Origin of the sequence: Nocardia sp. MH4 (genome assembly GCF_019266065.1) — a bacterium.
Classification (GTDB): Bacteria; Actinomycetota; Actinomycetes; order Mycobacteriales; family Mycobacteriaceae; genus Nocardia; species Nocardia canadensis.
Genome location: NZ_LPNR01000108.1, coordinates 55,244 through 110,967 on the forward strand (window position 1 = coordinate 55,244; position 55,724 = coordinate 110,967).

Below are 55,724 nucleotides of genomic sequence, written 5' to 3' on the forward strand. Positions count from 1 at the left end.
GGCCGCGGCGATCGCGGCGGTCAGGCCGGCCAGTCCGCCCCCGACAACGGTGATGGGTGTACGCATCAGCTGTCCTCTCCCTCGGTTCCCGCCCGGTCGAGCCGGGCGGCGATCAGCTCTGCGGTGGCTCGCAGATAGCGGTCGGCGTCGACATTCGCCGGGTGTCCGCCGTCGAAGATGTCGCGCATCATCCAGAAGTGCGCGAGCGCGCCGACCAGGACGGCGGCGGTGGCATCCCAATCCCGAACACGCGCACCGGGACCGGCGAGTTCGATCAAGCCACGGGTGACCGCCGACATGACCACCGCGTACTCCTGCTGCCGGAACACCTCCAGCAGTTCGCCAGGGATCGAGTTGTCCCGCAACAGGATCCGGGTCACGTCCCGGTCGTGGTCGAGGCGCGCCAGGCCGATCCGGCACAGCGCGACGAGCTTCTCGACCAGCTCGCCCCCGGCGGTGTGCGAATCCAGCGCCGCGGCGATGGAGAACTCCGGCGACAGGAAACGATTCCACTCGCCGCGATCCTCGAGCCGGGTCGCCACGGCGCGCACCAGCAGTTCGTCCTTGGACGTGAAATGCCGGTACAGCGCCCCCGACCCGCCGGACAGTCCGGCCGCCTGCTCGATCTGGGCGACCGAGGTCTTGGCGAACCCCTGTTCCCCGAACAGGCGCAAGGCCTCGGTCATGATCCGGTCCCGCGATGTCGGCGTCACATGCCCTCGTCGTAAGTAACCACTTACTTACACGATGACCGAGAAGACCACGGGGCGCAAGACCCCCTCCGACCAGCCGCCGACACCCGATTCCGGCAAGAGCAAATTTCTCGCAAATTGACGATTCGGCTCCGAGAACCCGGGTACCCACCGAAGGACGGCATCCGGGTGGGACGAGCGAAAGGACGTGTTGTGGACAACTCCGTAATCGCGATCGACTTCCAGCAAGGTTTCACCGATGCCTGGAGTTCGGTAGCGCAATTCCTCCCCAAATTGGCCGCGTTCGTCGCCATCCTGGTGATCGGCTGGATCATCGCGAAAGTGGTCGCCAAGATCGTCGACGCGGTGCTCGAGCGCGTCGGATTCGATCGGCTGGTCGAGCGCGGGCAGCTCCAGAAAATGATGTCCCGCAGTAAATACGACGCCTCCGATCTCCTCGCGAAGATCGCCTACTACGCCATCCTGCTGATCGCGCTGCAGATCGGTTTCGGTGTCTTCGGACCCAACCCGGTCAGCGATCTGCTCACCGGCATCGTGGCCTGGCTGCCGAAGGCGGCGGTGGCGATCGTGATCGTGGTGATCGCGGCGGCCATCGCGCACGCGGTGAGCGAGCTGGTCACCTCCGTGCTCGGCGGGCTGTCCTACGGCCGGATGCTCGGCCGCATCGCCTCGGTGTTCATCTGGGGAATCGGCATCATCGCCGCGCTGAACCAGATCGGCGTCGCGACCTCGGTGACCACGCCGATCCTGATCGCGGTGCTCGCGACCATCGGCGGCATCCTGGTGGTCGGTGTCGGCGGCGGCCTGGTCCGGCCCATGGAGCAGCGCTGGAACAGCTGGCTCGGCAATCTCGAGGCGGAGATGCCCGCCATGAAGGGTCATGCCGAGGCCTACCAGCGTGGCCGTGAGGACGCGGCGCGCGCGGGTGGGCAGGTCGCGGCGCCCGCCGAAGGCGCGCAGCAGTGGGTCACCCCCGGCGCGGGCTACCCGGAGCCGGGTCGCCCGGAGTGGGGCGGCGACACGGCACGCTGACCGACCGGCGCCGGCGTTCCGTCACCGTCACGGTGGCGGAGCGCCGATTCCGGTGTTCAGGCCGGTTCAGCGTGCAGGCAGACCGCGGCCAAGCGCAGCTGCCACCAGTCGGCCGTGTGCCAGGAGTGCGGGGCCGCGGGGAGCAGCGCCTCGGCGACCTGGTCGAGCAGCCCGCGCGCATACCCCGACAGCAGAATGGCGATCGGAATACGTGCCGATCCGCCGACGCCGAAAGCGAGAATGTCCCGCACGGCCGCGCCGTGCTGGTCGAGCTGAGCCGACAGGCCGGGGGCCTGCGCGGCAGCGGCCGCCGCGGGAACTCCGTACATGGTATTCAGTTGTCGCAGATTTCGACGTGCCGATAATTCGAGCAACGCGGGGCCGGGCGCAAACACCACCAAATGGTAACAATCCCGAGTATCCGGCCGACGGCTAACTCGGCGCTATCGCGCATTCCGCTCGAATTGTGTTGAGCGCAACCATGGTCGGGCCCGCCGCCGCTCTGCTGGACTGGCCGGCATGGGCACCGAACGCCGCAAGTTGAAGACCGTCACGGGCGTGAGCGGGTCGCGTGATGTCTACGCCGCCGCACTCGATCCGACTCGCTCCACCCTCGACGAGGCCCAGCGCATCGCCCGGATCGCCGAGGACAACAAGATCGGCGCGGTATTCGCGGCCGACCTGCTCGCCTTCGGCGCCCAGGGCGCGATCGGCGCGCAGGAACCGCTGATCCAGCTGGCCGCGCTGAGCGCGGTGACCACCCATGTCGGCCTCATCGCGACGGTCACCACGACCTTCCAGCACCCGTTCAACCTGGCTCGGCTGTTCGGCACCCTCGATCACGTCAGCAACGGCCGCGCGGCCTGGAACGCGGTGACCTCCTCCCTCGGCGAGGAGAACTACGGCGACCAGGATCTGCCGCGCCCGGAGGAGCGCTACGCCCGCGCGACCGAGGTGCTGACCGTGGTCAACGCGCTGTTCGACAGCTGGCGGCCCGGCGCGCTGCGGCCCGACGGTCACTGCGGCGCGACGCTCGACGAATCGCGGGTGCGGCCGATCGAGCATGCGGGACAGTACTTCTCGGTGCGTGGACCGCTGAACATCCCGCCGCTGCCGCAGGGCAGGCCGGTGCAGTTCCAGGCCGGGCAGTCGGCGGGCGGCATCGAACTCGGCGCGCGGTTCGCCGAGGTGGTGTTCACCTCGCTGCCGACGCTGGAAGACGCGGTCACCTATACGAAGAAGATCCGGACCCGCGCCGCGGAACTGGGCAGGGCGCACGGCCTGCCGCTGATCTTCAGTTCCTTCCACGCGACCTACGGCGCCACCGAAGCCGAGGCCCGCAGACTCGTCCGCGAGGCGGCCGAGGCCACCGACTTCGACGCGGGCCGCCGTCAGCTGGCGGACATGCTCGGCGGCGACATCGACCTGTCCGACCTCCCGCTGGACAAGCCGCTGCCGGAAAGCCTGCTCCCGCAGCTGGATACGGTGCGTCGCCGACGCGGCCGGGTGGAGATCTTCAGCAAGCTCGCCGCCACCGGCGCCACCCTGCGCGAACTCGTCGTCGCCGCCGCGGACACCGGCCACTGGGCCGCCGCGGGCACCCCGGAGCAGCTCGCCGACGCCATCGAGGAGCGCTACCGGGCCGACGTGCTCGACGTGATCTCCCTGGGCGGCCTGGCGCAGGAGCGCACCCGCGACTTCGTCGTCAACGGCCTGCTTCCCGAACTGCGCCGGCGCGGGTTGGTCGACTCCGACTACCTGGCGGGCACCTATCGGGAGAACCTGGAGCTGCCCGCGATCGGCTAGCGGTTCAGAACGGCACCTCGGTGGTGAGCAGCCCGGAGCCGCTCGCGCGGCCGGACAGGATGCGGCAGAACTCGATCGCGTCCAGCTCGAGCATCGGGCCATCGGCCGCGCCGCTCGCCCAGGTACCGCCCGCCGGGCCGTGCAGGGTGAGCCGGTACGGGGCGCCGTGGCGCTGGGCCCACTCGCGGACGACATCGTCGACGACGCGGCCGTCGTGCTCGGCGGTGAGTTCGAGCGGCCGTCCGGTCGCCCGGCTCAGATCGATCCGGTGCATCCACGGGTCGCGGGTGAGGATCACCTCGGTCAGGTAGCCGACCGTCCATCGCTCGTCGACACCGTTGACCCGCTCGGACCCTGGCATCGCCAGCTTGCGCAGGAAGCCGGGCAGCCTGCGCCGGGCGGCCGCGGCGCGCGGACCGAGGCGGGCGAGCAGGGCGGTGAGCTCGGCGGGGGAGCGGACGCCGTAGCGGGTGACCTGGAAGGCGGTCAGCGCGTCGATGCGCTGTTCCTCGCCGTTCGGCCGTCGATCGGCGACCCGGTTCTGCCGGATCATCTCGGTGATCGACGCGGTCATCGCGGCCATCCCGACGACGTGCGAGATCAACTGGTGCACAGTCCAGTCCGGGCAATCGGTGGGCCGATCCCAGTCGGCGGGGTCGAGCGCCGCGACGGCGCCGGCGATGCGGGCGTATTCGGTCGCGGCCAGAGTCATCGACTCGGGGCGGGGCAGGGCGCTGCGGCGCGGTGTGGTCGGCGCCGGGGTTGTCGTGGTCATGGGGGATCCCTCGGTTCCGGGGGCAGGCCGACGCTGTCGGCCCACATGGTCATCGCGCGTTCGATCAGCCTGCGTCTGCTGTCGCCGGCCGGATCGTTGGCGAGTTGCTGGTCGATGAGGCCGCCGATCAGGCTGAACCAGATCTCGATGTCACCCCGATCGGTGACACCTGCCTCGGCGAACATGGCGACGGCCGCGCGCACCACCCGCACCGACGGTGCGAACGCCGCGGGCGAGGGCTCGAACCCGGGCACCGTGCGCTGATTCATCAGCTGGTAGCGGGCCAGGTCCGCGACCGCGAAATCGAAGAAGCCGTAGGCGAGGGCGAGCAGCCGGGCCCGCGGCGCGGTGGGCAGGGTGGCGGTCACCCGGACCGCGTACTGCTCGTATTCGGTCCACGCCTGCTCGAACATCGCGTCGTAGATCGCGAGTTTGGCCGGGAAATGGGTGTACAGCGAGGGCGCGCGCATGCCGACCCTGGCGGCGACATCGCGCAGGGTGATCTGCGCCAGCCCGTTCTCCCTGGCGAGTTCCCATGCGACCTGCAGGATCTCCCGCCGTGTCGCCTCACGGCGTTCGGCCTGCCTATCGCGAGTAGTTTCACCTAACACAGTTAGAATTGTGATGCATATCACAACTCTCGTCAAGGGTTTATCGTAGGTCTCGGGGTGCGGCGAAGTTGCGTCAACGGGGCGCCGGGTGGATTCTGAGCGGGTAGCACCGACTCGAGACAACTTTCGGCTAACCAGCACGGCGAGCGAAGGGGCCCGTAGTGGACGTCACCGAACCGGCCATTCAGCTGCTCGGCATGACCCCTGTATTTCCTGCTGTCGCAGGGTATTTGGCGCGCGAGGGCGTCGTCCGCTCGTTGCGCCGGTCGCCGTACGCCCCGCTGCTCGGCAGGCTCGTCGCCGCGTTCGCGTGGGGCTGCGGCGGTTTGGCGTCGCTCACGGTGCTCGGCATCCCGGCAGCGATCACCGTCCCGATCGCGCTCACGGTGCTGACCGTCGTGGTCTCGGTGCTGGGGATCGCCTTCGCGGGCGGCCTGATTCGGCCCGCGCCGGTAGCCGGGCGCGGGCCGGGGGTGCCCACCGGGCGCTGACCCCGACCGGCCGGGTTCCGGCTAGCGGAAGGCGTTCGCGTCGGTCAGCGCCTTGCCGATCACCAGCTGGTGCACCTCGGCGGTGCCTTCGTAGGTGAGCACCGACTCCAGGTTGTTCGCGTGCCGCAGCACCGGGTAGTCCAGCGTGATCCCGTTGGCGCCCAAGATGGTTCGGCACTCTCGGGCGATCGCGATGGCCTCGCGGGTGCTGTTGAGCTTGCCCGCGCTGATCTGCTCGCCGGTGATCTCGTGCCGGTCCTTCAACCGGCCCAGGTGCAGCGCCAGCAACTGGCCCTTGCCGAGCTCCAGGGCCATATCGGCGAGCTTGGCCTGGGTGAGCTGGTAGGCGGCCAGCGGCTTGTCGAACACCTCGCGGGTGCGCGCGTAGTCGATCGCCGAGGCCAGACAGTCCCGCGCGGCGCCCAGCGCGCCGAAGACGATGCCGAAGCGGGCCTCGCTCAGACACGCCAGCGGGGAGCTCAGCCCGCCCGATGCGGGCAGCACCGCGTCGGCGGGCAGTCGCACATCGTCGAAATCCAGTGCGGCGGTGAGCGAAGCGCGCAGCGACAGCTTGCGGTGGATCTCGCGGGTGGTGAAGCCGGGAGTGCCGGCGGGCACCAGGAAGCCGCGCACTCGCGGCTTGGCCTCGCCCGGCTCCTCGGCGTAGGCCCAGACGACGGCGATGTCGGCGACCGAGCCGTTGGTGATCCACATCTTGGACCCGTTGAGCACCCAGTCGTCCCCGTCGCGCTTGGCCCTGGTGCGCATCCCGCCGGGGTTGGAGCCGTAGTCGGGTTCGGTGAGCCCGAAACAGCCGATCACCTCGCCCGCCGCCATCGCGGGCAGGTACCGCTGCTTCTGTTCCTCGGAGCCGAAGAAGTGGATCGCGGTCATCGCCAGCGAGCCCTGCACCGAGACCATGCTGCGCACGCCGGAGTCGACGGCCTCGAGTTCCTGGCACGCCAGGCCGTAGGCGGTCGCCGAGGCCCCGGCGCAGCCGTAGCCCTCCAGGTGCATGCCGAGCAGTCCGAGCTTGCCGAGTTCGGGCGCGATCTCCCTGGCCGGGAACGTGCCTGCCTCGAACCAGTCGGCGATGTGCGGGCGCAGCCTGCGCTCGCCGAAACGGGCCACCGTGTCGCGAATCTCGCGCTCCTCCGGGGAGAGCAACGGGTCGATCGCGAACAACTCTTCGACAGTCACCATGGCGCCAGCGTAGCCGCACGGTCGGCGGGGAATCCGGCACTCGGTACACCGCGAATACCCCTGCGCACGGCCCGGAAACCGGCCAACTAGTCTGAGGCCATGAGTGAGCTGGGATTCTCGACCAGGGCCATCCACGCCGGATATGAACCCGATCCTCAGACCGGTGCGGTCAACGTGCCCATCTACGCGAGCTCCACCTTCGCCCAGGACGGCGTCGGCGGCATGCGCGGCGGCTACGAATACGCGCGCACCGGCAACCCGACGCGCACCGCGCTGGAAGGCAACCTCGCCGCCCTCGAATCGGGCAGCTTCGCGCGGGCTTTCGCCTCCGGCATGGCGGCCACCGACTGCGCGCTGCGCGCCACCCTGCGCCCCGGCGATCACATCGTGATCCCCGACGACGCCTACGGCGGCACCTTCCGGCTCATCGACAAGGTCTTCAGCCAGTGGGGCATCGAGCACTCGCCCGCGCACATCGCCGATCTCGACCAGGTGCGCGCGGCCATCCGCCCCAACACCAAGCTGGTGTGGATCGAGACCCCGACCAACCCGCTGCTGAGCATCGGTGACATCCCGGCGCTGGCCGACATCGCGCATGAGGCCGACGCCAAGCTGGTCGTCGACAACACCTTCGCCACCCCGTACCTGCAGCAGCCGCTGCTGCTCGGCGCCGACATCGTCGTGCACTCGACCACCAAGTACCTGGGTGGGCACTCCGACGTCGTCGGCGGCGCCCTGATCACCAACAGCGAGGAGCTCGACACCGCGTTCGCGTTCCTGCAGAACGGCGCGGGCGCGGTGCCCGGCCCGTTCGACGCCTTCCTCACCTTGCGCGGCATCAAGACCCTGGCCGTGCGGATGGAGAAGCACTGCGACAACGCCGAGGTGATCGCGGAGTTCCTGACCAACCACCCGGCCATCTCGCAGGTGATCTACCCGGGCCTGCCGACCCATCCGGGCTACCAGATCGCGCAGAAGCAGATGCGCCGCAGCGGCGGCATGATCTCGGTGCGACTGGCAGGCGGCCGGGAGGCCGCGCTGAAGTTCTGCTCGCGCACCGAGATCTTCACCCTGGCCGAGTCGCTGGGCGGTATCGAGTCGCTCATCGAGCACCCGGGCGCGATGACCCACGCCAGCACCGAGGGTTCGGCGCTGGAGGTCCCCGCCGACCTGGTGCGCCTCTCGGTCGGCATCGAGGACATCAGCGACCTGCTCGCCGATGTCGAGCAGGCTCTGAGCTGACCGGGACCCCACAGATGACGAAGCGGCCGCATCCGATGTTCGGGTGCGGCCGCTCGCGTTCGGGTTCGGTGGGTGCGGGCTCGGTCAGGCCAGGATCAGCCGTGGTACGGCTCGGCGCTGACCAGCGTCACCTTCATGGTGTTGCCGTTGGGCAGCGTGTACTCGCGGGTCTCGCCCACCTTGGCGTCGATCAGCGCGCCGCCCAGCGGGGAGTTCGGCGAGTAGGTCTCGAGGTTGGTGGCGCCCAGGCCCTCTTCGCGAGTCGCGATCAGGAAGGTCTCGGTGTCGTCTTCGTCGCCGTCGTAGTAGACCGTGACGACCGAACCCGGCAGGGCGACGCCGGACTTGGTGGGGGCGACGCCGACCTTGGCGTTGTTCAGCAGCTCCTGCAGCTGGCGGATCCGCGCCTCCTGCTGGCCCTGCTCCTCGCGCGCGGCGTGGTAGCCGCCGTTCTCCTTGAGGTCGCCCTCTTCGCGGCGCTCGTTGATCTCGGCGGCAATGACCGGACGATTGGCAATGAGCGAGTCCAGCTCGCCCTTGAGCCTGTCGTGCGACTCCTGGGTAAGCCAGGTCACATTCTCGGTCATCTCGATCACTCCCTAGTAGTTGTTCCCGGCGCACCGGGATTCCCTGAAACCGGCGCTGTACCCTCCGGAGGAGGGCATGCACCAGCCCGACGGCTGGAGCGATCCTGGGGGTGAACCCGTAACCCGGAAACAGCACCGCTGGCCGCCAATGCAGCAAACACGGCTCCGAGCCCCGGAACCGTGTATCAGGCCATTTTAGCATGTCTCATAAATATGCAGGTCAGGCTAGGCGAGCCTGCTATTCGGCGCGCAAATAGCCCGGGACCTGGTCGGTGCAGCCGTAGATATCGCCCGCCGACGGGCGCGCGGAGGACCTGACCGTGGTGGTCACCTGGACGCTGGTGGAATCGGAGCCGGGCACGAGCACCTCCCGCCTGCCGACCTCGGCGCTGTCGCGATCCATGGCACGCACGAAGCAGACGACGGGCTGCCGCGGGTCGTCGCGGGTGACCTTCATCCGCACCGTCAGCGTGGCGTCGTCGACGACCACGTAGCCGAGTTGCTCGGTCTCGATCGCCTTCGGGCCGTACTTCTGGAACCCCAGAAAGGCGACGCCGACCCCGGCGACCAGCACACCGATCCCGAGAACGACCAGCACCCACGTCCGGCGCGCCGGTGGTTTTGTGCCGTAACGGTCGGCGTGTCGGGCTGCGGCGGCGGCCGAGGTCGCCGCGGAGTCCGGTGCGGGCTCGGTCATCGGTTTCTCGCTCCCGGGGGTGGTCGGAACAAACGGGGGGTCGGATGGAACTATAGGGAACGAAGTTCTGACACCCGCGAGCGAGAGCGATGGTGAACGAGACGTGAGTGGCCTTCGCCTCATGGCGGTGCACGCACACCCCGACGACGAATCGAGCAAGGGCGCCGCGACCATGGCCAGGTACGCGGCCGAGGGCGTCGACGTCCTGGTCGTGACGTTGACCGGTGGTGAACGCGGCAGCATCCTCAACCCCGCGATGGACACCCCCGGTGTCCTGGACCGGATCGAGGAGGTCCGGCGCGAGGAGATGGCCGCGGCCGCCCACGCGCTGGGCGTGCGCCAGCACTGGCTCGGCTTCGTCGACTCCGGCCTGCCCGAGGGCGACCCGCTGCCGCCGCTGCCCGAGGGCTGCTTCGCGCTGGTGCCGCTCGAGGAGTCGACCGAGGCACTGGTGCGCGTCGTGCGCGATTTCAAGCCGCACGTGATCACCACCTACGACGAGAACGGCGGCTACCCGCATCCGGATCACATCCGGTGCCACGAGGTGTCGGTCGCCGCGTACGAGACGGCGGGCGATCCGGCGAAGTTCCCCGCGGCGGGCGAGCCGTGGACCCCGCTCAAGCTGTACTACGACCACGGTTTCAGCATGAAGCGCCTGGAGGCCTTCGCCGAGGAGTACGAGCGCATCGGCGAACCGTTCCCGCTGCAGGAGTGGCTGGACCGGATGAAGCAGTTCAAGCGCGGCGATTCGTGGAGCCGGGTCACCACCCAGATCGAATGCTCCAAATACTTCCCCCAGCGTGACGACGCCCTGCGCGCGCACGCTACCCAGATCGATCCGAACGGGGCGTTCTTCGCGATCCCGTTGGAGATGCAGCAGCGGCTCTGGCCGACCGAGGAGTTCGAATTGGCCAAGACGAGGGTGAGCACCGCCATCCCGGAGACCGACCTGTTCGCCGGCATCGAGGACGCCGACCGGTGATGTTGGTCTACCTCGCTCAGAACACCCCGACCGGACCCGAGTTCGGCAAGGCGTCGCCGCTGGGCCTGCTGGTCATCCTGATCCTGCTCGCGGGCACCGTGCTGCTCGTGCGCTCGATGAACAAGCATCTCAAGGGCCTGCCCGAGACGTTCGAGCCCGAGCACCCGGAACCGGACCAGAAGGCGGACGAGGGCACCGAGCCGGGCGCCATCGAGCCGGAAGCCGGCGACAGCACCCCGCCGGCCCCGAAGACCGACTGAGCTAGGGCAGCTGCGCCATATCGGTCACCAGCTCGCCGACCAGATCCCTGGCGGCGGCCGCGTGCTCGGCCAGCTGCCGCGGCGCACCGGTCGCGCTGAGCTCGATCATCTTGTTCATCAACCCGAAGATGACCACGAGCCTGCGGAGCGCGGCTCTGCGCTCGGCCGCGGTCAACTCCGTGCTCTGTAGTGCCTCTGTCCCCGTCACGAGAGTGTGATCGTCGCACCGGCGCGCAATGTTTCGCCGAAACGCCTGGTACTCACCAATCGATGAGGTCGAGCTCGTGGAGGCGGCGGAAGACCATCATGGAGCCGGGGGCCACGTGGTCCATGGCGGCGTATTCGCTGACGGTGAAGTAGCGGAATTCGGCGATTTCGCCGGTGGCGTGGGGTTCGCCGGTGAAGTCGGCGAGGAAACAGGTCATGTGCAGGCCGGTGTTCTTGCCGTGACCGAAGGCCTCGGCCTCGAAGATGCCGAGTTCGGCGACGCCGGAGAGCCCGACGCCGAGTTCCTCCTCGATCTCGCGATGGAGCGCCTCCAGGGGGGTTTCGCCCGGATCGATCTTGCCGCCCGCCATGTAGAAGACGTCCTTGCCTTCCGGGCGCGTCTGGATCAGCCTGCGGTCGCGGACATGGGCGAGGGCGGCGGTGCGGATCATGGAGATCACTCTAGGGTGACTCGCCACATCGTCGACCGGTGATCCGGCTCTCACCCGAACACGAGGTCCTGCTGATCGGGGATCACGCTGCCGTCGGGACGGTGCAACGGCGCGCCGCCGCCCGAGGGGGTGATGTAACCCGCCGTCGCGCAAGGGTACGGATCGGACTTGCGCGGCTTGGGGCCGAGGAACATCGGGTTCACCACCCACGTGCCGTCCGCCGAGCCGTAGGCATTGCACATCAGTTCGGTCTTGTTGCGGTTGATGACCAGGCGCAGGCCGGTCGCGTCGCCGAGGAAGACCACGTCGGTGTCGGAATCACCCGCGGCGAAGGCGGCGCGCCGGTCGGCGGGCAGCTGCTGGAAGGCCGCGGCGCCCCGGACGCCGAACACCTGCTCGTTGATCCGGCACCGCTTGCCGTCGATGTAGGTGATCACCTGGTCGGTCCCGGCATCGCCACAGCCGGGGAGGTGCCCGGTGTAGACGCCGTTGTCGGCCAGCAGGGGAACGCCCATGACCCGGTCACCGGGGATGTTCAGTTCCTCGGCCCAGACCTTGACCACCGGTTCGGCCGAGGCGGAGATGATGCGTACGTCGAACCCGTTGTCCCGCAGCACCCGGATGAGGTCCGTCATCTGCGGGTAGTAGCGCACCCAGCCGTCGACCTTCGTGGTGCCGACGGTCTGCTCGGCTCCTTCGGCCGCGGCGAGGTTCTGCGCGCGGGCGGCGCGGGCGAAGTCGGTGATCTGGGCCTCGGTGTAGCCGCGCATCAGCTGAACGACCAACGCGTAGCCGGGTTCGGTGCGGCGGTGATCGTACTGCGTGAAGGCGGCTTTGCCCGATGTGGTCTTGGCGCTGTCGGCCACCGCGACCAGCTCGTCGGCGCAGGCGGTGTTCGTCGAGGTGGGCAGCGGGGTGTTCGGATCGGCGGCACCGCAGGCCGCGGCGAGCGCGCCCGCGGCGTCCGGGCTCAGATGCGCGCCGACCGTGGCCCAGTTCCGGTCGACGGGCTGCAATACCTTGTCGTTGGCCAGCATCCAATAGAACGTGGCGACGCCGATATCGTTCTTCACGACCGTGTTGTCCCAATCGAACAGCGCCAGCGGCGCCGCGCCGGTACCGCCCGCGCCGCACCGCCCGGTCTCCTCGATGAACCGCGCGATCCGTTCCTTGTTGTCCCCGTACCAGACCTGGCTCGCGTCGAGGGTCGAACAGGCCTCCGACACCGAGCGTGATTCGTCGGTTCCGCAGGCGGTCGCGGTCATCAGGGCAGCCGTCATCGCCACCGCCGCGAGGGCGGAGATCTTCGTCATGTCAGTGGTCCTTGTTCTCCAGCGCCGCGGCGATGGTCGAGGTATCTGCGCCCAGACTGTCGGCGCGGGAGGTGTCCTTGAGGTCGACGCCCGAGCGTCCGAGCCTGCGCGCGCCCGCGACCAGTCCCGCCACGACGCGGGCGGCGTCGAGGTAGGTGAGTCCGTCGGGCGGGTGGATGTTGGAGATGCAGTTGCGCTCGGCGTCGGCGCGGCCGGGACGCGGGGCGTGGGTCAGATAGATGCCCAGACTGTCGGCGACCGAGAGGCCGGGGCGTTCCCCGATGATCACCAGGACCGTCCGCACGCCCATCGCCGCGGCGATGTGGTCGCCCAGGGCCACGCGCGCCTGGGTGGCGATCACCGGCGGGGCCAGGGTGTAGCGGTCGGCGAGTTCGTCGGCCAGCGCGCCCAGCAGACCCGCGCCGTGGTCGGTGAGCGCGCGCGGGGACAACCCGTCGGCGAGCACGAAACCGATGTCGGCACCGTGGTTGTCGATGCCGGACAGGTCGGCGGGCAGCCTGCCGAGGTCGGGACGGCGCAGATATTCCGAGCGGTCGGCGGCCTTGCTGGTCACCGTCACCGGCTCACCCAGGCCCATGCTCGCGATCTGCTCGGTGAAGATCTCCACGTCGAGCGGGACGTGCACCGCGTCGCGGGCGGCGGCGTGCGCGGCCCGCAGGGCCAGGACCTCGGTGGTGGGCAGGGCGTCACCGGTGCGGCCGAGCCCGATCCTGGCCTGGGTGTTGCGCCGCAGATCGCGCCAGAACTCCTGGGCCACAGCGGCTTCGGCGCGCTCGTCCGGTGTCGACTCGCCCACGACGTGTCCTCTCGGCTCGGTATTCGATCGCACGATGCGCAGCACGGGCTTGGTCGCGATGGGTTTCATCGGTTCGCCGCCAGGGCGCGCAGCGGTGACGACAGCGGTGCCACCTGGCGGATCCGGCCGTTGGCGTCGAGCATGCCGAGCCCGGACAGCCACGCCTCGAATTCCGGTGCGGGGCGCAGGTTCAGCACCTGCCGCGCGTAGAGCGCGTCGTGGAAGCTCAGGCTCTGGTAGCCCAGCATCACGTCGTCGGCGCCCGGCACGGCGATGACGAAGGCGCAGCCCGCCGCCCCCAGCAGGGTGAGCAGGGTGTCCATGTCGTCCTGGTCGGCTTCGGCGTGGTTGGTGTAGCAGACGTCCACGCCCATCGGCAGGCCGAGCAGCTTGCCGCAGAAGTGGTCCTCTAGCCCGGCCCGGATGATCTGCTTGCCGTCGTAGAGGTACTCGGGTCCGATGAACCCGACGACCGTGTTCACCAGCAGCGGCCGCAGCTCCCTGGCGACGGCGTAGGCGCGTGCTTCCAGCGTCTGCTGATCCACCGGCCGATCACCCACGCCCAGATGAGCGTTCGCGCTCAGCGCCGAGCCCTGCCCGGTTTCCAGGTACATCACGTTGTCGCCGACGGTGCCGCGCGCGAGTGAGCGTCCGGCCTCGTTGCCCTCGCGCAGCAGCGCGAGGTTCACGCCGAAGCCGGCGTTCGCGCCCTCGGTGCCCGCCACCGACTGGAACACCAGATCCACCGGCGCGCCCGCCTCGATCAGCCCGATGGTCGTGGTGACGTGGGAGAGCACGCACGACTGGGTCGGGATGTCGAAGCGCAGCCGGACCTCGTCGAGCAGGTGCAGCAGGTCGGCGGTGGCCTGGGGCGAGTCGGTGGCCGGGTTGATGCCGATCACCGCGTCACCGCAGCCGAGCAGGAGCCCGTCCAGGGTGGCGGCGGCGATCCCGCGCGGATCGTCGGTCGGATGGTTGGGTTGCAGCCGGGTGCTCAACCGGCCGGGCAGGCCGATGGTGGTGCGGAAGCCCGCGGTCACCACGGTCGCCTTGGCCACCGCGATCAGATCCTGATTGCGCATGATCTTGCTGACCGCCGCCACCATCTCCGGCGTCAGTCCGGGCGACACCGCGGCCAGCGTCGTCGCGGCGTCGTCGGTGGCGGCGACCGCGAGCAGCCAGTCGCGCAGCCCGCCCACGGTGAGGTGGGCGATCGGGCCGAACGCGGTGCGGTCGTGGCTGTCGATGATCAGCCGGGTGACCTCGTCGGTCTCGTACGGCACGACCACTTCGTCGAGGAAGGTGGTCAGTGGCACGTCGGCCAGCGCCCACTGCGCGGCCGCCCGTTCGGCGTCGGTCGCGGCGGCGCAGCCGGCGAGCTGGTCGCCGCTGCGTTCGGGGGTGGCCTTGGCCAGGAGATCGACCAGGCCGTCGAACGTATAGGTCGTGGTGCCGGCGGAACTGCGGTACACGGTCATCGGGTGCCGCCTCCTTTCGCGGGATCGGTGACCCGGCGGCGATCGCGTCGCCGCCGGGTGCCTGGGGTGCGGTTACTCGAGTTCTTGTTCGGCCTTGGCCAGCGCGGCGAATTCCTCGTCGGGCGACTTGGCGACCAGGTGTTTGCGACTGTAGAGGCCGAAGTAGGCCATGAAGGCACAGAACACACCGAGGGTGAACAGTGCCGCCTTCGGGTCGACCAGGAAGGTCGCCGCGACCGATGCCGCCGCGATGACCAGGGCGAACGAGGTGGTCGCGATGCCGCCGGGGGTGCGGTAGGGGCGCGGCATGTTCGGCTCGCGGACCCGGAGCACGATGTGGCTCACCATCATCAGCACGTAGCTCACGGCCGCGCCGAACACGGCCATGTTCAGCAGCATCGCGCCCTCGCCGGTGAGCGAGAGGGCGAAGCCGATGACACCCGGCACGATCAGCGCCAGCACCGGCGCCTTGCGGGAGTTGGTCACCGACAGGCTGGTGGGCAGATAGCCGGCCCGCGAGAGCGCGAAGGTCTGCCGGGAGTAGGCGTAGACGATGGAGAAGAAGCTGGCCACCAGACCGGCCAGGCCGATGTAGTTGACCACCTTGGCCGCCGGGCTGTCGCCGAGCGCCTCGACCAGCGGGTTGCCCGAGGACGACGCGCCCTGGGCGCCGAGCGCGCCGGTCACCAGGAACAGCACCACCGCGCCGGTGACCACCAGCAGCAGCATCGCGACGATGATGCCCTTGGGCACGTTCTTCTCCGGCTCGGTGGCCTCCTCGGCCGCCAGTGGCACGCCTTCGACGGCCAGGAAGAACCAGATGGCGAAGGGGATCGCTGCCCAGACACCCAGGTAGCCGAACGGCAGGAACGACGAGGAACCGGCGGCGTCGGGGTCGGGCGCGATGTTGGTCAGGTTGGCCACGTCGAACTTGCCGAGCGCGGCGATCGCGAAGATGACCAGGCCGACCAGCGCGATCGCGGTGATCACGAACATCGCCTTGAGCGCCTCGCCCGCGCCCCCGAGGTGGATGCCGATGAACAGCGCGTACACCGCCAGGTACACCCACCAGCCGTCGGTGATCCCGAACAGGTTCAGCGATTCCACGTAGGCGCCGATGAAGGTGGCGATGGCGGCGGGCGCGATCGCGTACTCGATGAGAACCGCTGTGCCGGTGGCGAATCCGCCCCACGGTCCGAGCGCGCGCCGGGCGAAGGTGTAGCCGCCGCCTGCCGCGGGCAGTGCCGAGGACAGCTCGGCCATGCCGAGCACCATGGCCAGATACATGGCCGCGATGACGATCGCGGCGATCAGCAGACCACCGAAACCGCCCTCGGCGAGGCCGAAATTCCAGCCGGAGTAGTCACCGGAGATCACATAGCTCACGCCGAGGCCGGCCAGCAGCACCCAGCCGGCCGAGCCGGAGCGCAGGGTGCGTTTGGCGAGATAGTCGTCGGCGGGGGTGTCCGACCCCGCGGCGGGAATCGCGTCGGTACTCACAGGGAAATCTCCTCATCAACAAACAAGCGCGTAGCGACGGCAACGGTGATCGTCGAGGGTTGAAGAATGGTTGACGACTGTTACGGCCGTGGAACCCGCAGGTCAGCGGCGCGTATCGAGCGCCGCCGACCTGCGGAAACGATGTGATTGCGCGTGTTTCACATCACTGTTGAACGGTGTCACCGGTGGGCGGCGGCGGCTGGGATTCCAGCGCGGCCACCTCGTCGTCGGTGAGCAGGCGCGAGCGGATCAGGAACCGCACGCCTTCGGGGGCTTCCAGCGAGAAGCCGCTGCCCCGGCCGGGCACCACGTCGACGGTGAGATGGGTGTGCTTCCAGTACTCGAACTGGTCGGCGCTCATCCAGAACGGGGTCTCGCCCGGCAGATATCCCAGCAGCACGTCCGAGGCGCCCACGCGGAACTCGCCGCGTGGGTAACACATCGGGGAACTGCCGTCGCAGCAGCCGCCGGATTGGTGGAACATGACCGGGCCGTGCTGCCCGGTCAGTTCCCGCAGCAGCGTCGCCGCCTGGTCGGTGAGGTCTACTCGCCCTACCATCAGCGTCGCGCCATCAGAAGAAGCCGAGCTTCTGCGGCGAGTAGCTGACCAGCAGGTTCTTGGTCTGCTGGTAGTGGTCGAGCATCATCTTGTGATTCTCGCGGCCGATGCCGGACTTCTTGTAGCCGCCGAACGCCGCGTGCGCCGGGTAGGCGTGGTAGCAGTTGGTCCACACCCGGCCCGCCTTGATCCCGCGGCCCAGCCGGTAGGCGGTGTTCATATCGCGGGTCCACACGCCGGCGCCGAGGCCGTAGAGGGTGTCGTTGGCGATCTTCAGCGCCTCGTCGGTGGAGTCGAAGGTGGTCACCGCGACGACCGGACCGAAGATCTCCTCCTGGAACACGCGCATGTCGTTGCTGCCCTTGAAGATGGTCGGCTCGATGTAGAAGCCCCCGGCCAGCCCGTCGACGGCGCGCACCGAGCCACCGGTGAGGACCTCGGCGCCTTCCTTCTTACCGATGTCGATGTAGGACAGGATCTTCTCGAACTGATCGTTGCTGGCCTGCGCGCCGATCATGGTGGCCTCGTCGAGCGGATTGCCGCTGACGATCGCCTTGGTGCGCTCCACGCAGCGGGCCATGAACTCGTCGTAGATCGAGGACGCGATCAGCGCGCGCGAGGGACAGGTGCAGACCTCGCCCTGGTTGAGCGCGAACATCACGAAGCCCTCGACGGCCTTGTCCAGGAAGTCGTCGTCGGCGGCCATCACGTCGGGCAGGAAGATGTTGGGGCTCTTGCCGCCCAGCTCCAGCGTCACCGGGATGATGTTCTCGCTGGCGTACTGCATGATCAGCCGGCCGGTGGTGGTCTCACCGGTGAAGGCGACCTTGGCCACGCGCGGGCTCGACGCCAGCGGCTTGCCCGCCTCGACACCGAAGCCGTTGACCACGTTGAGCACACCCGGCGGCAGCAGATCCGCGACGAGTTCGACCACCTTCATGATCGAGGCCGGGGTCTGTTCGGCGGGCTTGAGCACCACGGCGTTGCCCGCCGCGAGCGCGGGCGCCAGCTTCCAGGTCGCCATCAGGATCGGGAAGTTCCACGGGATGATCTGGGCGACCACGCCGAGCGGCTCGTGGAAGTGGTAGGCGATGGTGTCGGCGTCGACCTCGCTGATCCCGCCCTCCTGCGCCCGCAGCACGCCGGCGAAGTAGCGGAAGTGATCGACCGCCAGCGGCAGGTCGGCGGCCAGGGTCTCGCGGACCGGCTTGCCGTTGTCCCAGGTCTCGGCGACGGCCAGCGCCTCGAGGTTCGCCTCGATCCGGTCGGCGATCTTGTTCAGGATGTTGGCGCGCTCGGCGGCGGAGGTCGCACCCCAGGCGTCGGCGGCGCGGTGGGCGGCGTCGAGGGCCAGTTCGATGTCGGCCGCGGTCGAGCGGGCGATCTCGCAGAACGGCTGCCCGTCCACCGGCGAGGTGTTCTCGAAGTACCGGCCCTCGACGGGCGGGACCCACTTGCCGTCGATGAAATTGTCGTACCGCGGCGCGTAGCTGACGATGCTGCCCTCGGTGCCCGGCTTGGCGTAGATCATGTGCGGAGGCTCCTCGCTGATTCCGGTGAAGCGTGACGCCCATCACTATCCGCCGCGAGGGTTGATGAAACGTTGAAGCCGGACCGATCAGGCGCGAAGTGCGCTGTGCAGGCGGGCCGCGGCGACGGCGCGGCGCGCGTCACGCGGGGGCAGCAGGGCCAGGGCGTGTTCGTGCACCGCGATGTCGTCGGGGGCGGCCTCGCCGTAGGTGAGCGCGTGGTCGGCGTCGGGGCTGGCCAGCACGGCATTGCGCATGGCGACCTCGAGGTAGTCGCGCCATTCGCTGATGCCCGGCGTGTCCGAATCCGGCAGCAGCGGACCGTGATACAGCCGGACGGCCGTGTCGAGGTCGCCGGTCTCGAGCGCGCGCACGACGTCGACGGCGTCGCAGGACAGGGCGGTGGTGAAGCGGTAGACGCGGCTGGTGATGTCGCCGCCGGTGGCGCGGCGCAGGTAGGACATCTCCGATTTCAGCGTGCTCGCGCCGACCGCTCGATCGCCGTAGACGGCGTAGTGCAGGCGTTCGTGGCTGTAGCCGTCGTCGTCGAGGGCGAGCAGAGTGAGGATCTCGAGCTGGCGCGGGCGCAGCCGGATCGGGGTGCCGTCGCGCATCAACCGGCCGGTGCCCAGGCAGGTCAGCCGCATGCCCGCCGGCGCGGGCAGCGCCGCGTGCAGTTTGGATTCGATGGCCGTGGTCATGGTGCGCACGGTCGCCATCGCCAGCGGATGGGAGCGCTTCCATGTGGTCGACAGGTCGAGCACGCCGAGCAGGGTGCCGTCGGCGGCGCGGATCGGCGCGCAGTAGCAGACCCAGCCGTGCAGGGCGGCGACCAGATGCTCGGCCGAGAACACGGTGTGCGGCTGATCGGTGCGCAATGCCAGCGACAGGGCGTTGGTGCCCATGTGCGCCTCGTCCCAGCGGCCCCCTGGCGCGAAGTTGACCTGCTCGGCCCGCCTGCGCATGACCGGTCCGCCGTAGGTCCACAGGATGGTGCCCGACGCGTCGGTCACCGCGGCGACGTATCCGGCGTCGTCGGCGACGCTGTGCAGTTGTTCCTTGAGTTCGGTCACCGGCCCGCGCAGCGGCGACTCCGCCCACCGCGGCCCGATGTCGGTCTCGCTCTCCGGGGCGCAGTCCCGCCCCGGATCCACCGTCCGCAACGACCGCAGCCACGATTGCGCCACCTCGGTCCGCACGGCCGAACTACGCCCGAGCGCCGATTCCCCCGCGGGCACCCACTGCGCCCACTCCCGCTCCAGCGCAGCGCGCTGTGCCGAGAGTGTCAGCTGCGATGCCATCAGCGGTTTCGCGTCTTCCTGTTCGATTGCACGATACGGTCTGCACCTCTCATCATGCCCCACCTCCGCCCGCTGAGCAGCACTTTCGAGGGCGGACGACGGCCTCGTCGACCGCTCGTCCGATGGCGGTGTGCCTGTCGAGCCGGTTCGGATCGCCGGGGCCGCGGTGGATGTCGCGGTCCCGGGGTCGTCGCTGCCGGGGGTGGCGATGGCGGGGTTCGCCGGGCAGGCCACGACGGATGTCGAGCTGCGGCTGGTGCCGTATCCGGCGGTGACGGTCTTCCTCGATGTCGGGGACGGGTTTCTCGTCGACGCCGGTGATGAGGCGGGGCTTTCACCGGGCTGACACCGGCGGCGCCGGCGAGCGCGCCGTGGCTCTCGGTCGACGATGTCGCGTGGGCCGGTCGGCCGTACGCGACCGCGACCGTCGGTTGATCCGCTGGGCGGCGACATCGCTGATCGATCGCCGCGCCGCGAACGAGTGCGTCCGCCGGAGGCGACAGGTCCCGGTACACCTGGACGTGGCACGGGATCCGCGACGGGAATATTTGTCCAATACCTCGATCGGCCTGCGGCCGATGCTGTGTGTCGTATCCGAAACCGCGTCATCGGTGACGCGGCGTGAGCGAGGAGGATCGATATGACCGCACGCGAACGAGCGCCCCGGGGCGTACGGCTGCTGCACGCCTTACAGAAGGAGCCGGACTGGCCGTCGCTCACGCCCGAGGATCTGGTCGTCGTCCGGGATGCCGCCAACCGCAAGGCCTCCGCCCGTCTCGCCCGCGTGATCACCGGTTCTCCCGATCGTGGCGCCGCAATCGACTGGCGGGAAGTGGTCCTGCCCGATCGCGTGCTCCCGGTGCGGGTGTACCGGCCGGTGCGCGACGGTGCCACGCCCCTGCCGCTGATCGTGCACGTCCACGGTGGTGGATTCGTCGGCACCGCGACCCAATGCGACTGGGCCAACAGTCATCTCGCCGCCCGTCTGCCCGCGCTCGTCGTCTCGGTCGAGCATCGGCTGCTCGCGCCGGGCACTCCGCTGGCCGCGGCCGTCGACGACGGCTGGGATGTGTTGCGCCACGTGGTCGCGCACGCCGAGGACTGGGGCATCGATCCGGCACGGGTCGCCGTGGCCGGGGAGAGCACCGGCGGCCTGATCGCCGCCATGGCCGCGATCCGGGCCGCGGCCACCGAATTCCCGCTCCGGGCGCAGATCCTGGTCAATCCGGCCGTCGACCTCACCGCGACGATGTTCGACTATCCCTCGATGACCGAGCACGCCGACAGCCCCATGCTGACCCGCCCACGCCTCGATCTGTTCCAGCGGCTGGCCGTTCCGCCGGGCTCGGATGCCCGCGCGGTCTCGCCGCTCTACGCCGAGCTGGCAGGGCTGGCCCCGGCACTCGTCCTGATCCCGACGGTCGATCCGGTCGCCGGCCAAGGCCGCCGCTACGCCGAGCGGCTGCGCGAATCCGGGACCCCGGTGCGGCTCGCCGAACATCCCGGCGCGCCGCACGCCTTCATCACCCTGCCCGGACTGGTTTCCCAGGCGAAGGCCGCGCGGGCCCAGATGGTCGAGTTCCTCACCGATCGTCTTGTGGCGCACGGATCTCCGCGGCAACGCCGTTGAGGATCAGTTCGAGACCGAAGACGAAGTCGCTGTCGGCGGGCTGGTCCGACGGCGACCGGAAGACCGGCGCGGCGAAGAGTCCGGCCGCCTCCGGGAATCGCTCCGCGTCGACGAGCCGGGCCAGCGCGGCGCCGTAGTTCTGGTTGACCTGGGACTCGCTCAGGCCGGATTCCGCTCTGCCGTCGGTCAATTGCTGGGTGAGCAGGCTCGCCTGCCGGACGTGCATGCTCACCAGCATCACGACGCCCACCTTGGTCGCCCAGTCGAGCCGGGTCGCCGCGAGGGGGCGCAGCGCGGCATCCATCCAGCTGATCGCGTGGGGTCCGCGCGGCGGCCCGGCGATCGGCAGCTGCGGCACCCACGGGTGCGCGGCGTAGGCCGCGAGCAGGGCGTGGGCCCAGCGGCGGAGTCCCTCGCGCCACTGGGCCGGGGTCGTCCACGTCGGCGCGGGACCGAGCGCGAAGTCGGCCATCAGCTCGAACAGCTCGTCCTTCGAGCCGACGTGGCGGTAGAGCGCCATCTTCGTAAAGCCCAGGGCCGCCGCGACTTTGGTCAGCGTCACCTCGTCCAGGCCGCCCCGGTCGGCCAGGTCCACCGCGGTGCGCACGACCGTGTCGACATCGAGTTCGGCCGGTCGTCCGAGCCGGGCCGGGGTGGGTAGTCGCCAGAGCCTGGCCAGGTCGGCGGGGATCGCCTCGTCGGCCGTCACGGCAACTACCTCCTCGGAGTTCGGCGGCGTCGGCTCGGCCGCTGCGGGAATACTATCGCCATAGTTAGTCTCCCTGAGATACTATCTCCTAGACACTATCTACGAGACGGGCAATCTCATGACCGATCAACTGGTCGCTCCCGGGTCCCGGGTGCACGATGTGGACGCCCTGCGCGGCTTCGCGCTGCTGGGGATCTTCGTCGTCAACATCACCTTCATGGCCTCGGGGTATCCGGGCAATCTGGTCGTCGACCCGCAGTTCACCTCGCGTCTCGACGAGGTCGTGCGCGGCGTGTCGTCGGTGTTCGTCGACATGAAGTTCTATGTGCTGTTCTCCTTCCTGTTCGGCTACTCCTTCACCTTGCAGATGGAATCGGCGGCCGCGGCCGGGGCCGCCTTCGAGCCGCGCATGCTGCGCCGGATCGCGGGGTTGATCCTGCTCGGCGTGCTGCACATCGTGTTCCTGTACGGCGGGGATGTGCTGACGACCTACGCGGTGGCCGGTCTGGTCCTGTTCTGGATGCGGGGGTGCGCGGACCGCACCGCGCTGCGGGTGGCCGCCGCGCTGTACGGCGTCGTGCTGGTGGGCCTCGTGTCGAGCGGGCTGTTCCTCGACGCGTCGGCCGTGCTGCCGTCGGCGGAGCAGGCGCGTGCCGCCGCCGAGCAGTCGACCGCGGCGATGCTGGGTGGCTGGGGCGAGATCATCGGCCGGCACCTCGACGGCCTGTGGCTGCTGATCCTGCAAGCGCTCACTCTGCAGGGGCCGACCGCGCTCGCGATGTTCCTGCTCGGCCTGGTCGCGGGTCGCCGGAAGGTGCTCGCGCGGGTGCGTGGCGACGAACCGATCCTGCGGCGCGTCCAGTGGATCGGCTTTCCGGTGGGTGTGGCCGGTGGTCTGGCGTACACCTTCGGTGGCGGCAATGGGCATACGGTGGCCGTCGCCGTCAGCGTGGCCACCGCGCCGCTGCTCGCCGCCGCGTATGTCGCGACGCTGCTGCGTCTGATGCACAGTCCGCGCACCGCGTGGATCCGCTCGGCGCTGGCGCCGGCGGGACGGATTGCCCTGACCAATTACCTCGGCCAGTCCGCGATCGGGCTGATCCTGTTCACCGGGGTCGGGTTCGGCCTGGCCGGGCGCTTGTCTCCGCTCGAGACGATGACGCTGGCCGCGGTGATCTTCGCGGTGCAGCTGTGGGTGAGCGCGCTGTGGCTGCGCTGGTATCGATACGGGCCCGCCGAGTGGCTGCTGCGCTGGGTGACCATCGGGCGCAGGCCGGCCTGGCGAGCGCCGCTGTCCCCGGTCGGCTGAGGTTCGCGAGGAGATCCTTGCCGCCCGACGGCTCCCGTGGCACCGCTGCCCGCTGCCCGCCCGCCTCGGCCGCGCGGCCGTCGCCACCATCGCCGGCGGCCTCCTGCTCCGCGGATCCCTGGGTCCGGTCTACTCGGGGTCGCTCGCCGAGCGCACCCTGTTCACCCGATGGGACCTGGCGGTGTACTCCCCGTTCCGCCTGACCGTCGGCGCCATCGCGGCCTATGTCGCGATCGCTGGGGAAGTGTGAGACCTCTTCGTGTTCACCAGGATTCGATCAGCGGGGCGTCGTGCGGGCGCTGTCGCCATCGCTCGGTGAGTCGACCGAGCCGGGCCTGGGCGGAGACACTGCCGACGCCGGCGATCTTGCCGTCCCGGATCTCCAGGATCGCCACCCCGAGAACGCGATCGTCGAGCGTGAACAGCATGGCCGGGCACCCGTTGACGACGGCCGCATGGATCGACGGCGAGCCGCCGACGAGTTTGTGCTTGGCGGGCGTCGGTGTGAAGCCGACCCGCACCGCGGCGGCGAGCTGTGCCGGGGTCGGGTACCGGATCAGCGTCCTTGCCAGGCCCAGCGCGCCGTCCGAGACGCCGGTCGCGTCATCGGTCAGCAAGGCCACCAGGCGCTCGGTCCGGCCCGATGTCGCGGCCGCGACGAACGCCTCGACGATCCGCCGCGCGGCCGCCTGGTCGGTGCCGGTCTCGTTGCCCGCGGCGGCGATTCGGCGCCGGGCCCGGTGGGCATGCTGCTGACTCGCGGATTCGGTGATGCCCAGAATTCCGGCGATCTCGGCATGGCTGTGCGAAAAGGCTTCGCGCAGTACGTAGACGGCCCGTTCGACCGGCGAGAGCCGCTCCATCAGCAGCAGCACCGCCAGCGTCACGGATTCGCGTTGTACGGCGGTCTCGGCCGGACCCAGCATGGGATCGCCGTCGAGCAGCGGCTCGGGCAGCCACGCGCCGACCGAACGTTCGTGGCGTACCCGGGCCGAGCGGAGGCGATCGATCGCCAGGTTGGTGACGATCTTGGTCAACCACGCCTCCGGCGCGTCGACGTACTCCCGGTCGGCGTCCTGCCACCGCAGGAACGCGTCCTGCACCGTGTCCTCGGCGTCGGCGGCCGAACCCAGGAGGCGGTACGCCAACGAGGCCAGCCGGTTCCGGCTGGCCTCGAAGTGCTCCACGGCGACGAGGTCCATGCGCACGACCCTAGGCGGGGACCACCCGGGGCGAGACCGCGCGGTCGGCGGCCAAGCGGTATCGGTGATTCGGCCTACCGAAGGTCGGGCGGCTGATCGCCCAGGCGCTGGTCGCCACGATCGCCGCCTTGACCCGCGCCGCCGGTCGCCCGCGCAGGGCACCGGACTTGGCGCGTGCCCGGCCGTCGACCAGCTGGAAGATGCCGTCCTCGCGCCCGAGACTGACATGGTTGCCGACATAGGACAGCTTGGTCGCCTTGATCTTGCGCCCGGTCAGGTCACCGATGATCGCCGCCGCCGCCTGCGCGCCGGTGAATCCCGCCGACGCGCACGACATCGGCAGGGGCAGCCCGTTCTCGCCGAGGACGAAGACGCTGTCGCCGGCCACGTACACCTCCGGGTGCGAGATCGACCGCATCTGCCGGTCGACCGTGATCCGGCCGTCGGGCTCGACCGCCAGCGCACTGGCGGCGGCGATCGGCCCGACGGCGAACCCGGCGGCCCACACGGTCGCGTCGGCGGCGAGCACGGTTCCGTCGACGGCGACGGCTCCGTGCTGTTCGACCCGCGCTATCTCGGTGTGCTCGTGGACCGTGATGCCGAACCGGTCGAAGGCGCGCCGGAGGTGCTCGCGCGCTTTCGGCCCCAGCCAGCCGCCCAGCTCACCGCTGGTGGCCAGACCGACGCGGAGCCCCGGACGGGCTTCGGCGATCTCGGTGGCCGTCTCGATCGCGGTCAGATTGCCGCCGACCACCAGGACCTGCCCGTCCTCGGTCAGTTCGTCCAAGCGGGCCCGCAGGCGCAGTGCGGACTGCCGGGCGGCTACGTGGAAGGCATGTTCGGCGACGCCGGGAACCCCGTGCTCGGCGGCGGTGCTGCCGAGCGTGTAGAGCAGGGTGTCGTAGCCGAGGCGGTCGGTACCCACGTCGTCGGTGATCGTCACCGTCCGGCGGTCCACGTCGACGCCGGTCACCCGGGCCACGCGGAGCTCGATGCCGGTGCCGGCGAAGATCTCGGTCAGCGGCCGGTGCGGAAGATCGTGCCCGGCGGCGAGCTGATGCAGACGCAGCCGCTCGACGAAATCGGGTGCGGCATTGACGACGGTGATCTCGACGTCGGCGGTGTGCAGCTGACGGGCCAGATACCCGGCGGTGAAGGCCCCGGCGTAACCGGCTCCGAGGACGACGATGCGGTGCTTCATGATTGGCTCCCTGTCTGCTTCGTGTGCTCCTTGAACGAGACAGCTCCGGATTTCCTGACAGGGTCCACCAGTGGCATGGGTCACTCTCCGGGAAACGGGGCAGCACTAGGCTGAGGTCTCACCGATCTGGAAGGCTGGCACTGTGAACCGGTTGGGTAGCGCGACTTCGCCGTATCTGCGTCAGCATGCCGACAATCCGGTGCATTGGCGGGAGTGGGATGCCGATGCGCTCGCGGAAGCGGCCGAGCGGGATGTGCCGATCCTGCTGTCGATCGGCTACGCGTCGTGTCACTGGTGCCATGTGATGGCGCACGAGTCGTTCGAGGACGCGGCCACGGCCGAGCAGATGAACGCCGACTTCGTGTGCGTGAAGGTGGATCGGGAGGAACGGCCCGACCTGGACGCGGTGTACATGAACGCGACCGTCGCCATGACCGGGCAGGGCGGGTGGCCGATGACCTGCTTCCTCACCCCTGACGGCGCGCCGTTCTACTGCGGCACCTACTACCCGAAACAGCCGCGCGGCGGGATGCCGTCGTTCACCCAGCTGCTCAGCGCCATCACCGACACCTGGCGCAACCGGCGCGAGGACGTGGACAAGGCGGCCGAGCAGGTCACCGACGCGCTGCGGGCGCAGGCGACCGGGCTGCCCGACGCCGAATTCGCCGTCGTACCGGAACTTCTCGACAAGGCGGTGCTGGCGATCGCCGCCGACGAGGACCGCGAGCACGGCGGTTTCGGTGGGGCGCCGAAGTTTCCACCGTCGGCGCTGCTGGAAGGTCTGCTGCGGCACTGGGAGCGCACCGGTGATCAGGCCGTGTTCGACCTGGTCGAGCGCACCGCCGAGGCGATGGCCCGCGGCGGCATCTACGACCAGTTGCGCGGCGGCTTCTCCCGCTACTCGGTCGACGCGGGCTGGCTCATCCCGCACTTCGAGAAGATGCTCTACGACAACGCCCTGCTGCTGCGCGCCTACGCTCATCTCGCCCGCCGCGTGCCCCCGACGCCGCTGGAGTCGTTGCCGCACCGCGTGACTCGCGAGACGGTCGAATTCCTGCTCGCCGATCTCGGCACCGCGGACGGCGCGTTCGCCTCGGCGCTCGACGCCGACACCCACCTGGAACCGGGCGGCCCCGGGGTCGAGGGCGCCACCTATGTGTGGACGCCCTCGGAACTGATCGGCGACCTCGGCCCGCTCGACGGCGTCTGGGCGGCAGAGGCTTTCGGCGTCAGCACGGGCGGTAATTTCGAACAGGGCACCTCGGTGCTCACCCGCCGCAGCGATCCCGTCGACGCCGAACAGTCGGCCCGCTTCGACCGCCTGCGCACCCGGCTGCTGGAACTGCGCGCCCAGCGTCCGCAGCCCGCCCGCGACGACAAGGTGGTCACCGCCTGGAACGGCATGGTGATCACCGCGCTCGCCGAAGCCGGTGCGGCACTGGAGGAACCGTCGTGGGTGGCGGCCGCGGTCCGCTGCGCGCGCTTCCTGCTCGACGTCCACCTGGTCGACGGCAGGCTGCGCCGCGCCTCGCTCGACGGCGTCGCGGGCACCCCGCCCGGCGTCCTCGAGGACTACGCCTGGCTCACCACCGGCCTGCTCGCCCTCTACCAGGCCACCGGCGAGCCCGACTGGCTCGCCGCCGCACAGGTGTTGCTGGACAGCGCGATCGACCACTTCGCCGATCCGGAACGCCCCGGCAGCTGGTTCGACACCGCCGACGACGCCGAGACCCTCGTCGCCCGTCCGCGCGACCCGGTCGACGGCGCCACCCCGGCGGGCTCCTCGGCCCTCGCCGAAGCCCTGCTGACCGCCTCCGCCGTCGCCGAGACCGAGCGCGCCGTCCGCTACCGCGAGCTCGCCGAGCACACCCTCGCCCGCGGCGCGGTCCTGCTCGCCCGCGCCCCGCGCACCGCCGGTCACTGGCTCTCGGTCGCCGAAGCCGCGCTGCGTGGCCCCCTTCAGGTGGCGATCACCGCCACCGAGAAGTCCTCCGCCGCCACCGAACTCCTCGCGGCCGCGCGCACCTCGGCTCCCGGTGGCGCGATCGTGCTCGCCGGCCCGCCCGACTCCGCGCCGCTGCTGGCCGACCGCCCGTTGGTCGACGACGCTCCCGCCGCCTACGTCTGCCGCGGCTCGGTCTGCGACCTCCCGGTCACCGACCCGACCGCGCTGACCGCCGCCCTGCGCGGCTGACGCCTCGGGCTACCGTCCCGGCTTGATATCGGTCCAGGTGCGGGTGCGGCCGGGGATGCCGCGCAGGCGCAGGTCCTTGTAGCGCTTCCAGCGGGCGCGCTCGGTGGCGGTCGCGGCCTGCAGGACCGCGTCGCTGACCAGGACGCGGCGGTCGACGTTCTTGGCCATGGCGGTGAGCCGGGCGGCTTCGTTGACCGCGTCGCCGATGACGGTGAACTCGAGGCGGGTGTCGGCGCCGACGTCACCGGCGAAGACCTGGCCGCGGGCGACGCCGATGCCCACGTCGAGTTCGCCGGTAGCTACGACCTCGTCGCGGATGCGGCGGGCGGCGCGCAGGGCGGGCGTGGCGTTGTCGTCGAGGGCGGAGGGGGCGCCGAAGATGCACAGGGCGGCGTCGCCCGCGAATTTGTTGACCAGGCCGCCGTTGTCCTCGGTGGCGGCCACCACGGTCGCGAGCAGCCGGTTGAGCTTGTGCACGAACTGTTCCGGCGCCATCTCGGCCGACAGCTGCACCGATCCGGTGACATCGACGAACAGCGCCGACACGATCCGCACGTCGCCGGTCAGGCCGGAACCGCCCGACAGCGCGCGTTCGGCGACGGTCGAGCCGACGTGCCTGCCGAAGATGTCCTCGGTGTGCTGCTGGTCCTGCAGGGTCGCGGCCAGCTCGTTGACGGAGTGTTCCAGCCTGCCGATCTCGCTGGCGCTGCCGACGGGCACCCGGACGTCGAGTTCGCCCCGGGTGATCCGGTCCAGCGCCCGGTACATCGTGCGCATCGGGGTGGCGACCGAGCGGGCGAGCAGCGCGGTGGCGAGTGCACCGACGGCGAGGGCGACCAGCGTGAAGATCCAGGCGGCGCGCACCCGGTCCTCGGCCGGGGTGGCCGGGTCGTTGAGCACCGTGATGATGATCAGGCCGGGCAGTGCGCTCGACACCGCCCAGGTGACCAGCACCCGCACGAGCACGGTCGAGCTCGGATGCACGGTGGGTCCGAGCACCGCGGTGATGATGGGGACGGCGGGCCGGATCAGCCGGTCCAGGATCAAGTACGTCGCGCCCGCCGATTCCAGGGCGCCCAGCGCGAATCCGGCGATCACGACCGCTTTGTTGTCGTAGTCGGTGAACCGGTCGACCAGCCAGACCGTGAGCGCGATGCCCGGGATCCACAGCACGACCGCGCGCACCGTGATCGCCGCGGGCAGCGCGATCAGGCGCCGCGCCTCCTCCGGGGTCGGCTTACGGCCGTCGTCGAGCCAGCGCAGATAGCGGCGCCGGTCGTAGATGGCCATCGCGATGCCGACGCCGACGGCGAAGGTGGGATAGATGGCCAGCAGCGAGGCCGCTTCCTGCCAGTTCGGCCCGACCCGGCTGAAGACGCCGTCGGCCCAGGCGATGAGGAAGATGGCCGCGAGGCCGACGATATTGGCGGTGATGACGACCAGCGCCAGGCCCCAGTAGCTGCGCAGCGCCCAGCGGACCAGCCGGTTCATCGCGCACGCCCGGGTCCGGCGCGCCGAAACGCCCGGCTATCACGAGCTGCGCTGACGGGTGACACGAATATCGAGCATAGAAGGCTCCGCCGCGCCCACCGCGCGCACGCGCCGTTCAGCCCAGCACGACCAGCCAGATCGCGACGTAATGACACAGCGCCGCGACCACGGTGGCGGCGTGGAAGAACTCGTGATGCCCGAAGTGCGTCGGCCACGGGTTCGGCCACTTCGTCGCGTAGAGGATCGCGCCGACGCTGTAGATCACCCCGCCCACGGCCAGCAGGACCAGCGGCAAGACACCCACGTTGTGCAGCAGTTCGGGCGCCACCGGCACGATCGCCCACCCCAGCAGCAGGTACAGCGGTACCCCGACCCAGCGCGGCGCCGTCGGCCACAACAGCTTCAGCGCCACCCCGGCGAGCGCGCCCGCCCACACGACGGCCAGCAAGGTCAGCCCGGTCGACCCGGGCAGCCCGAGCAGCGCGAACGGCGTGTAGCTCCCGGCGATGAACAGGAAGATCATCGAGTGATCGGCCCGCTTCATCCGCACCCGCGCCCGCACGCTGCGCCAGGTCACCCGGTGATAGACCGCGCTGATCCCGAACAGCGCGCACACCGAGACCCCGTAGAGCAGCGTCGACCAGCCCGCGGTCGGCGACTCCCGGAACCCGAACACCACGAGCACCGTCACCGCGACAGCGGCGACCCCCACCGCCCACGTGTGAATCCACCCCCGCAGCAGCGGTTTGCCGAGCACGACCGGCTCCTCGACTCCAGCCCGCACAGCCTCCACGCATCCTCCAAGGTCCAAACCTACGGTACCGTAAGTTATCGTCCACAGTACGTCAGAACCCACCCCCACCACCACAAACGTGCCCACCCCCACAGCGATCCACGTCCCCCTCGCGACCGGCGAAATACCCGCAGAGGCGGTCCAGGCGTAGGGTGCGGGCGTGGAGTTTCTCGGTCGGGTGCGTGGTCTGCCGTACCGCATCTACGAAGCCAGGCTGTCCAAGCAGCTGGCCGACAAGCAGCATCCTCGCCATGTCGCCGTGATGTGTGACGGCAATCGCCGCTGGGCGCGCGAGAACGGGTTCACCGATGTCAGCCACGGTCATCGGGTCGGCGCGCTGAAGATCGCCGAGCTGGTCGGCTGGTGCTCGGACGAGGGCATCGAGATGGTGACCGTCTATCTGCTGTCGACGGAGAATCTGCGCCGGGATCCGGACGAGCTGGAGACGCTGTTCGAGGTCATCACCGATGTGGTGGAGGAGTTGTCGGCGCCGGAGCAGAACTGGAGCGTGCGGATCGTCGGCTCGCTGGCGGGGTTCCCCGAGCTGATCGCGAAGCGGCTGCGGGTGGCGGCCGAGCGCACGAGCGGTCGCGACGGTGTGCACGTGAATGTGGCGGTCGGATACGGCGGGCGCCAGGAGATCACCGACGCGGTGCGTTCGCTGGTGCGCCAGGAGATCGCCGCCGGCGAGTCGGGTGAGGACCTCGTGCAGTCGATCACGGTCGACGCGATCGGGCAACATCTCTACACCTCGGGTCAGCCGGATCCGGACCTCGTCATCAGAACCTCGGGTGAGCAGCGGCTTTCGGGATTCCTGCTGTGGCAGAGCGCCTATTCGGAGATCTGGTTCACCGAGGCGTATTGGCCGGAGTTCCGCCGGGTCGACTTCTTGCGCGCGCTGCGTGATTACGCCGCGCGGCACCGTCGCTTCGGCGTGTGAGGTCCTCGCGCTCGCGCACCACGACCAGCGGATCGACGCGGTCCGGGAGTTGTAGGAGAGTCGCCCCGATCCCCGGCGCGCGCGGGCTACGCTGCTGCGCGAGACCAGGCCCGACGACACGTGCAGGGGTGAGCTGTGGGAGTTGTGACCAAGCCGGGATCGAGTCGGCGCGCGCGGATCGCGGCGCTCGGCGCGGTGGCCAGTGCCGTGCTGCTCGTCGCGGGCTGCGGCGCCGACCGGACGGCACCGCCCCGGATCACGCCCGAGGACCAGCCACAGGCGTCGGGCGCGGTGTTCGCCTATCGCACCGAGGCCGAGCTGGCGGTGGTGCGCGGGGCCGACACCTTCCGCGCGCCGGGCAGCTTCGGCTATTCGTCGGCCGCGGTGAACTTCACCAGGAACGGCGAGTTCGCGTTCGCGGTGGAGTCGGGGTCGAAGACGCTGGTGACGGTCCGGGCCGCCGACGGGGCGGTGTCGCGGGTCGAGTGCGACTGCACCGACGCTGTCGCGGTGCGCGGCTCGGTGCTGGCGTGGTGGCGGGAACCGGGGCAGATCATGACCATGGACCTGTCCGGCACCGCGCCCCCGGCGCCGGAACAGGATGTGACACTGCCGGATTCGCCGAGTCCGCTCTCGGGCGGCTCGTGGGACGGGGCCAGGCTGGTCGCGGCGACCGACGAGTTCCTGCTGCTGGCCCGGGTCGAGTCGCGCGGCCTGTGGTGGGAGAAGAGCCACCTCTACGCGATCGGCACCGAGGCGATCCTGCCGCTGGGTCGCGTGCCCGGTCTCGACGCCAACCTGTCGGCCGCCGCCGGACCCGACGGCCATACCTTCGTGCTGGCGGGCACGACCGCACGCAGCGCGTCCTGCGGCACCGGCCACGTGGCGACCATCGACGCCCGCTCCAACGCCGTGCAGGCGCTGCCCGCGCTGCCGGGCGAGTGCTCGTCGGCCTACAGCCCGCGCTGGGGCGGCGACGGCACGATCACGGTCGCCACCAGGAAGTGGGCCGACCTGGCGGGCGCGCCGAGCGCCGTCGACCGGTTGCAGTCGGCGGCCCAGGGCTGGGCGCCGGTCGGCGAGCAGCCGGTGGTCGACATGCTGCCGCGCGCGCAGGAATCGGTGATCCAGGTCGTCGCGGGTGATCCGACGGCGGCGCGCGACACCCCACGCGGGGTGCTCGTCGTCGAAAAGGACGGCACGCGTACCGAACTCGCCACCCAGGTGGTATCGCTGGGCGCGCCTGCCGCGACCCGAAGGTAGATCGGCCCCACGATCCGCCGCTGGCTCGACCGATCCGGGTGGCTCCGCGCCGTCACGGCCTCGGCCGTGGTGATCGACCGCGACCCCGGCGGGCGGTTCCGCCGCGCTGCCGGGTAGTGCTGGAGCGCGACGGCGATCGCTTACCAGGCACGAGTCCCGGCTTCGGAAGCCGATCGAACCACTGCGGCGTCGGGTCCGTATACCCGCGCGCCGGGCACAGTGCCCGGCCGATCGGCGCCGCACGGTGGCGCCGAGGCGGGGGAGCGCCGGAGGTAGTGATGCGGATCAGTGGGTTACGGATGGTCGTCGCCGCGGCGGCGGTCGCGGTCCTCGGGGCGGGGTGCGCGCCCGCCACGCCGCAGGGGCCGCAGATCGTGACGGCGGCACCGCAATCGGCGCCGCTGTTCGCGGTGCGCACGACAACCGGGATGGGGATCGCCGATGCCTCGGGGATGCGCGGCGACCGGGTCGGCGACTATCGCGATATCGGTTTCAGCCAGGACAATTCGCTGGCCTACGCGGTCGACGGGGCCGGTGTGGTGAGCGCGCTGGAGGTCGCCGAGCTGCTGGTCGCCTCGGGCCGCATCGACTGCCGGTGCACCCGGGTGTTCCCGCTGCACGACGCGGTGGTCGGCTGGTGGCGCGACGGCGCGATCATGCAGGCCGACCTGCGCACCCCCGATCCCACTGTGCTGCGGTCGATCTCGCTGCCCACGCCGCGTGATCCGCTGGGGGAGGGCGCCGCCCTCACCGGCACCGAGCTGATCGCCCTGGACCGCGACCGCGCCGTGCTCACCCGGATCGAATCCGTCCCCGGCGCGAACTGGGGCATCAATCACCTCTATGTCGTCGACCTGAATTCCGGTGCGGTGCGGCAGTTCGGCCGCATCGCCGAGGTGAACACGCCGTTCCGGCAGGCGGCGATCGCGCCCGGCGGACGCTCGGTCGTCGTGGCGGGCTACAGCCGCGACAATGTCGCCTGCGGTACCGCCTCGGTGCACCGGCTCGATCTCGCCACCGGGACAGTGGATTCCGTGGGCCCGCCGTTCCCGTCGTGCAGCTCGATCGCCGACATCCGCGGCGACGGCACGGATGTCGTGCTGACCCGCCTGGTCTGGAACCGCGACGAACCGCAGCAGCTCGGGTCCTCGACGGTGTGGCGCTACCGCGACGGCTGGACCCAGGCCGGCGCCGACCCGGCCCTGCGCGTCCTCACCGATCCCCACGCCGTCGAGCTGCGCCACACCGGCGCGGCGGCGCCGTTCGGCACCATCGCCGGGGACCTGACCGTCGACGGGAAGACGGTGCTGCGCGACGTGATCGAGGTGCGGGCGACGCACCGCTGATCAGAGCTTGCGCAGCCGCAACCGGTTGATGGTGTGGTCGGCGTCCTTGCGCAGCACCAGGGTCGCGCGCGGGCGGGTCGGCAGGATGTTCTCCACCAGGTTGGGCCGGTTGGTGGAGTTCCAGATGTCGCGCGCGGCCGCGGTGGCCTGCTCGTCGCTGAACCCGGCGTAGTGGTGGAAGTGCGCGTCGGGGTCGGCGAAGCCGGTCTCGCGCAGCGCGAGAAAGCGCTGCACGTACCAGTTCTCGATGTCCTCGATCCTGGCGTCGACGTAGATGGAGAAGTCGAACAGGTCCGACACCATCAGCCGCGGACCGGTCTGCAGCACGTTGAGGCCCTCCACGATGAGGATGTCGGGCTGGCGCACACAGTGCTTCTCGTCGGGCACGATGTCGTAGGACTTGTGCGAATAGACCGGCGCGCACACCTCTTCGGCGCCGGACTTCACCTCGGTGACGAACCGCAGCAGCTTGCGCCGGTCGTAGCTCTCGGGGAAACCCTTGCGGTGCATGATGCCGCGGCGGGTGAGTTCGGCGGTGGGGTAGAGGAAACCGTCGGTGGTCACCAGGTCGACCCGGGGATGGTGGTCCCAGCGGGCCAGCAGCGCCTGCAGCACACGCGCGGTGGTCGACTTGCCGACCGCGACACTGCCCGCGACGCCGATCACGAACGGCACCTGCTTGTCGGGATGCTTCTCCCCGAGGAAGGTCGCGGTGGCGGCGAACAGCCGCTGGCGGGCCGCGACCTGCAGGTGGATGAGACGGGCGAGCGGCAGGTAGACCTCGGCCACTTCCTCGAGATCGATCTGCTCGCCGAGACCACGTAGGCCGGTCAGTTCCTCCTCGGTCAGGACCAGGGGAGTCGACTTGCGCAGGGTGCGCCACTGCTTCCGGTCGAACTCCACATACGGGCTCGGCTCGCTCATCCGTGCCACCTACCCGACGCTCCGTCCGGGCGCACACGCACAGCTGGGCTGCCCGTCCAGTGAGATCCGGGATAACTCTGACCGCATGCCGCGATTGTGCTCCGTCCCGGCCGTCGGCGCGCAACAGGGGGTTTGGCTACCCGTCGGTAACGAGCGACAACACCGAGGTAGGACCCGCTTTTCCGAATTACCCCGTAAGGTCGGACGGCATGGGGTCACATCCACTCGTCACTGAATACCTGCGGCTCGGACTGGCTTTCGACCGGCTCGAAGAAGGCTTCGTCGACGCCTACACCGGCGACCCGCAGCTGCGTCGCGACATCGAGAACGCGCCGGTCCCCGACCCGGCGGAGCTGGTGAAGCGGGCCGTCGACCTGCGCGCCGGCCTGGCCGATGCGGGGCTGTCGGCACGGCGCACCGAATTCCTCGACGCCCACCTGGTCGCGATGGAGTGCTCGGCGCGCAAGTTCGCCGGGGAGGAGATCGGGTTCGTCGACGAGGTCCGCGCCTACTTCGATGTCGACATCGCGCCCGGCGACCCCGACGACTACCGCGAGGCACACCGCCGGATGGACGAGGTGCTCGGCGGGGAGGGCCCGCTGGCCGAGCGCGCCGCCGCCTACCGGCGCGGCGACGAGATCCCGCCGGACAAGCTCGCGGTCTGCGTCGAGGCGTTCTCCAGCGCGCTGCGCGAGCGGGTCCGCGAGCGCTACCCGCTGCCCGACCACGAGACCGTCACCTACGAGGTGGTCGGTGACAAGCCGTGGTCCGGATTCAACTACTACCTGGGCAACTTCCACTCCAAGGTCGCGATCAACTCCGACCTCAAGCAGCACATGGCGCACCTGCCCGCGCTCATCGCGCACGAGGCCTACCCGGGCCATCACACCGAACACTGCCGCAAGGAAGCCGGGCTGGTCGCCGCGGGCGAGGACGAACAGACGCTGTTCCTGGTCAACACCCCGCAGTGCCTGATGGCCGAGGGCCTGGCCGACCTGGCGCTGCAGTCGATCATCGGGCCGGGCTGGGGACTGTGGGCCCAGGAGATCTACGCCGACCTGGGGCTGCGCTTCGACGGTGAACGGGCCGAGCGCTTCTCGACCGCGTCGGCGAAACTGCTGAGCGTGCGCCAGGACGCGGCGCTGCTGCTGCACGATCAGCGGCGCGGCGAGGACGAGGTCGCGGCCTTCCTGCAGCGGTGGAGCCTGGCCACGCCGGAGCGGGCGCGCCAATCGCTGCGGTTCCTGTCCTCGCCGCTGTGGCGGGCCTACATCAGCACCTACGTGGAGGGCTACCGCCTGCTCGGCGGCTGGCTCGACGGCGCGGTCGACGCGCAGGATCGGGTCGAGCGGTTCGGCCGTCTGCTCGACGAGCCGCTCACCCCGGGCGCGATCCGGCGGATGCCGGTGTGAACTACAGGATGACGGCGCAGCCGCCCGGGTTGAACAGCGAGCAGATCAGGTAACTCACCTGGAGCAGCAGCGCTTCGATCGGGTTGGACGGTGCGATGGCCGGTGTCACGGGGAGGAGGTCCACGACTGTGTCATCGGTCACCGGCGGGGCGGCTGTTACGGCCGCCGGTGCTGCTCGATGGGGGTCGTCGGCGCGGCCGCAGGGCTGTGAGCTGCGTCTCCCGGGTGGCGGCTCCGTCGGTGTTGCGCTATCCCCGTGCTCGGGCGTCCGCGCGCGGCCCATAGACTGAGGGTCGTGACGCAGACGACCGCTTCGGTGAATACCCAGTCTCTCGGTGAGCTCGATCCCGAGTTGGCCGCCGCGATGGCGGGCGAGCTCGCCCGCGAACGCGACACCCTCGAGATGATCGCCTCGGAGAACTTCGTGCCGCGTGCGGTCCTGCAGGCGCAGGGTTCCGTGCTCACCAACAAGTACGCCGAGGGCTACCCGGGCCGCCGCTACTACGGCGGCTGCGAGGCCGTCGACGTGGTGGAGACCCTGGCGCGCGACCGCGCCAAGGAGCTCTTCGGCGCCGAGTTCGCCAACGTGCAGCCCCACTCCGGCGCGCAGGCCAACGCCGCGGTGCTGATGGCGCTGATGAACCCGGGCGAGACCCTGCTGGGCCTGGACCTGGCCCACGGCGGTCACCTCACCCACGGCATGCGCCTGAACTTCTCGGGCAAGCTCTACGACGTCCACTCCTACGGTGTGTCGAAGGAAGACCACCGCATCGACATGGACGAGGTGCGCGACATCGCCAAGGCGTCCAAGCCGAAGGTGATCGTGGCCGGCTGGTCGGCCTACCCGCGCCACCAGGACTTCGCCAAGTTCCGGGAGATCGCCGACGAGGTCGGCGCCTACCTGTGGGTCGACATGGCGCACTTCGCCGGTCTGGTCGCCGCCGGTCTGCACCCCTCGCCGGTCCCGTACGCCGACGTGGTGTCCTCCACCGTGCACAAGACCCTCGGCGGCCCCCGCTCCGGCCTGATCCTGGCCAAGCAGGAATTCGCCAAGAAGCTGAACTCGGCGGTCTTCCCGGGTCAGCAGGGCGGCCCGCTGATGCACGTGATCGCCGCCAAGGCCGCCGCCTTCAAGATCGCCGCGACCGAGGAGTTCAAGGACCGCCAGGTGCGCACCCTGTCCGGTTCCCGGATCCTCGCCGAGCGTCTGACCGGCGCCGACGTCAAGGACAAGGGCGTGTCCGTCCTCACCGGCGGCACCGACGTGCACCTGGTCCTGGTCGACCTGCGCAACTCCGAGCTCGACGGCCAGCAGGCCGAGGATCTCCTGCACGAGGTCGGCATCACGGTCAACCGCAACGCGGTCCCGTTCGACCCGCGCCCGCCGATGGTCACCTCCGGCCTGCGTATCGGCACCGCCGCCCTGGCCACCCGTGGCTTCGGCGACGCCGAGTTCACCGAGGTCGCCGACATCATCGCCGCCGCTCTCGCCGGCACCTCCGACACGGACTCGCTGCGCGCCCGCGTCGCCAAGCTGGCCCAGAGCGTCCCGCTCTACCAGGGCCTGGAGGACTGGCGCCTGCTCGGCTGAGCCGATTCCTGACCGAGGGCCCTCGCCTGCTGAGTCATTCAGCCGGCGAGGGCTTTTCGCCGTTTCAGGCGGCCTGCCTGATCACCCGGCGGGCGTCGGTGCGGCGCACCGCCGGGAGCAGGTAGCGCTCGGGGCGCTCCGGGACGGAGCTGTCTCCCAGGATCAGCAGCGGCATGATCACCCCGATCAGCCAGGCCGCGAGCAGTCGGCGCGCACGGGGAGCGCGGCCCGTGTCGCGGTCGATGATGACCAGCCCGAACACGGCTTTGCCGAGCGTCGTCCTCGTCACGGCTTGGAAGACGACCCGGTCGACGAACGACGCGAGCAGGAAGCATCCGATCATCGTCCACCACTTGATCTGGGGACTGTTCCACTCCTGGTGTGTCACGGCATGACGCGTCGCCTCGTCGGTGAAGAACACGACACCGACACCGATCGCCAGATGCAGGGCGACGTCGAGCGGGTAGGCCAGCGTTCGACGAAGCTTGCGCGGTGAGGGGAACGCGGGATCGTCCAATCCACCGTGCTTGCCGAGAGGTTCGGGGGTTGTCGCCGGAGAAGCGCTGCGCGGCTGCGGAATCGGAGCCGATGACTCGTTCTTGACGAACAGCGAGGTGCCGAAGCGCGGCGGCGTGTAGAAGAGCGAACGGTAGGCCAGCTGTGTGCGGGCGCCGCCCGGTTTCGCGATGAGGCCTGCCTTGTTCGGCACCCCGGCGAACCACACCAGTTCGTCGTCGCCGCTGAACGTGCGCGATGTCCACTTGCGCAGCACCACGGTGCCGGCGATGGTTCCCCGGTCGTCTAGCAGATGGACCCATTCCTGGATGCCGGTTCGCAGCGTCTCGATGCGCCACACCTGCCAGCGATGCCGCGCCGACAACCATCGCCGAAACGCGGTTCGGGTCATGACGATTCCCGTCACGGTGAGTGGCAAGACCGCGAAGAAGCACAGCAGCGCCATCCGGTCGGCGTCCTGCGCCGTCCGTCCTGTCTCCGTCTGCGACACCTCGACGAAGTGGACGAACGCCACCGCGCACGCCACGCCGAGCCCGAGCACGACCAGCGCGCGCACAGTCGTCCAGAGAAGCGTCCCCAAGGTGCGCGGTGTGCTCCAGGCCCGCGCCGTCCGGACGCCGGTTCCGTTCACAGCGCGAGCGTGAATTGTGGATGGACAACGGTGTCGAAGGTGATCGAGCCGGCCAGCAGCACCATCATCGCCCCGAAATCGGACCCGTACGCCACATCGGCGGTCGACAGCACGGCGACGGCGATCCGGGCGCCGTCGTCGGCGACGACGATCGCCTCGATCTGATGGACGGCGCGGCCGGGAGACTCCGCCCGCGATGAATCGTCGACGACGGCATAGGTTGTCGTCGATTCGATGAACAGGACTGTGCGCCCGCCGAGTTCGACCGGCTCGATGTGTGCGTCGCGGCCGTCGGTCGCCTTCTCCGCGGCCAGCTCGGCGATGGTCACCCGGGGGTTCTGGGCGCGACCGCGATCCAGCAGCGAGATGGTCAGCCACGAGGTCACCGGTGTGCCGTCCGCGGCGGCGTGCTGACCGATCGCGCAGTAACAGGCGTTGTTGGCGCGCAGGACGGTCAGCAGGTCGGCGATGGCCGTCGCCACTTCGGGAAAGACGTCGGCGACCTCGGTCGGCAGGAACTCGACGATGCTCTCGGCCGACTCGACCGCTTCATGAATCGTGTCCAGCGGTAATTCGTAGTAGCCGCGCGGCAGGACGACCGACAGCGAGGTGGTCGACCCGCCAGGCGTGGTGTGGGCTGTCAATCTCCAACTCCCTGGGACAGATCGATCGACTTGTACGAGGCGCCGGTCATCCGCTGCAGCACCGCCAGCGCGGTCGCCGGACTCTCCTGCATGAAGTGCTTGCCTTCGGCTCCGGTGAGCTGCAGCAGCGAATGCACACCGGTCGTCGCGCCGGAGGAGGTGAGCTTGTCCGACACGCCGAAGACGTTCTTGTCGGTGAAGACACGGGCGACGAGACCCGGATCATTCGCCGCTTCCCCCCAGGTCTGCGCCATCATCCCGAATCTGCCGAGATCATCGGCGCCGCCCCCCATGAGGCCCACCTTGCCCGCCTTGAACACCCCCGAGGCGCCGGGCACCACGCTCAGCAGGTCACCGCCGACGGTCGCGGCGGCGCCGAGCCTCTCGGTCCAGCTGCCGTTGACCAGGTCGTCGCGCAGTTCGTCGTTGGTGGCGGTCAGGGCCAGCGCCCCCGCGCCCGCGGCCAACGAGATGCCCAATGCGATCGCGCTGATCGGCGGCGGGGTGACCAGCGCCAGGATGCCGCCGATCGCGGAGGTGGTGGACAGCACCTCGTGAATCGCGTCGCGGTTCTCATCGATCCAATCGGTGAGACTGTCCCACCAGCTCTTGTCCGGTTCGCTGGGTGCGAAGTTCGCGGCGGACTCCAGTTCGCTCGCCGTGGTGGTGGCCTTGGCGTTGTGCGCGATCTCCAGATCTTTCGCGCGGGCGATGATCGCGTCGATCGCGGCCTGACAGTTGTCGACCGCGGTCGACGCCGAGGTCACCTGGGCGTTGGCGGCGTTGAGCCGGGACTGGGCGTCGGCCAGCTCGGACGCGTCGGAGAAGGTCTTGTTGGCCAGGCCGAGGTCGGGATTGGCCTTGGCCTGCTGGAGCGCGGTGACCGCTTGGGCGTGGTTGGCCCTGGCGGTGGCGGCTTCGGTCTCCAGACCTTTCGCGGTGTCCTGGAAGGCCACGAGATCGGTGTGCCAGGCCGCGATCGCGGTGTTGGCCTGCTGCAGCGAGGATTGGGCGAGTCCGAGGTCCTGGGCGAGCGTGGCGTCGAAGCCGGCGCGGAAGGCATCGCCCGCCTCGCCTTTCCACACCTCGTCGTTGCTGTTGCGAATGCTGGTGAGCAGCGTGTTGGTCTCGGTGACGGCGTCGGCAGCGGTCTTGACCTTCGTGCCGAGGGCGGCGACTTCGGTGGCGTCCCCCGGGGTGGGGTTGAAACCGAGATTCGGGTAGGGGTTGTCGGTCAATTCGGGGTCCCCGGAGTGACCGCCTGTGGATCGGTCTGCGCGCCCGCCTGGGCGAGTGCCTGCGCGACCGCGGTATCGAGCTGCTGGTAGGCGGTGTGGCACTGCGCGATTCCGTCGGCGGTGACGGTCGCGGACTCGCAGATCCGTTCGATGCCGTACTTCCACTTGCTCTGGAAGTTGTCGGCGGCGTCGTTCAGCTTGGCGGTTCCGATGTCGGAATTCCCGTCCTTGGACAGCGCGTTCATGGCGTCGGTGAGCACCTGCTCCGTGCCGCGCAGCAACTGGACGGTCTTGCCCAGGACATCGATGTCCACCTGGAGAATCCCGGTCATCTACCCTCCCCGTTTCCTCGTTCTGTTGATTGGACGCACGAAGCGACGATTCGGTTCCATCGCGTTGCGGCGACGGACCGACGGGTCACGTGATCCAGGGAGTCAACATAGCGGGAACCCGCGGTACCGGGATTCGCTCGGTCGCGGTGGCCAGCGCGCCGAGCGCCGTGTAGGCCTCCAGCATCGGCTCGTCCGGGGCGCCGATGCCGGGTAGCTGGTAGAAGTGGTCCATCACGAACGCGGCGTCGAAGCCGGCACCTCCGACACCGACTCGCTGCGCGCCCGCGTCGCCAAGCTGGCCCAGAGCGTCCCGCTCTACCAGGGCCTGGAGGACTGGCGCCTGCTCGGCTGAGCACCCACCCGCATCGAAGCCTCCTCGGTGAGCGAGCCACTCGCCCACCGAGGGCGCTTTTCGCGTGCTGGTCAGGCCGCGTGCTGACCGGATCACGATGGAGACCGTCGGCTGGACGCGCCGGAGCTCGGCACGAACGTCCTGGCTCTCAGGGACATGAGCACCGGCCGGAGCGACCTCGTCGATCAGCTACTGCCGGGTCTTTCGTCCTGAGCGGCCCGGCGACTGTCCCCGTATGACCGATGAATATGTTCGCGGCTGCGAACGTATTGATAGTTTTCGCTCGGCGCTGTAGACGCCACCGAATTGTCGCCGAAATCCGGTCACACGGCCTGGATGGCTATTCATGGAAAGGGTGGTCGCATGGTGATTACGCGAATGTTGAGGAATTCTGTTGCGATTCTGATCGGTGTGGGAATCCTGCTGTCGGGTGCGGGACCAGCGCTTGCTGCAGCCGACGTCGGCGCATTCGGATCGTCGGAACTCGTGGATGCGGGAACGGGTTCGGCCCGCTCCGGCATATCACTTGGTGCGCAGATCGTGAGCTCGGGCAGTGCGGCGGCATCAGACGCTTCGAAGCTGTTGTCACAGCTTGTCGAGAGCGGAGGCTCCGTGGTGTCCGGCGGCAGTTCTGTCGCAGGTTCGATGCTCGAATTACTGGCTTCTTGGGCCGATCTGATCGGCCACCGGTGATCGGGTCCGAAGAAATGACAATTGTCCCTACTTGCCCGGCGAGTGTCCCGTCCGGGCAGGCGGTCCTTTTTTCGGCGCTGAATTGTAGTTAGCGTTCGGCATGTTCATCCGGATATCACACCGGATGTTCGCAAGGCGGCATCGGGGGCTGCTCAGGCGGCCAGGAAACGTGTGTCGTGAAATCCGGTACATCGCAGAGGAGTGGACCATGAAAAGGAAGCGCGTCGGTTGGGTAGCGGTCGCCCTCGCTGTCGGAATGGGTGTTCCCGCGGTGGGTGCCTCGGTGGCGTATGCCGATTCCGGGTCGGGAGGTCCGGCAGCGGCGGAATTGGCCGAAGCGGGTAGTTCGGTCGGTGGCGAGATCTTGGGCACCGGTAGTGGGATCGCGTCGGAGGGGGTGGGCCTGCTGCTTCCCGCTGTGGGACTGGGCAGCTCATCCGCGAAGGCGCTGGCAGGACTGCTCAGTTCCGGGAGTACGCGAGCGGACGAGCCGCCCGCGAGTGCGTCGCCGGGGCAAGAGTAGTGAGCGGGACTTGCTGACTCGTTGAGCGTGGGGTGGCGTCGGTCCGATGCGCGGTCGGACCGACGTCGCGCTGCTGCCCGAGCACGGGCCTGGCGGGGGTCAGCTCGGTGGTCCGCTGTCGTCGGTGCCCGCGATCTGTCTGAGCGCTTCGATTGCGGCCGGTCGCGGATCGGCGCCGTAACCGATCAGGACGCCCGCGTAGATGCCGCATTTTATCTTCTCGTCGAGGACGAATCGCGCGCACTCCTTGATGACTGGGCAGTGCAGGCACACTCCCCGTGTCCGCGCGATGGTGAGCTTTCTTGTCTGCAGGGAAGGGAAGAACATCTCGGGGGGCACGGATCGGCAGTTGGCCTTCTTGATCCACTCATTTCTTGCCATCAAGATTCCATTCTGTTGTGCATCGAAGTCATGTTGATCGAATCATTTCTGATACCAGAGGGGCAGGGGTGGATGTCCCGGAAAAGCTACTTACCTCGAGGGTGATGTTGTGCGAGTGCGTCGAATCAGAGAAGACCCTATCGACATCGAGTGGTGTCGATATACAGACATGCGGATCGTTGTCGCTGCGAAAGCTGCCGCAGTGGATCTTTGTACACATTTGGAAAATGTCGAGCGAGTGCGTATTCGGTTCACCGGCCGAGCCCGGAACGAGACGCTGGCCGAGGCGACGGTTCAATGCGGTGTTCGCGTGCTCCGGGTGCAGCTGGTGGCGGCAACGGAATCGGTCGTCCAGATACTCGTCGGACGTCTCGAGCGCAAGCTTGTCAGCGCTGCGGACGGGATTCCTTCGTGGTGGTCTGGTTCGATAGATCCGCGCCTGACCTGTGCCAGCGACACGAAGCCGATTGTGCGCCGCAAACTGGTTCGCCTGCGCCGATGCGCTCCGTGCGATGCCGCATGTGACCTCGAAGCGAGTGACTACAGCGCCCGCCTCTTCACCGACTCGGATACGGGCGAGGACGCCGTTGTCTTCCGTCCGGGCAGCCGGTCTGCGGACCCCTCGGCGCTGGTTCTGCAGCGTCGGCGAGCACGACGGCAACCGGTGGATGACCCCGCGCCTCATCTTTTCGTTGTAGCCGCTCCCGCGAGCGTGATGACGGAAGCGGCGGCGATGCGTGAGCTGTGTGAGAAAGGTCTGGCGTCGCTGTTCTTCATCGACGATTGCTGGTCGCGCGGGCGCCTGCTCTACCGCCGGTATGATCAGCGGCTGGGATTGGTCATACCGACCTCCGGATGAGCGGGAAGTCCTCGGCTCCGAGGCCGAGTGCATGGGCGACTACGGCAGCTTGGGTACGGTTACGCAGGTCCAGCCGGGTAAGCAATCCGGAGACCGCGTTGCGGATCGTCTTCTCGCTGAGGAAGAGCCGAGCCGCGATCTGCCGGTTGGTCAATCCGGCTCCGAGCATGGCCAGCAGTTGTCGTTGCCGCTCGGTCAACCTGACCGTCTCGATGTCACGATGGCGGCGGACCTCGCTGATCACGGTTTCGCTGAGCCGGTCATCGAGCAGCGCGCAGGGCGAACCGAGTCGTTCGACGAGTGCGGTCAACTCGGCCATCGTTGCCGACTTGCACAGTACCGCGGTGCGCCCTCTGGACACTGCGGACACCATCGTTCGGTGGCTGGGGTTCTCGGTGAAGATCAGGCAACCGATGTTCGGTGGCAGCGCCGCCAGCGCTGCTGCCGTGCTGACCACTTCGCCGCGCAAAGACTGCGGATCGATCACGACAACGTCCGGCTGGACCCGGTTGATCAGCTCTAGCGCCGCGCTCATGGAACTCGCGACACCCGCGAGCGTGAGATTCGCCGACTGCACGCAGATGCTGCGGAGCCCTTGCTGCGCGATCGCCCAACCGTCCACCACGACAACTGTGGTCGTCGATGTCATGGGCGATCGTGTGGTTCTAGAACGGCCAGGTACCCGTCGAATCGCCGGTACATCAGCCGCCCGCGTGCCGTCCGGGGATCGGCGAAGAACAGGAAGGGCAGGCCGTTGCGGCACAGTCGTTCTGCGGCGACGGATTCCGGAACAGCCTCGGCAGCGCTGTTGTCGACAGCGATTCGATACGTATCGGTGCAGGGCAAGCAGGCCCGGGTCCGACGGATCAACCCGACCTGCTGAGCGCCTGTTCGATACACCACGGCGCTGTCGCCGGTGTCCGCGTCGCGGAAGAGGAACGTGGCGAAGTCCATCCGGTACATGACCTCACTGGCCGCGGCCGGGGCCAAAGTCAGCAGCTGGACTGCCTTTCGTCGGACGACAGGCTGCGGCGGTGTAGCTGTGTGCAGAACGCTGTTCTCCGGATAAGGAAGGAACCGGGCGGCTCGACCGGTGCGTACACCGTCGACATGACGGCTGAATCGCTCGACCGCCGCCGACGCTGGTCCCATGATTTGCATTCGGCACGGCCGACCGTTGATATCCGCGTTGACCTGGTAAAGGACGCCTCGAAGGTGGCGCCGAGAGATGCGCACACACCCGGTGGACGATGCGGATGCCGCCCGTAGCGCTCGGCTGACACCGGCGATCGTGTGCATCATGTCCGCGGCCGGCACTGCCCCGTGCGTGCGAACCACCAAACCCGGCCAGGTCTCCCGTGCTGGCGCATCTCGCCACACCATGTCAGGCCCACTGTGTCCGCAGCGGGACTTGGGTGCGCTGCGTCCATGGGCGAGCGGGGTGCGCCGTGCGGGTACCGCTGGCGGCGCCGATGTGCGGCGAAGAATTTGTTGCTTTCTGCGGTTCGGAACTCGCGCAAATCTCGAATGTCATATTCAGGACCTTTGATCTCGGGTATCAGTTCATCTCCGGCGCATTCGAATCTATTCTGATTCGTCGATTCGAAAAAAGGGCCGGACGTCCTGGTCGGCGTTGTGATGACGGACTCCTCGCCCGGCTTCCAGCTATCGCGGTGAACTCACCCACGCATTTCAGCTGGGCTCGCCCAGCTGTGAGACCATGGCGGCCAGCCGCGGCGCAACTGTGGGCCGAGTCACGACCGATGAATTCGTGCGAGGATCTCACATTCTGCTCATTCGGCAGGTACTTCGGGTCGCGTACTCGCCGTGGCGGGATGTGTGGTTATCGTGGTCCAGGTCTGGCGGTTCCCAGCAAATAGCCATCAAATGTGGCGAATCTGAGGCAACTTCTAGCCATCTGGCATCGACATCAGAGACTGGGTTTGCCGGTTCGCTGTGTGCGTCCCGGTCATGGAACGACAATTCGCGCCAAGTGGAGAAGAATCAGATGCGATCGAGAACCGAACAAGGCCATCGAGCAGAGCTATCCGGTCCCGGGCAACTGTGCCGTGGCGGGAAGGCCATGGCGATCTCGTCAGGCCGCGGTGACGGCACACCGACCGAATCGCGTCGCCGGGGATCCGGTCGAACGATGGCAGAGCGACTGCCGCGCGGCGAGTCCCCCGCGGCGACCGATATCCGGGTGTTTCTCGTGGACCGTCAGGAGATCGTGCTCCGCGGTCTGAACGTCGCACTCGGCGGCGAGCCCGACATCAGCATCGACGGTGAGGCGGTGAACGTCCTGCAGGCGATGGCGCGAATCCGGGGCGATCACGCGCCGGACGTGGTTATCATCGATCCGGACCTGCCCGACGGCCGTGGCCTGGATCTGTGCCGTCTCCTGCGCACCCGGTTCGACGGGGTGCGGTGCGTCGTCCTCACCGCCAGTACGGACCCCGATCGACTCGCTGAATCGATGGTGGCCGGAGCGAGCGCGTATGTCGTCAAAGATGTCGTCGGTCCCGAACTCGCCGCGACGATCAGAATCGTCGACGCCGGCGGGACTTCGTACGATCCGCGGGTAGTCCGAGAACTGCGAACCAGGGTCGGGCGGACCGCCGTACTGGACCAGCTCAGCCCCCGTGAGCGGAGGATGTTCGCGATGCTGGGCAAAGGCCTGACGAATCGCCAGATGGCCGAAAGATTGTTCATCGCCGAGAAGACGGTTCGCAACTCGCTGACCGTGCTGTTCGCGAAGCTCGGAGTCAGCGGCCGGGTGCAGGCCGCGGCGCTGGCCGTCAAGATCGGCGTTGTGGATACGTCCCTGGCGAGCTGATCGGCGCGTGTCGCGGCTCCGATTGGTTAGAACGTGCGGATCGGTTCGACACAATAGTCTCGTGGAACGAGATCACATGGGCGCCCGCGAGTCGCGCGTACCCGGGTCGCGGTCCGAACCCGTCTTCACCGAGGACGACTTGAACCTGGTGAACGCGCTACAAATCGCGCCTCGGGCGTCGTGGGCGCGCGTCGGCGCTGCTCTCGGGATAGACGCGGCGACGGCAGCCAGACGGTGGCGGCGTCTGACTGCCGAAGGGCTGGCCTGGACGACCGCGTACGCCCCAGAATATTCGCTCTTCGCGATCGTGCAGCTCAAGTGCCGACCGGACCGAATCCGGCAGGTGTCAGAGGCGGTGTGCACTTACCCGTCCATTTACTCTGTGGAGCGAACGACGGGCCACTTCCAGCTCGAACTCTGGGTCGCCGCGGGCGATCTCGGTGCGCTCGACGACTTCGTGACGAGTTCGATCGGTACACTCCCCGGCGTCGTCGAGGTGCGAACCAGTGTTGGTGTGAATGTCTATGCCGACGGCAGCGATTGGCGAGCGGGCTCGCTGGACAAATATGAGCGCGCGGCCCTCGGAGATGCGGATCAACCGGCTGTCCGGCCCAGAGACTCCGGGCGATTGTCGGACCGGCGGTTGGTGGCCGCACTCGGCGCGGATGCCCGTCGCAGTGTCGTCGATCTCGCCCGCGACACCGGAATGAGCGCGACATCGATCCGGCGGCGGTTGACGGAGATGACTCGTGCCGGTCGACTGATTCTCCGAGCGGAAATGTCGCGGCAGGCGGCCGGCTGGCCGATTCTCGTCACCTACAGATTGCGCGTACCACCGGCCGACCTCGATCGTTTCGGCGCTACGACCACGAAATGGAGTGCGGTCCGCGTCTGTGTTCCGATGCTCGGTGGCGAAACGAATCTGCTCATGGTCGCCTGGCTGCCGACGATCGACCGGTCGTTGCGGTTGGAATCCGAGATCGCTCGCAGCTTTCCGCAGGCCGAGATCCGGGAACGTGACCTCACGGCCGCCACCCTGAAGCGTATGGGGCGAGTGCTGGATGGCTACGGCAGGGCAATCGGCTTCGTCCCGATCGCCGTCGAGTGACGATTGCCCGGGACATTCGGCTCTTGATGGCAGTGCATCGCGGTGCTTTCCTGGACTGGGAAAAGGAACGCGGACGAGGAATAATGAAGCAATTATTTGTGCACACAGTGGATCGAATGAGCAAATTGCCCAATACTGCAGTATGGCGCACGAGAGTGTTTCGAGCGCTGCTGATCGTGACGACCCTGTTGACGGCAGTACTCGTTCTCGCTCAATGCGAGTTCGACGGTGGATTGCTCGACGAGAATTCCGAAGCGAGTCGCGAGAATGCGGAACACCTTCGCGCGGCAGCCCAGGCCGCAGCCGATCGCGTGTACTTCGCGGAACACAAAGCAGACGTGCATACCGACATGGTCACCTTCGCGGCATCGTTGTGCTCGGCGACCGAGTCGTTCCGCGCGGCTCTTCCGGCGTCGAGCGACGAGACGATGCCCATCGACGCCGCTTTCGGTGCTGTGCGGACAGATCTGGCGGTGATCGGGCATGCCGCACGCGATGCGCACGACTTCGTCGCCGCCGTAGCGGTCCCCGTCACGGATCGAGTGCTGACGCCCGGTACCGACGCGGCGACATGGGTGAACCTGCGAGATCGAGCCAGTGGTGCCTTCGGCGACGTGGCGAACTCGGTCGACGGTATCGAGGATCGGTTGCACGCGGCGCAGCGCTGGGATGCCGATGCCGCGACGGCGGAACTGCGAGGGGCCAACGACGCCATCGGGTATCAGCTCACGGTGCTAGCCGAGACGGTCAACGATGTCCTGGCACGGCTACCGATAGCCAACCAGGAAACCCTCGACGCTCTGCACGCCGCCGAAGTATGTGGCCCCGCAGCCGCATGATCAGTGGGGAGGAACCGATGGAGGAACATGCCCACGGCCGACAGAAGTCGGCAAACCGCCGGGGGATCACGGCGTCCGCCGTCCTGTCGCTGCGAGTTGTCGCGGTGTGCCTGCTGGCGATCTCGCTGCCGCTGGTCATATCGAACATCAGCGGCGACGAAACCGCGGCCGGAGTCGGCGCGGGTTCCCCTGCGCACTCCGTGGCTCCGCGACTGTCTGTGCCCCCGCGGATCGACGCCGCCGAGCCGGCGCGACTCGTCGTTCCCGCGCTCGACATCGACGCGCCGATGGCGCCTGCGCCGACGACCGTCGAGTTCGACCCGTTCCTCGGTCGCGAGGTCGAGAGTTTCGGCGTCCCGGTCGATATGGAGTCCACGACCTGGTGGTCGGACGGTCCGCGACCGGGCGAACCGGGCCTGGCGGTCGTTCTCGGGCACACGCAGGTCAACGGTCATGGCGTCTTCGACCACCTCGGTGATCTGGCGCCCGGAGACCACCTCGAGGTGCGCCCGGCATGGTCAGGCTGGGCGGCGGGGTTTCGTGTCCGCGAGGTCATCGCGGGAATTCCCAAGTCAGACTCCGCCGCACTCAGCGGAATTCTGTCCGCGCACCGAGCTGTCTCCGGTCTCGCGTTGATCACCTGCGACGGGCGGTTCGATCAGGTCGTCGGCGCGAGCGAGGCCAACACTGTGGTGATCGCCGAGTCTCTCGGTTGACGGCGAACAACAGCGGACATGCCGACTAGCGACCGTTCCCCTGTGATCATCGGCGCTGATGGTCCGGGGTCGTCGTGACAAGAGCGAGATTCCCGTCGTATCGCCGGTATAGAAGTCGGCCGCGGGCCGTGGCCGGGTCGACGGAAAACAGAAACGGCAAGCCGTTTCGGCACAGTCGTTTCGCTGCCACGCTGTCGGGGATGGTCTGTGTCGGAGTCAGATCGACAGCGATCTGGTTGTCGCGCGCGGCGGGAAGCTCGAGCCGAGTGTGCCGGAGTAGTCGCACGCCGGCTCCAGCGCGGTACACGATGGCGTCCTCGCCGGTATCGCTGTCGCGGAACAGATATGCGTCGTAGTCCATCGTGTCCATGATCGCGCTCGCGGCCGCCGGTGCGAGTACTTGTGCTCGAAATACCTTGCGTCGCGCAATCGGACGTATTTCGGTGATCGCCGCCAGATTTTGTGGCGCGCTGCGCGCCCAAGGGCCGTGTCTGCCCGGCGCCAGAATCTGATCGAGCTGCTGGTCGAACCGATCGATGATTCTGCGCGGCCCCGAGGCGTCGTCGCCGAGAAGCTGCACCCGGCACAGTCTGCCATCGATGCTTGCGTTGATCTGGAACACCGCGACTTCCGTTGCGCCGCAGTACCGGGTGATTCTGAGGTGCGCGATAGCCACGCTGTCGAGGGTGCGCAGCACGCGGCTCGCACCGTAGACCATGCGCGCCACCACTACTGCGGGCACCGGTCCCGTGGTCCGGACTGTCACGCCGCGGTCGATGTCCGCCGCAGTCGATTCCCTCCGGTACATGAACTAGCACGCTCCTCTCGGCGAAGTCGGCCGCGAGACCTCCGCCGTGGCGCAGGCATCGATATCAGTATCGGCAACCGGGTGTCGCGCCGAAGACAGTCGTCCAGCGAGACCGCATCTTGTGCGCATTCTTTCGAATCCTCTCGCTTGGGTATCGGTGAGTTGATTTGCGGCGATTGTGGTTCATCTCCGTGTGTGGTGACAGGGCCGAATGTCCCGGAGTGAGCAACACCCGGCACGGGTCACTGGACACGCGAATCCCGAAAACTCGAACGCGGGAAAGCGGGACATCTGGCACTTCTGTTCGAACGGGACCCGTGGTGTAGTCGGTGAGGTACCAAAGAAATTTCCGGCGTGCGTCGTGGCACGGCCGAGGAAGCGGGCGATGAGAGGTGGCTCGAAGATGAACCGTGAATTGACGCAGCGTGAAATGCTATGTGAGTTGGAGCCAGTGGCAGAAGCGGCGTTGAACAATCACCTCGCTCGCTCGAAGGAGTGGCATCCACACGACTATGTTCCGTGGGAAGAAGGCCAGAACTTCGCATTTCTCGGTGGCAGTGATTGGGAGCCCGGCCAATCCCATCTGGGCGATGTCGCGAAAGCGGCTCTGGTCACGAACCTACTGACCGAGGACAACCTTCCCTCCTACCATCGTGAGATCTCGGAGAGTTTCTCCCGGGATGGTGCATGGGGGACGTGGGTCGGCCGGTGGACAGCTGAGGAACAGCGGCACAGCGTCGTCTTGCGTGACTATCTGGTGGTAACCCGTGGTGTCGATCCCGTGGCGCTGGAGCGGGCACGCATGACCCACATGACAAACGGGTTCAATCCACCTGTGGCCGACTCGGGCGAGCTTCGCGAACAAGGTTTCCTGTACTCGGTGGCGTATGTGAGCTTCCAGGAGCTGGCCACCAGGATAAGCCACCGCAACACCGCCAGATTCTGCGGTGACCCGGTGGCCGACCGAATAATGCAGCAGCTGGCCGCGGACGAGAACCTCCATATGATCTTCTACCGCACGCTGTGCGGTGCGGCCCTCGACCTCGCGCCGGATCAAGCGATCGTCGCCATCGACAACATCGTAGAGAACTTTCGCATGCCAGGTTCCAGCATGCCGGACTTCCGGCGTAACGGAGTGCTGATGGCGAAATACGGCGTCTATGACCTTCGGCAGCACCTCGAGGACGTACTGCAGCCTGTCATGCGGAAGTGGAACATCTTCGGTCGCGAAGACTTCACCGCCCGGGGCGAACAAGCGCGCGAGCGGTTGGATCGGTTTTTGGGGAATCTTCGGGACGTGCAGATTCCTCGTTTCGAGGAACAGCGCGATCGCGCGCTTGCCCGCGATCGCGCCCGGCAGTGAGCGTTCGATTCCGATGGCCTAGGACGCGCTGACGGCCTTTACCTGAGTCCATAGATATACGAAAGGTTCACGATGTCAGCAATTTCACCTCGACAAGCCGACCGTTTACGTCGAACGGCGGTCTGGGTTTTGGTGGCCCTGCTCATCGCCATTCTGGCATCCCGTCCGGTCATGCAGGCATTGATAGCCCTCGGCGTCACGCTCGGCTGGGGTTGATATGAGCGCGACGCTCGCTCGATCCCAGGGAATCGCCTGGACGGGAAAGCAGGGGAGAAGTCCGCCCTGTCACACCCTGTATCAAATCTGCCATCGATGCTGAACAAGATCTGCGAAGGGTGAGAGTTACATGAACGACGTTGCTGATTTCACGACGCGGGAGAGGGGGTGGAAAACAGCGGCCTGGGTGCTGCGCGCGCTCGCCCTGGGTCTGCCGATACTCGGATACTTCCTTGTCGGTGGGGCGGAGGCGGGAGCGCAGATCCCGGATCGTCCAGGGTTCGATCTCGGTGCCGTGGTCGATGCGGTCGGCCCAGCACACCCGAACGGCGTTGAGGCACAGCGAGAACCGATCGGTGATCCGCCGCGGCCCGATCCGGATGTGGTGCCGATATGGCAACAGTTGGAAGATCTTGGAGACAGCGCCGCGGCGGTCTTCGTCGATCGGAATCGCCACGACACCCCGGCACCGGTGAACCAGAGCCCCGCTCCTGACCTGCCGCTGATCGCCGGCGCCATCGAACAGGGGCGAGTCGAACTCGAGACGGTGGTACGGCCCCTGGTCGACAGCGTGATCGGCGGGAGCGACGGCCCGCGTTATGACGCGTCGCCTCGTGGTCCGGATGAACAGGGTGAGGTCGGCCGGCCGCTGCCGTCGCCGCGTTTCGACCTCGGATCACCGGTGCCGGAGCCGAATTCGGCATGTACCGCGGGCGGCTGTGAGAATCACGTCGGCTCCGCTGCGCTGGATCTTGCCCTGTGGGCCGATGCGGCTCTCGGTCGGTTCAGCGAAGACCCGGTGGGCTTCCTGCACGCGGCGATCGACCCCGCGATCGAGAACTTCCGTTCCGATCCCGTCGGCGCGGTTCGTGAAGGCGCGACGGTCGTGCTCGCTCCTGGCAGCCTGATGGTGGCTCCGCGCGAAGCGCTCGTCGCCGCCGCGTCGGCGGTCGGGGGGCCCGCGCTGGCCGCCTGTGTGGAAGTGTTGTTCGATAGTCGGGTCGCTCCAGTCCTCGGCAACCTGGTGTCGGCCGTGGCGGTAGGCGCCGCGGTGCCGGTGGGGACAGCGATGTTCGGCTCGGTTCTCGGCGGCCTGACGATAGGTATCCCCGGTGCGGCCATCGGTGCGCTACTCGGGTTGTCGAATCCCATATCTGCTGTCGTTGGCGGCTCCGTCGGCACGCTGGTCGGTGCAGTCCTCGGTCTGGTGCCGGGCGCCGCTCTCAGCGGCGTGACCGGCGGCGTCGGCGGTGCGCTCATCGGTTGGCTGCTCGCCACCGTCGGTGGTGTCGGAATCGGTGGCGTACTGGGTGGCCTGCTGGGAGCGGTCGGGCCCGCGCTGTTGACCATGGGGAGCGCGGTTCTGCTCGGCGGACTGGTATCGGCACTTGTCCTCGCGCCGGTGCTGGTGCTCGGTGGGCTCGCACTGGCTCTGCACGCGCTGACCGCGCCGGTGTGGTTGCCGCTGCTGTTGTTGGCGCTACCGCTGATCCTGATTCCACTGATCCCTGCGTTGGCCATCGCGGTGCCGCTGCTGTTGTTGTCACTGGTGAGTGTGCCGCTACTCGCGTTCGGGTACGTTCTGCTGACGAAAATCTGTCTGGGCCTGATCGCTGCGGCAATCGGGATTCCCTTCCTGATCGTCATCTGGCCGGGCCTGGGGTTGGTGCTGGGTGGATTGGTCGTGGCGCTGTTCTTGGCCCCTGTAGAATTCGTTTTCTTCACAGCCATTCTCGCTGCCCTGTTTCTGGCAGTCACCGCGGCGATCGCCGCGGTGGTCTACCTGGGGTCGATGGTCCTCATGCTGCCCGTCGCCGTCCTGGCGGGCCTCGCCTTCGCGCTTTTCGGCGCGATCGGCGGCGCTCTTGCCATCGGGGTACTGCTGGTCGCGGCGCCGCTGCTGCTTCTGGTGGCTGCGCCGGGCATGGTGGTCGGCGGCTTGTTCGCGCTGGCGATTATCCCGTTGGTGGTGTTGATCACCGCCCCGATCGGTGCCGTCATCGGCGCTGTGCTCGGTGCGCTGAACCCGCTGAACCTGATCGGTGCGCTGATCGGTAGCGCGGCTGGTTCGCTGATCGGCCTTCTCGCTGGAGCCACGATCGGCGCAGCGCTCGGTTCGATGATCGGTATGGCAACCGGTGTGCTTGCGGCGCAGCTACTGTCGTCCATGATGGGAGCGATCGTCGGCTTCGTCGTCGGTGCGATCCCCGGTGCGTTCGTCGGTGGCCTGGCCGCTCTGTTCGCCGGACTGCCGTGGGCGGCCTTGGTCGCATTAGTGGCGGCCATGGTGTTCATCTCGGGCACCGTGTCCGGTTGGGCGAGCCTCACAATCGGTGCGCAGCACCAGCGTGACAGCCTGATCGGTGCCGCCTGGTCGGCGTGGCACCACAGCAACCTGAAGCGGTTGCTCGGCGGCGTCATCGATTGCTACCAGGGGTCGATCTCGAAGGTGGCATCGGTCATCGACGCGTGGTTCCGCGGTCGGCTCGATCCGGTTAACGCCGGTATCGGTGCGGTGGTCGGCTTCGTCGTCGGCGTATTCGTCGCCGGCGGGCTCGGCGCTGTCGTGGGATTTGGCTCGGGACTGCTCAGTCCGTTGAACCTGTTGCCGGGGATTCCCGGCGTGCTCGCGGGCTCGGTCCTGGGGATGCCGGCCGGAGGTATGGTCGGCACTCTGCCCGGCGGAGTGCTGGGTGGCATCCTCACCTACATCGGCACGTCGATCATCGACTCGATAGTCACTGCCACCGCTGGGACGATTCTGGGGCTGGTGACCGGGATCTTGGCATCGGTAGTGACCGGTGGCCTACTCGGGGCCGGTCTCGGTGCCGGGGTCGCCTCGATCCTGAGTGCGCTTGTCGGAGCCGGCGCTGGCGTGGCGGCGGCGCTGGGTTCCTTCGTGGTGACCCTGGGTGTCCTCGGAGTGGCGGTGCTCCTGCCGTTCCTGGCCACTGTCGGCATCGCACTGGTCGCGGGACTCCTGCCTGCATTGATGGCGCTGGTGGCACCGTTGATCATCCCGGCATTGATTATCGGCGCGATCGTGGCTGTCATCGCCATTCCGTTCACGATCATCATGGGGATCCTGGTGGTCATCGGGCTCATCGCTGCGGCGATCGCGGGTCCCTTCGCGGTTCCCGCGATCCTGATCACCCTGGTGATCTACATGGCGGTGGTCGGTGGAATCGCTTTGGCTGTCGGGGCGATCGCGGTCGGATTCATGCTGGTGATCGGCATTCCGCTGGCGATCGCGACCTACCTTGCCTTCGAGGCGCTGGTCGGTCTACCGATCATGGCCATTGCGGGTCTGCTCGCGGTGGTTGGTCTCGGCGCGGCGCTGGTGTCGACACTCTCGGTCGGCGTGGTGGTCGGGGCGGGTGTGATGACGGCGATCGACGTGGTCGCGGCGCTGGTGACGATCCCGGTCGGTGTCGTCGTCGGAGCGGTGCTCGGCGCACTGGCCGGACTGATGGCCGCCCCGTTGGTGGCGATCCCGGCTGCGGTGAGCGGTGGAGTGCTCGGGGCGATGCTGGGGCTGATCAATCCGCTCAACCTGTTCGGGGCGGTTCCCGGCGTGCTCCTAGGCTCGGTAGTCGGATGGATTGTCGGCGCGGTCACGGGCAGTGTCCCGGTCGCGGTGCTCGGCGCGATTCTCTCGATCGTGTCGACCGCGGTCGCGCGAGCCATCTTCCGGTCGTACCTCCTCGGCGTCTTCGCCGCCGGAATCGGAGCGTGGACCGGGCTCGGTGTCGGCATCACCGCGGGAGCGGTCGTGCCGCGCCGAGACGGGCAGATCCCCGAGGTCGATATCGAGGGTGGGCTCGAGGCACTGCACGAGCTGCTCAGCGGTGGCTCCTGTGGCGTGGAGAGTCCGTCCCGACCGGAGGTTCCGGTGCCGGGCGGGTGTGGGTGTGGCCCGCTTCAGCCGGAGAATGCGGTACCGGGTGGGCGTGATTGTGGCCCGCTTCAGCCGGAGGACTCGGGTGTGGGCTCTGCCGACATCACCGAGTACCCGGTGCACGCTGGTACTGGCGGACTCGCTCCGGCGCCTGCTTCCACGGAGGTAGCACCGGTGCCGCTCACCGGACTCAGCATGGCGGCACTCGGGC

The 55,724-nt window shown here is 68.5% G+C and carries 56 protein-coding genes and 1 pseudogene (2 of these 57 running past the window's edge); 24 read left to right on the forward strand and 33 right to left on the reverse strand.

Translation table 11 applies throughout. The annotated features are described in order from the left end of the window. Nucleotides 1-66, reverse strand: the 5' end (the start) of a protein-coding gene (locus ATM97_RS19730; protein ID WP_218719504.1) for an NAD(P)-binding protein. Its footprint begins 1,119 nt before the window's first position; only the first 66 of its 1,185 coding nucleotides appear in the window; it begins with the start codon at nt 64-66; the stop codon falls past the left edge of the window. Beyond that, the gene (locus ATM97_RS19735; RefSeq protein ID WP_255588075.1) at nt 66-686 is read right to left on the reverse strand and encodes a TetR/AcrR family transcriptional regulator; all 621 of its coding nucleotides are present in this window, start codon (nt 684-686) and stop codon (nt 66-68) included. Before ATM97_RS19735 ends, ATM97_RS19730 begins: the two co-directional genes overlap by 1 nt. 219 nt (nt 687-905) lie before the next feature. Between ATM97_RS19735 and ATM97_RS19740 the strand changes: the two genes are divergently transcribed. Then, nucleotides 906-1,745 (forward strand): hypothetical protein, encoded by an 840-nt coding sequence (locus ATM97_RS19740; protein ID WP_218719506.1) that lies wholly within the window; start codon nt 906-908, stop codon nt 1,743-1,745. A 56-nt stretch (nt 1,746-1,801) separates the two neighbouring features. Here the strand turns inward: ATM97_RS19740 and ATM97_RS19745 are convergent, their stop codons facing one another. Then, nucleotides 1,802-2,074 (reverse strand): DUF6401 family natural product biosynthesis protein, encoded by a 273-nt coding sequence (locus tag ATM97_RS19745; RefSeq protein WP_255588076.1) that lies wholly within the window; start codon nt 2,072-2,074, stop codon nt 1,802-1,804. A gap of 190 nt (nt 2,075-2,264) precedes the next feature. On the opposite strand from ATM97_RS19745, the gene ATM97_RS19750 reads away from it, so the two are divergent. Then, nucleotides 2,265-3,551 carry an NtaA/DmoA family FMN-dependent monooxygenase gene (locus ATM97_RS19750; protein ID WP_218719508.1) on the forward strand — a complete coding sequence of 429 codons (1,287 nt, stop codon included), beginning with the start codon at nt 2,265-2,267 and terminating at the stop codon, nt 3,549-3,551. Nucleotides 3,552-3,555: 4 nt separating this feature from the next. Here ATM97_RS19750 and ATM97_RS19755 read toward each other — a convergent pair whose 3' ends face one another. Beyond that, nucleotides 3,556-4,326, reverse strand: a complete 771-nt coding sequence (locus ATM97_RS19755) for a maleylpyruvate isomerase family mycothiol-dependent enzyme (protein WP_255588077.1) — start codon at nt 4,324-4,326, stop codon at nt 3,556-3,558. Further along, complete coding sequence (locus ATM97_RS19760; protein ID WP_218719509.1) at nt 4,323-4,937, reverse strand: TetR/AcrR family transcriptional regulator; 615 nt, start codon at nt 4,935-4,937, stop codon at nt 4,323-4,325. The genes ATM97_RS19755 and ATM97_RS19760 overlap by 4 nt, the downstream gene beginning before the upstream one ends. A gap of 161 nt (nt 4,938-5,098) precedes the next feature. On the opposite strand from ATM97_RS19760, the gene ATM97_RS19765 reads away from it, so the two are divergent. Next, complete coding sequence (locus tag ATM97_RS19765) at nt 5,099-5,428, forward strand: hypothetical protein (protein WP_218719510.1); 330 nt, start codon at nt 5,099-5,101, stop codon at nt 5,426-5,428. Between the two features lie 21 nt (nt 5,429-5,449). On the opposite strand, the gene ATM97_RS19770 is transcribed toward ATM97_RS19765, so the two are convergent. Next, entirely contained in the window at nt 5,450-6,631 is a 1,182-nt protein-coding gene (locus ATM97_RS19770) for an acyl-CoA dehydrogenase family protein (protein ID WP_218719511.1), read from the reverse strand. Between the two features lie 99 nt (nt 6,632-6,730). On the opposite strand from ATM97_RS19770, the gene ATM97_RS19775 reads away from it, so the two are divergent. Next, nucleotides 6,731-7,873, forward strand: a complete 1,143-nt coding sequence (locus tag ATM97_RS19775) for a cystathionine gamma-synthase (protein ID WP_218719512.1) — start codon at nt 6,731-6,733, stop codon at nt 7,871-7,873. 95 nt (nt 7,874-7,968) lie between these two features. Here the strand turns inward: ATM97_RS19775 and greA are convergent, their stop codons facing one another. Further along, on the reverse strand, nt 7,969-8,460 hold the full coding sequence (greA, locus tag ATM97_RS19780) for a transcription elongation factor GreA (protein WP_218719513.1): 492 nt from the start codon (nt 8,458-8,460) through the stop codon (nt 7,969-7,971). Nucleotides 8,461-8,698: 238 nt separating this feature from the next. Further along, a complete protein-coding gene (locus tag ATM97_RS19785) occupies nt 8,699-9,157 on the reverse strand; it encodes a DUF4307 domain-containing protein (RefSeq protein WP_218719514.1) in 459 nt (152 codons plus the stop codon). A gap of 121 nt (nt 9,158-9,278) precedes the next feature. Between ATM97_RS19785 and mca the strand changes: the two genes are divergently transcribed. Together mca and ATM97_RS19795 are read left to right on the forward strand one after the other, a co-directional pair. Further along, nucleotides 9,279-10,139, forward strand: a complete 861-nt coding sequence (gene mca, locus ATM97_RS19790) for a mycothiol conjugate amidase Mca (protein ID WP_218719579.1) — start codon at nt 9,279-9,281, stop codon at nt 10,137-10,139. Continuing rightward, nucleotides 10,139-10,399: a hypothetical protein gene (locus tag ATM97_RS19795; RefSeq protein WP_218719580.1), complete on the forward strand. Its 261-nt coding sequence runs from the start codon at nt 10,139-10,141 to the stop codon at nt 10,397-10,399. The genes mca and ATM97_RS19795 overlap by 1 nt, the downstream gene beginning before the upstream one ends. 1 nt (nt 10,400) lies before the next feature. Here the strand turns inward: ATM97_RS19795 and ATM97_RS19800 are convergent, their stop codons facing one another. From ATM97_RS19800 to ATM97_RS19840, 9 genes are all read right to left on the reverse strand, one after another. Continuing rightward, on the reverse strand, nt 10,401-10,607 hold the full coding sequence (locus ATM97_RS19800) for a hypothetical protein (protein WP_218719515.1): 207 nt from the start codon (nt 10,605-10,607) through the stop codon (nt 10,401-10,403). 52 nt (nt 10,608-10,659) lie between these two features. Further along, nucleotides 10,660-11,058 (reverse strand): NUDIX domain-containing protein, encoded by a 399-nt coding sequence (locus tag ATM97_RS19805; RefSeq protein WP_218719516.1) that lies wholly within the window; start codon nt 11,056-11,058, stop codon nt 10,660-10,662. 50 nt (nt 11,059-11,108) lie between these two features. Beyond that, nucleotides 11,109-12,371, reverse strand: coding sequence for an HAD family phosphatase (locus ATM97_RS19810; protein WP_218719517.1), 1,263 nt, complete (start codon nt 12,369-12,371; stop codon nt 11,109-11,111). A gap of 1 nt (nt 12,372) precedes the next feature. Continuing rightward, complete coding sequence (gene eutC, locus ATM97_RS19815) at nt 12,373-13,149, reverse strand: ethanolamine ammonia-lyase subunit EutC (RefSeq protein WP_308248556.1); 777 nt, start codon at nt 13,147-13,149, stop codon at nt 12,373-12,375. A 104-nt stretch (nt 13,150-13,253) separates the two neighbouring features. Further along, the gene (locus tag ATM97_RS19820) at nt 13,254-14,666 is read right to left on the reverse strand and encodes an ethanolamine ammonia-lyase subunit EutB (RefSeq protein ID WP_218719519.1); all 1,413 of its coding nucleotides are present in this window, start codon (nt 14,664-14,666) and stop codon (nt 13,254-13,256) included. A 72-nt stretch (nt 14,667-14,738) separates the two neighbouring features. Beyond that, nucleotides 14,739-16,166: an ethanolamine permease gene (gene eat, locus ATM97_RS19825; RefSeq protein WP_218719520.1), complete on the reverse strand. Its 1,428-nt coding sequence runs from the start codon at nt 16,164-16,166 to the stop codon at nt 14,739-14,741. Between the two features lie 163 nt (nt 16,167-16,329). Next, nucleotides 16,330-16,725: a DUF779 domain-containing protein gene (locus tag ATM97_RS19830; RefSeq protein ID WP_218719521.1), complete on the reverse strand. Its 396-nt coding sequence runs from the start codon at nt 16,723-16,725 to the stop codon at nt 16,330-16,332. A 13-nt stretch (nt 16,726-16,738) separates the two neighbouring features. Continuing rightward, on the reverse strand, nt 16,739-18,256 hold the full coding sequence (adh, locus tag ATM97_RS19835) for an aldehyde dehydrogenase (RefSeq protein ID WP_218719522.1): 1,518 nt from the start codon (nt 18,254-18,256) through the stop codon (nt 16,739-16,741). An 87-nt stretch (nt 18,257-18,343) separates the two neighbouring features. Beyond that, the gene (locus tag ATM97_RS19840; RefSeq protein ID WP_218719523.1) at nt 18,344-19,555 is read right to left on the reverse strand and encodes a helix-turn-helix domain-containing protein; all 1,212 of its coding nucleotides are present in this window, start codon (nt 19,553-19,555) and stop codon (nt 18,344-18,346) included. A 130-nt stretch (nt 19,556-19,685) separates the two neighbouring features. On the opposite strand from ATM97_RS19840, the gene ATM97_RS19845 reads away from it, so the two are divergent. Together ATM97_RS19845 and ATM97_RS19850 are read left to right on the forward strand one after the other, a co-directional pair. Further along, nucleotides 19,686-19,901 (forward strand): hypothetical protein, encoded by a 216-nt coding sequence (locus ATM97_RS19845; protein WP_218719524.1) that lies wholly within the window; start codon nt 19,686-19,688, stop codon nt 19,899-19,901. 294 nt (nt 19,902-20,195) lie between these two features. Continuing rightward, nucleotides 20,196-21,185 (forward strand): alpha/beta hydrolase, encoded by a 990-nt coding sequence (locus ATM97_RS19850; protein WP_218719525.1) that lies wholly within the window; start codon nt 20,196-20,198, stop codon nt 21,183-21,185. On the opposite strand, the gene ATM97_RS19855 is transcribed toward ATM97_RS19850, so the two are convergent. Next, on the reverse strand, nt 21,139-21,894 hold the full coding sequence (locus ATM97_RS19855; protein ID WP_218719526.1) for a TetR/AcrR family transcriptional regulator: 756 nt from the start codon (nt 21,892-21,894) through the stop codon (nt 21,139-21,141). The two genes, ATM97_RS19850 and ATM97_RS19855, sit on opposite strands and share 47 nt — an antisense overlap. A 118-nt stretch (nt 21,895-22,012) precedes the next feature. On the opposite strand from ATM97_RS19855, the gene ATM97_RS19860 reads away from it, so the two are divergent. Beyond that, a complete protein-coding gene (locus ATM97_RS19860) occupies nt 22,013-23,203 on the forward strand; it encodes a DUF418 domain-containing protein (RefSeq protein ID WP_218719527.1) in 1,191 nt (396 codons plus the stop codon). Nucleotides 23,204-23,466: 263 nt separating this feature from the next. On the opposite strand, the gene ATM97_RS19870 is transcribed toward ATM97_RS19860, so the two are convergent. Beyond that, complete coding sequence (locus tag ATM97_RS19870; protein WP_218719528.1) at nt 23,467-24,405, reverse strand: sigma-70 family RNA polymerase sigma factor; 939 nt, start codon at nt 24,403-24,405, stop codon at nt 23,467-23,469. A gap of 10 nt (nt 24,406-24,415) precedes the next feature. Then, nucleotides 24,416-25,606, reverse strand: a complete 1,191-nt coding sequence (locus ATM97_RS19875; protein ID WP_218719529.1) for an NAD(P)/FAD-dependent oxidoreductase — start codon at nt 25,604-25,606, stop codon at nt 24,416-24,418. Nucleotides 25,607-25,748: 142 nt separating this feature from the next. Between ATM97_RS19875 and ATM97_RS19880 the strand changes: the two genes are divergently transcribed. Beyond that, on the forward strand, nt 25,749-27,800 hold the full coding sequence (locus ATM97_RS19880; protein ID WP_308248554.1) for a thioredoxin domain-containing protein: 2,052 nt from the start codon (nt 25,749-25,751) through the stop codon (nt 27,798-27,800). A gap of 9 nt (nt 27,801-27,809) precedes the next feature. Here the strand turns inward: ATM97_RS19880 and ATM97_RS19885 are convergent, their stop codons facing one another. Next, nucleotides 27,810-29,291, reverse strand: coding sequence for an adenylate/guanylate cyclase domain-containing protein (locus ATM97_RS19885; protein ID WP_218719530.1), 1,482 nt, complete (start codon nt 29,289-29,291; stop codon nt 27,810-27,812). Nucleotides 29,292-29,406: 115 nt separating this feature from the next. After that, nucleotides 29,407-30,075: a hemolysin III family protein gene (locus ATM97_RS19890; protein ID WP_218719583.1), complete on the reverse strand. Its 669-nt coding sequence runs from the start codon at nt 30,073-30,075 to the stop codon at nt 29,407-29,409. A gap of 169 nt (nt 30,076-30,244) precedes the next feature. On the opposite strand from ATM97_RS19890, the gene ATM97_RS19895 reads away from it, so the two are divergent. From ATM97_RS19895 to ATM97_RS19905, 3 genes are all read left to right on the forward strand, one after another. After that, nucleotides 30,245-31,024: an isoprenyl transferase gene (locus ATM97_RS19895; protein ID WP_218719531.1), complete on the forward strand. Its 780-nt coding sequence runs from the start codon at nt 30,245-30,247 to the stop codon at nt 31,022-31,024. 135 nt (nt 31,025-31,159) lie between these two features. Then, complete coding sequence (locus ATM97_RS19900) at nt 31,160-32,287, forward strand: hypothetical protein (protein ID WP_218719532.1); 1,128 nt, start codon at nt 31,160-31,162, stop codon at nt 32,285-32,287. A 278-nt stretch (nt 32,288-32,565) separates the two neighbouring features. Next, entirely contained in the window at nt 32,566-33,633 is a 1,068-nt protein-coding gene (locus ATM97_RS19905) for a hypothetical protein (protein WP_218719533.1), read from the forward strand. On the opposite strand, the gene coaA is transcribed toward ATM97_RS19905, so the two are convergent. After that, nucleotides 33,634-34,566, reverse strand: a complete 933-nt coding sequence (gene coaA, locus ATM97_RS19910) for a type I pantothenate kinase (protein WP_218719534.1) — start codon at nt 34,564-34,566, stop codon at nt 33,634-33,636. Between the two features lie 200 nt (nt 34,567-34,766). Here coaA and ATM97_RS19915 point away from each other — a divergent pair, with 200 nt between their 5' ends. Beyond that, nucleotides 34,767-35,969 carry a DUF885 domain-containing protein gene (locus ATM97_RS19915; protein ID WP_218719535.1) on the forward strand — a complete coding sequence of 401 codons (1,203 nt, stop codon included), beginning with the start codon at nt 34,767-34,769 and terminating at the stop codon, nt 35,967-35,969. Nucleotide 35,970: 1 nt separating this feature from the next. Here ATM97_RS19915 and ATM97_RS34510 read toward each other — a convergent pair whose 3' ends face one another. Further along, a complete protein-coding gene (locus ATM97_RS34510) occupies nt 35,971-36,093 on the reverse strand; it encodes a hypothetical protein (RefSeq protein WP_255588081.1) in 123 nt (40 codons plus the stop codon). A 171-nt stretch (nt 36,094-36,264) separates the two neighbouring features. Between ATM97_RS34510 and glyA the strand changes: the two genes are divergently transcribed. Next, nucleotides 36,265-37,560, forward strand: a complete 1,296-nt coding sequence (gene glyA, locus ATM97_RS19920) for a serine hydroxymethyltransferase (protein ID WP_218719536.1) — start codon at nt 36,265-36,267, stop codon at nt 37,558-37,560. Between the two features lie 64 nt (nt 37,561-37,624). Here glyA and ATM97_RS19925 read toward each other — a convergent pair whose 3' ends face one another. From ATM97_RS19925 to ATM97_RS19945, 5 genes and pseudogenes are all read right to left on the reverse strand, one after another. Next, nucleotides 37,625-38,707 (reverse strand): RDD family protein, encoded by a 1,083-nt coding sequence (locus tag ATM97_RS19925; RefSeq protein WP_218719537.1) that lies wholly within the window; start codon nt 38,705-38,707, stop codon nt 37,625-37,627. Further along, entirely contained in the window at nt 38,704-39,351 is a 648-nt protein-coding gene (locus ATM97_RS19930; protein WP_218719538.1) for a hypothetical protein, read from the reverse strand. Before ATM97_RS19930 ends, ATM97_RS19925 begins: the two co-directional genes overlap by 4 nt. Continuing rightward, nucleotides 39,348-40,589 (reverse strand): hypothetical protein, encoded by a 1,242-nt coding sequence (locus tag ATM97_RS19935; RefSeq protein ID WP_218719539.1) that lies wholly within the window; start codon nt 40,587-40,589, stop codon nt 39,348-39,350. The genes ATM97_RS19930 and ATM97_RS19935 overlap by 4 nt, the downstream gene beginning before the upstream one ends. Continuing rightward, a complete protein-coding gene (locus tag ATM97_RS19940; RefSeq protein ID WP_218719540.1) occupies nt 40,586-40,921 on the reverse strand; it encodes a hypothetical protein in 336 nt (111 codons plus the stop codon). Before ATM97_RS19940 ends, ATM97_RS19935 begins: the two co-directional genes overlap by 4 nt. 130 nt (nt 40,922-41,051) lie before the next feature. Next, nucleotides 41,052-41,180 (reverse strand): annotated as a pseudogene (locus ATM97_RS19945) (LLM class F420-dependent oxidoreductase); the annotation flags it as partial. Here ATM97_RS19945 and ATM97_RS34515 point away from each other — a divergent pair. Next, entirely contained in the window at nt 41,145-41,273 is a 129-nt protein-coding gene (locus tag ATM97_RS34515; protein WP_255588104.1) for a hypothetical protein, read from the forward strand. The pseudogene ATM97_RS19945 and the gene ATM97_RS34515 sit on opposite strands and share 36 nt — an antisense overlap. 336 nt (nt 41,274-41,609) lie before the next feature. Further along, nucleotides 41,610-41,966: a hypothetical protein gene (locus ATM97_RS19950; RefSeq protein ID WP_218719541.1), complete on the forward strand. Its 357-nt coding sequence runs from the start codon at nt 41,610-41,612 to the stop codon at nt 41,964-41,966. Between the two features lie 622 nt (nt 41,967-42,588). On the opposite strand, the gene ATM97_RS19955 is transcribed toward ATM97_RS19950, so the two are convergent. After that, the gene (locus ATM97_RS19955) at nt 42,589-42,870 is read right to left on the reverse strand and encodes a WhiB family transcriptional regulator (protein ID WP_218719542.1); all 282 of its coding nucleotides are present in this window, start codon (nt 42,868-42,870) and stop codon (nt 42,589-42,591) included. A 169-nt stretch (nt 42,871-43,039) separates the two neighbouring features. Between ATM97_RS19955 and ATM97_RS19960 the strand changes: the two genes are divergently transcribed. Continuing rightward, nucleotides 43,040-43,729: a sigma 54 modulation/S30EA ribosomal C-terminal domain-containing protein gene (locus ATM97_RS19960; protein WP_218719543.1), complete on the forward strand. Its 690-nt coding sequence runs from the start codon at nt 43,040-43,042 to the stop codon at nt 43,727-43,729. Here ATM97_RS19960 and ATM97_RS19965 read toward each other — a convergent pair. Together ATM97_RS19965 and ATM97_RS19970 are read right to left on the reverse strand one after the other, a co-directional pair. Next, nucleotides 43,710-44,378, reverse strand: coding sequence for a DNA-binding response regulator (locus ATM97_RS19965; protein WP_218719544.1), 669 nt, complete (start codon nt 44,376-44,378; stop codon nt 43,710-43,712). The genes ATM97_RS19960 and ATM97_RS19965 overlap by 20 nt on opposite strands. After that, nucleotides 44,375-45,046 carry a sigma 54 modulation/S30EA ribosomal C-terminal domain-containing protein gene (locus tag ATM97_RS19970; protein ID WP_218719545.1) on the reverse strand — a complete coding sequence of 224 codons (672 nt, stop codon included), beginning with the start codon at nt 45,044-45,046 and terminating at the stop codon, nt 44,375-44,377. Before ATM97_RS19970 ends, ATM97_RS19965 begins: the two co-directional genes overlap by 4 nt. A gap of 676 nt (nt 45,047-45,722) precedes the next feature. Between ATM97_RS19970 and ATM97_RS19975 the strand changes: the two genes are divergently transcribed. The 4 genes from ATM97_RS19975 (at nt 45,723) to ATM97_RS19990 (ending at nt 49,228) form a co-directional block, all read left to right on the forward strand. Beyond that, nucleotides 45,723-46,565, forward strand: a complete 843-nt coding sequence (locus tag ATM97_RS19975; protein WP_218719546.1) for a response regulator transcription factor — start codon at nt 45,723-45,725, stop codon at nt 46,563-46,565. Nucleotides 46,566-46,626: 61 nt separating this feature from the next. Beyond that, the gene (locus tag ATM97_RS19980; protein WP_218719547.1) at nt 46,627-47,673 is read left to right on the forward strand and encodes an Lrp/AsnC family transcriptional regulator; all 1,047 of its coding nucleotides are present in this window, start codon (nt 46,627-46,629) and stop codon (nt 47,671-47,673) included. Nucleotides 47,674-47,789: 116 nt separating this feature from the next. After that, on the forward strand, nt 47,790-48,512 hold the full coding sequence (locus ATM97_RS19985) for a hypothetical protein (RefSeq protein WP_218719548.1): 723 nt from the start codon (nt 47,790-47,792) through the stop codon (nt 48,510-48,512). 17 nt (nt 48,513-48,529) lie between these two features. Further along, complete coding sequence (locus tag ATM97_RS19990; RefSeq protein ID WP_218719549.1) at nt 48,530-49,228, forward strand: class F sortase; 699 nt, start codon at nt 48,530-48,532, stop codon at nt 49,226-49,228. A 46-nt stretch (nt 49,229-49,274) separates the two neighbouring features. Here the strand turns inward: ATM97_RS19990 and ATM97_RS19995 are convergent, their stop codons facing one another. Then, on the reverse strand, nt 49,275-49,946 hold the full coding sequence (locus ATM97_RS19995) for a sigma 54 modulation/S30EA ribosomal C-terminal domain-containing protein (protein ID WP_218719550.1): 672 nt from the start codon (nt 49,944-49,946) through the stop codon (nt 49,275-49,277). A 493-nt stretch (nt 49,947-50,439) separates the two neighbouring features. On the opposite strand from ATM97_RS19995, the gene ATM97_RS20000 reads away from it, so the two are divergent. After that, a complete protein-coding gene (locus ATM97_RS20000) occupies nt 50,440-51,399 on the forward strand; it encodes an acyl-ACP desaturase (protein WP_218719551.1) in 960 nt (319 codons plus the stop codon). Nucleotides 51,400-51,745: 346 nt separating this feature from the next. Then, nucleotides 51,746-55,724, forward strand: the 5' portion of a protein-coding gene (locus ATM97_RS20005) for a hypothetical protein (RefSeq protein ID WP_218719552.1). It continues 59 nt past the right edge of the window; the window shows 3,979 of its 4,038 coding nt (coding positions 1-3,979); its start codon is at nt 51,746-51,748; the stop codon falls past the right edge of the window.

Excerpts from the sequence above, each read along its gene's own strand:
- ATM97_RS19965 (WP_218719544.1), bottom strand. The coding sequence starts at position 44,378 with ATGACATCGACGACCACAGTTGTCGTGGTGGACGGTTGGGCGATCGCG.
- ATM97_RS19950 (WP_218719541.1), top strand. The coding sequence starts at position 41,610 with ATGGCTATTCATGGAAAGGGTGGTCGCATGGTGATTACGCGAATGTTG.
- ATM97_RS19905 (WP_218719533.1), top strand. The coding sequence starts at position 32,566 with ATGCGGATCAGTGGGTTACGGATGGTCGTCGCCGCGGCGGCGGTCGCG.
- ATM97_RS19795 (WP_218719580.1), top strand. The coding sequence starts at position 10,139 with ATGTTGGTCTACCTCGCTCAGAACACCCCGACCGGACCCGAGTTCGGC.
- ATM97_RS19870 (WP_218719528.1), bottom strand. The coding sequence starts at position 24,405 with ATGGACCTCGTCGCCGTGGAGCACTTCGAGGCCAGCCGGAACCGGCTG.
- ATM97_RS19960 (WP_218719543.1), top strand. The coding sequence starts at position 43,040 with ATGCGGATCGTTGTCGCTGCGAAAGCTGCCGCAGTGGATCTTTGTACA.
- ATM97_RS19745 (WP_255588076.1), bottom strand. The coding sequence starts at position 2,074 with ATGTACGGAGTTCCCGCGGCGGCCGCTGCCGCGCAGGCCCCCGGCCTG.
- ATM97_RS19810 (WP_218719517.1), bottom strand. The coding sequence starts at position 12,371 with ATGACGAAGATCTCCGCCCTCGCGGCGGTGGCGATGACGGCTGCCCTG.
- ATM97_RS19775 (WP_218719512.1), top strand. The coding sequence starts at position 6,731 with ATGAGTGAGCTGGGATTCTCGACCAGGGCCATCCACGCCGGATATGAA.
- ATM97_RS19915 (WP_218719535.1), top strand. The coding sequence starts at position 34,767 with ATGGGGTCACATCCACTCGTCACTGAATACCTGCGGCTCGGACTGGCT.
- ATM97_RS19770 (WP_218719511.1), bottom strand. The coding sequence starts at position 6,631 with ATGGTGACTGTCGAAGAGTTGTTCGCGATCGACCCGTTGCTCTCCCCG.
- mca (WP_218719579.1), top strand. The coding sequence starts at position 9,279 with ATGGCGGTGCACGCACACCCCGACGACGAATCGAGCAAGGGCGCCGCG.
- ATM97_RS19830 (WP_218719521.1), bottom strand. The coding sequence starts at position 16,725 with ATGGTAGGGCGAGTAGACCTCACCGACCAGGCGGCGACGCTGCTGCGG.
- ATM97_RS19940 (WP_218719540.1), bottom strand. The coding sequence starts at position 40,921 with ATGACCGGGATTCTCCAGGTGGACATCGATGTCCTGGGCAAGACCGTC.
- ATM97_RS19750 (WP_218719508.1), top strand. The coding sequence starts at position 2,265 with ATGGGCACCGAACGCCGCAAGTTGAAGACCGTCACGGGCGTGAGCGGG.
- ATM97_RS20000 (WP_218719551.1), top strand. The coding sequence starts at position 50,440 with ATGAACCGTGAATTGACGCAGCGTGAAATGCTATGTGAGTTGGAGCCA.
- ATM97_RS19860 (WP_218719527.1), top strand. The coding sequence starts at position 22,013 with ATGACCGATCAACTGGTCGCTCCCGGGTCCCGGGTGCACGATGTGGAC.
- ATM97_RS19995 (WP_218719550.1), bottom strand. The coding sequence starts at position 49,946 with ATGGTCTACGGTGCGAGCCGCGTGCTGCGCACCCTCGACAGCGTGGCT.
- ATM97_RS19990 (WP_218719549.1), top strand. The coding sequence starts at position 48,530 with ATGGAGGAACATGCCCACGGCCGACAGAAGTCGGCAAACCGCCGGGGG.
- adh (WP_218719522.1), bottom strand. The coding sequence starts at position 18,256 with ATGATCTACGCCAAGCCGGGCACCGAGGGCAGCATCGTCAGCTACGCG.
- ATM97_RS19820 (WP_218719519.1), bottom strand. The coding sequence starts at position 14,666 with ATGACCGTGTACCGCAGTTCCGCCGGCACCACGACCTATACGTTCGAC.
- greA (WP_218719513.1), bottom strand. The coding sequence starts at position 8,460 with ATGACCGAGAATGTGACCTGGCTTACCCAGGAGTCGCACGACAGGCTC.
- ATM97_RS19785 (WP_218719514.1), bottom strand. The coding sequence starts at position 9,157 with ATGACCGAGCCCGCACCGGACTCCGCGGCGACCTCGGCCGCCGCCGCA.
- ATM97_RS19805 (WP_218719516.1), bottom strand. The coding sequence starts at position 11,058 with ATGATCCGCACCGCCGCCCTCGCCCATGTCCGCGACCGCAGGCTGATC.
- ATM97_RS19955 (WP_218719542.1), bottom strand. The coding sequence starts at position 42,870 with ATGGCAAGAAATGAGTGGATCAAGAAGGCCAACTGCCGATCCGTGCCC.
- ATM97_RS19885 (WP_218719530.1), bottom strand. The coding sequence starts at position 29,291 with ATGAACCGGCTGGTCCGCTGGGCGCTGCGCAGCTACTGGGGCCTGGCG.
- ATM97_RS19850 (WP_218719525.1), top strand. The coding sequence starts at position 20,196 with ATGACCGCACGCGAACGAGCGCCCCGGGGCGTACGGCTGCTGCACGCC.
- ATM97_RS19735 (WP_255588075.1), bottom strand. The coding sequence starts at position 686 with ATGACCGAGGCCTTGCGCCTGTTCGGGGAACAGGGGTTCGCCAAGACC.
- ATM97_RS19985 (WP_218719548.1), top strand. The coding sequence starts at position 47,790 with ATGAGCAAATTGCCCAATACTGCAGTATGGCGCACGAGAGTGTTTCGA.
- ATM97_RS19755 (WP_255588077.1), bottom strand. The coding sequence starts at position 4,326 with ATGACCACGACAACCCCGGCGCCGACCACACCGCGCCGCAGCGCCCTG.
- ATM97_RS19875 (WP_218719529.1), bottom strand. The coding sequence starts at position 25,606 with ATGAAGCACCGCATCGTCGTCCTCGGAGCCGGTTACGCCGGGGCCTTC.
- ATM97_RS19840 (WP_218719523.1), bottom strand. The coding sequence starts at position 19,555 with ATGGCATCGCAGCTGACACTCTCGGCACAGCGCGCTGCGCTGGAGCGG.